Source organism: Acidovorax sp. GW823-FHT02H02 (genome assembly GCF_058797075.1).
Genome location: NZ_JBXAJH010000005.1, coordinates 167,028 through 222,966, shown reverse-complemented (window position 1 = coordinate 222,966; position 55,939 = coordinate 167,028). Strand labels below are relative to the sequence as shown.

Here is a 55,939-nt window from a genome sequence, read left to right as displayed (position 1 = left end):
TCTTCGCCGGCCGTAAGTAAACGGCCACGCCCCTGCGTGGGCCAACGTGAAAAGAGCTGCCAGCGCTGGCAGCTCTTTTTTACATAGCGCCTGTTACGCGCCCACGTGCTGCGAATTCACCGAGCCTTGCGCCGACGCCGGCAGCCCAAACACCCGATCAAACCCCCAGTTGAAGACAAAGGTATAGCAAAGAAAGAAAACGATGAGCGCCAGGTCCATCACGAAGGCCTGCCACAGGCTCACGTTGAACCACCAGGCAAACAGCGGCACCAGCGTGAACACCAGGCCGCCCTCGAAGCCGATGGCATGGGCGATGCGGCGGCGCACGCTGCGCCCGCGCACGGCCTGGCGCGATTCCCAGCGCTCGAAAGCCCAGTTGAACAGCAGGTTCCAGACCACCGCCACCGCCGAGGCGGCCACCGATGCCACGCCGGAATGCGCGGCGCTCTGGCCCGTGAGCACCGCCAGCCCCCAGGTTGCCACGGCAATGGCGATGAGTTCGTACAAAGTCACATACAGCACGCGGCGGCGCACGCCCTGCAGGCCGGGGGCGGCGGGGGACGAGGAAACGGACAGGGTCACGGGGTCATGCACGGTCATGGCGGCACTTTATGTGCGGATTGCTGATATATAAAGTCAGCTTGTTTCAGGTTTATTGACAGGTTGGCAGGCCATGGCCTTTTCTTCCGACAGCGTGCAGGTGTTTCTGGCGGTGCTCGACCGGGGCTCGTTTTCGGCGGCGGCGCGGGCGCTGTCGCGGGTGCCCTCGGCCGTGAGCATGACCATTGCCCACCTGGAGGCCGAGCTGAATGTGCAGCTGTTCGACCGCAGCGGGCGCGAGCCCCGCCCCACAGCGGCGGCCCGGGCGCTGGAACCGCAGGCGCGGCTACTGGCCGCGCAGCTGCGCCAGCTCAATGCCCAGGCACTGGCGCTCACACAGGGCCTGGAGGAGCGCCTTACCCTGGCCATCGCCCCCGAGCTGCTGGCGGCGCGCTGGACGGCGCCGCTGGCCGCGCTGGCGCAGCAATATCCGCTGCTGCAGGTGGAGGTGCTGGCCGCGCCGCAGGAGGATGCCCTGGCGCTGCTGCACAGCGGGCGGGCGCAGCTTGCGCTGGTGTTCGAGCGCCCCAGCATCGACGGGCGCGAGGGTTTTCAGGAAGTGGGCAGCGAAACCCTGGTGGCCGTGATGGCGCGCCAGCACCCGGTGCTGGCCGCCGCGCGGGCGGCCGCAGCCGCCCGCGGCGAGACGCCCGAGCGCGCCCAGCTGCGCGAGGAACACCTCACCACCACGCGCCAGATCGTGGTGGCCAGCCGCGACCTGGCGCAGACCGACCCGCGCTTCGTGTTTGCCCGCCACCACTGGCGCACGGACAGCCACCTGGCTGCGCTGGGCCTGATCGAGGCGGGCCTGGGCTGGGGCTGGCAGCCACGCGCGCTGGTGCAGCCGCGCATCGCGGCCGGCTCGCTGGTGGAGATGCCGTTTGAAAACCTCAGCAACGGCGTGGCGCTGTGGGTGGATGTGGTCTGGTCCAAAGAGCGCCCGCTGGGCCTGGGCGCGCGGCGCTTTGTGCAGCTGATCGCACAGCAGGATGCATCGGGTGCGCAGGCCTGATTGACAGTCCAAAAAGACTGTGGCGCTTATCCAGAAAGCGCCAGAAGCTATTCATTGCATAGCAATGCCTCTGTGCGCTGAAAGCGTGCATTGACCGGCCCGGCGCATTGCGCCAAGCTGGCTGCCCCACCCCTCAGAAAAACAACCATGAACAACTCCCCTTTTCAAACCAAAGACAAAGCCCTGGCCAAGCGCTGGGCCGCCTGGCAACCCAAGCCGGCCAATGGCAACGGCCCCAAACCGCTCTCGCTGAAGGATTACGACCCTGACGCCACGCCATTCATGGACAGCGAGAAGGCGCAGGCCAAGGAAGCCGTGCAGGCTCTGGCGATCGAACTCGACACGCTGCAAGACCTGCTGTATGCCGACCGGCGCTACAAGCTGCTGGTGCTGCTGCAGGGCACCGACGCCTCAGGCAAGGACGGCACCGTGCGCGGCGTGTTTGGCAGCATGAGCGCCCTGGGGGTGCACGCCGTGGGCTGGAAGGCGCCCACCGAGCCCGAGCGCGCCCACGACTACCTGTGGCGCATCCACCAGCAGGTGCCGGGCGCAGGCGAGCTGACGGTGTTCAACCGCAGCCACTATGAAGACGTGCTGGTGCCGGTGGTCAACGACTGGATCACGCCCGCGCAGCACCGCCAGCGCCTGGACCACATCAACGACTTCGAACGCATGCTCAGCGAGACCGGCACGGTCATTGTGAAGTTCATGCTGCACATCGGCTTCGAGGAACAGCGCGAGCGACTGCAGGAGCGCCTGGACGATCCCACCAAGCACTGGAAATTCGACATGGGCGACATCGCCGTGCGCAAGCAGTGGGCCGACTACCAGAAGGCCTACGAAACACTGCTGGCGGCCACGCACACCCCCTGGGCGCCCTGGACCATCGTGCCCGCCAACTCCAAGACGCACCGCAACCTGATGATCGCCACCGTGCTGCGCGAGGTGCTGCAGAACCTGGACCTGCGCTATCCGCCGGGCGACCCGGGGCTGGAGCATTTCACGGTGGAATGACTGATTTTCATGCCATTTATGACTGTATTTACCGTCTGTTAAGCGTTTTCAGCTGCTTTGAAGTGCGCCAAAAGAGACAGCACCGGACACGGGAAACATTATGCAAACGGCGCATAACCCCGTGACGCACCGGCCTTGGACAGCCCGGCGCCGCAGGCATAAGCTTCATCCCCTTGAACTGATCCCACAAGGAACCCGCCATGTCGAATACCACCGGAACGCCCGGCAGCATTGCCACCGCACACACCCTGCCGTCGTACCTCGACGCCAGCCACCTCGGCCCCTGGGGCAACTACCTGCAGCAGGTGGACCGCGTCACCCCCTACCTGGGCAGCCTGGCGCGCTGGGTGGAGACGCTCAAGCGCCCCAAGCGCATCCTGATCGTGGACGTGCCGATTGAAATGGACAACGGCGCCATCGCCCACTTCGAGGGCTACCGCGTGCAGCACAACACCAGCCGCGGCCCGGGCAAGGGCGGCGTGCGCTTCCACCAGGACGTGACCCTGTCGGAGGTGATGGCGCTGTCGGCCTGGATGTCGGTCAAGAACGCAGCGGTGAACGTGCCCTACGGTGGCGCCAAGGGCGGCATCCGGGTCGATCCCAGGAAACTTTCGATGGGCGAGCTCGAACGCCTCACGCGCCGCTACACGAGCGAGATCGGCATCATCATCGGCCCGTCCAAGGACATTCCCGCGCCCGACGTGAACACCAACGGCCAGATCATGGCCTGGATGATGGACACGTATTCGATGAACGTCGGCGAAACCGCCACCGGCGTGGTCACCGGCAAACCCGTGGACCTGGGCGGCTCGCTAGGGCGCAATGAGGCCACCGGCCGCGGCGTGTACACCGTGGGCGTGGAGGCGGCGCACCACATCGGCCTGAAGATCGAGGGCGCACGGCTGGCCGTGCAGGGGTTTGGCAACGTGGGCGGCACGGCCGCCAGGCTGTTTGCCGAGGCCGGCGCGCGCGTGGTGGCCGTGCAGGACCATACCGGCAGCCTCTACCGCGACGGTGGCCTGGACGTACCCGCCCTGCTGGCGCATGTGAAGGAAACCGGCGGCGTGGGCGGCTTCGCCGGCGCGGACCGGCTCGACAACGATGCATTCTGGGGCGTGGACTGCGACATCCTGATCCCGGCGGCGCTGGAAACCCAGATCACCGCCACCAACGCCGGCAAGATCCAGGCGCGCCTGGTGATCGAAGGCGCCAACGGCCCCACCACCCCCGAGGCCGACGACATCCTCCACGACAAGGGCGTGCTGGTGCTGCCCGACGTGATCGCCAACGCCGGCGGCGTGACGGTGAGCTATTTCGAATGGGTACAGGACTTTTCCAGCTTCTTCTGGAGCGAGGACGAGATCAACGCACGCCTGGTACGCATCATGAAAGATGCCTTCGCCGGCATCTGGCAGGTGGCGCAGGAGCACAAGGTGAGCCTGCGCACCGCCACCTTCATCGTCGCCTGCACACGCATCCTGCATGCGCGCGAGATGCGCGGGCTGTACCCCTGAAGATTGCGGCGCTTGCCAGGAAGGGCGGCCCATTGCGGGCCGCCCTTTTTTTCTGCCCGCACCGGGCCATTGCTTTGCGCGCGCGAAAGCGGGGCTTTGCCAATGGCAAAGCCATTCGCTCCCAAACCCTAGGTGCGGATCGCGGCGGGCATGGCTATCGTTGGACTCCTGCGCCACAGACCTCGCCGAGGCCCAGGCGCGCCCCAAGGAGTCCCCATGATTTTTCGACGCTGCATGCTGGCCGCCCTGGCCGCCCTGCCTCTGGCCGCCTGGGCCGACTGGCCCGAACGCCCCATCACCATGGTCGTGCCGGCCGCAGCCGGTGGCACCACCGACATCGCGGCGCGCGTGCTGGCCGAGAAGATGGGCAAGGACCTGGGCACCTCCATCGTGGTGGAGAACAAGGGCGGTGGCGGCGGCAGCATCGGCACCGCGCAGGTGGCGCGCGCCAAGCCCGACGGCTACACGCTGCTGATGGGCAACATCGGCCCCATTGCCATCAATTTCAGCCTCTACAAGCAGCTCAGCTACAAGGAAAGCGACCTGCGCGGCATCACCAACGTGATCTCGGTGCCCAACATCCTCGTGGTGCATGCCGACTCGCCCGTGCGCAGCGTGAAGGAGCTGGTCAGCCTGGCGAAAACACGCCGGCTGAATGTGTCCACTTCGGGCGTGGGCCAGTCGCCGCACATGTCCTCCGAGATGTTCCGCCAGAAGGCGGGCATCGACGTGACCCTGGTGCCCTTCCCCGGCGCGGCGCCGGCCGTGACGGCGCTGCTGGGCCAGCAGGTGGACTTCATGATCGACAACCTGCCGAGTTCCATGCCGCACATCAAGGCCGGCAAGTTCCGCGCGCTGGCCATCACCAGCGGCGCACGCTCGGCGCAGCTGCCCGATGTGCCCACCATGACCGAGGCCGGTGTGCCCATGCAGGTCACGGCCTGGTTCGGCCTGCTGGCGCCGGCCGGCACGCCCGACGCGCTGGTCGAGCGCCTGCAGCAGTCGGCGCGCAAGGTCATGCAGACGCCCGAGGTGCGCCAGCGCTTTGCCGATCTGGGCGGCGTGCCCGGCGGCGAGACGCCGGCCGAGTACGACACCTTCATCGCCCAGGAGCGCAAGAGCTGGGCACAGATCGTCAAGGCCGCCGGCCTCTCGCTCGAATAGCCATGACCATGCACGCAGAAATCGAACACCTTTTGGCCCAGCCCTTTGGTTCGCTGCCCGAACTGATAGAGCGCCAGGCCGCGCACCGCCCCGGCCACACCGCCCTGGTCCTGGAGGATCAGCGCCTGGACTACGCCGCCCTGTGCGCCGGCATGCACCGCGTGGCCCGCAGCCTGCAGCGCGACGGCCTGAAGCCCGGCGACGTGGTGGCCATCTGCGCCGGCACCTCGGTCGAATATGTGCAGGCCTACCTGGGTGCGCTGCGTGCCGGCGTGGCCGTGGCGCCGCTCGCGCCCTCGGCCACGGCCGAGCATCTGAGCGCCATGCTGGACAACTGCGGCGCGCGCCTGGTGCTGCGCGACCGCGAGGTGGCCGCGCAATGGCCCCTGCACGCTGGCGCCGCGCTGCGCTGCGTGGCCCTGGACGATGCGAACGAAGCGGGCGAGCCCTGGTTGCAATGGCTGGCCGCCGGCGATGCAGCGCCCGCGCCCATCGCGCCCGCTCCCGACTGGCCGTTCAACGTGATCTATTCCTCGGGCACCACGGGCGTGCCCAAGGGCATCGTGCAGTCCTGGGCCATGCGCTGGGCCCATGTGCGCCGCGCCGTCATCAATGGCTACGGGCCCGATGCCGTCTCGCTGTGCGCCACACCGCTGTATTCCAACACCACGCTGGTGGCGGCCCTGCCCACGCTGGCCCTGGGCGGCACGCTGGTGCTGATGCGCAAGTTCGATGCCGCGCGCTACCTGGCGCTGGCCCAGCAGCACGGCGCCACCCACACCATGCTGGTGCCCGTGCAGTACCAGCGGCTGATGGCCTGCCCGGCCTTCGACGGCACGGACCTGAGCCGACTGCAGCACAAGTTCTGCACCAGCGCGCCCTTCAGCGCCGTGCTCAAGGCCGAGGTGCTGCGGCGCTGGCCGGGTCGGCTCATCGAGTACTACGGCATGACCGAGGGCGGCGTGCGCTGCGAGCTGCATTGCCATGACCACCCGACCAAGCTGCACACCGTGGGCCGCCCCGGCGAGGGCGCCGACATCCGCTTCATCGACGAGCAGGGGCGCGAGCTGCCGCCGGGCGAGCAAGGCGAGATCGTGGGCCGCTCGGCCGGGATGATGAGCGGCTACCACCGCCTGGAGGGCAAGACGCGCGAGGCCGAGTGGTTCGACGCCGAGGGCCGGCGCTACATCCGCAGCGGCGACGTGGGCCGGCTGGACGCGGACGGCTTCATCGTGCTGGGCGACCGCAAGAAGGACATGATCATCACGGGCGGCTTCAACGTCTACCCGAGCGACATCGAGGCCGTGCTGTGCCAGCACCCTGAGGTGGCCGAGTGCGCCGTGGTCGGCGTGCCTTCCGAGCAGTGGGGCGAGACCCCCGTGGCCTACGTGGTGGCGCGCCCCGGCATGCAGCCCGCCGCCGGGGAGCTGCGCGAATGGCTCAACACCCGCGTGGGCAAGACCCAGCGCGTGGCCGACCTGCGGCTGGCCGAGCGCCTGCCGCGCAGCGAGATCGGCAAGGTGCTCAAACGTGAGTTGCGCGAGCAGTACCTGCAGGCCACCCCGGTCGCCGACTGATTTTCCCCCACCCCGACCAGGAGACTGCCATGTCCTTGCCCCACTCCTCGCGGCTGCGCCGCGCCTTGCTTGCCAGCCTGGCCCTGGGCGCCAGCGCCCTGCTGGCCCCCGCTGTCCATGCGGCGGACGCCTGGCCCGCCAAGCCGATCCAGCTCGTGATCCCCTACCCGCCCGGCGGCAGCGCCGACCTGCTGGGCCGGCCGCTGGCCGTGCAGCTGCAGCAGCAGCTGGGGCAGACGGTGGTACTGGAATACAAGCCGGGCGCCGGCGGCACGCTGGCCTCGCAGTATGTGGCGCGCGCCAAGCCCGACGGCTACACGGTGCTCATGGTGCTGGCCGCGCATGCCATCAACGACAGCCTCTACCCGAAACTGCCCTACGACACGCGCAAGGACTTCGCGCCCGTGTCTCTGGTCGCCAACCTGCCCATGGTCGTGGCGGCCAGTGGCAAGCTGCCCGCCAGGAACATCCAGGAGCTGATACAGGCCGCCAAGGCCGCGCCGGGCAAGCTCACCTTCGGCTCGGCCGGCAACGGCAACACCGGGCACCTCGCGGCCGAATACTTCAGCAGCATCGCCGGGGTCAAGATGACGCACGTGCCGTACAAGGGCAGCGCCGGCGTGGTCAACGCCATGCTGGCCGGCGACATCGACCTCACATTCGACAGCATCTCCACCTCCATGCCGCACATCCGCGGCGGCCGCATGCACGCGCTGGCCGTCACCAGCCAGCAGCGCTCGGCGCTGGCGCCCGAGGTGGCGACGGTGCAGGAGCAGGGCATTGCCGGCTTCGACGTGACGGGTTGGTACGCGCTGATCGCGCCGGCCGGCACACCGCCCGAGATCACCCAGCGCCTGAGCCGCGAAATCGCCACCGCGCTGCGCCAGCCCCCGCTGCAGGCGCAACTGGCCGCCGGCGGCTACGAGCCCGTGGGCTCCACGCCCGAGGCGCTGCAGGCGCACATCGAGCGCGAGATCACGCGCTGGGCCGCCGTGGTCAAGTCCACGGGCGCGAGAGTGGATTGACACCCCCCTGAGCCGCTACGCGGCTTCCCCCCGCTCTCGGCTTCGCCGGGCAGGGGGACGCAGCCAGCGCGGCGGGGCGGCCCTTGCGCGGCTGCCCGCGCCTGGGCCGTGCCGCGCGGGCGCGCCATGAACAACTCACAATCCCCTTCATGCAAAAACAGTCTGCCATCACTACCGACATTCCCCTGAACCCCTTCGCCGGCGAAGCCCCCGACATGTTCTTCGGCCTGCCCATGGCCATGGCACGCGCCATGGCGCTGCGCGGCGAGCGCATCGGCAACGACATGGCCCAGGTGCGCATGGGCTTCCAGCCGGATCAGGCCAACAGCCGCGGCGAGGTGCATGGCGGCTCTATCGCCACGCTGCTGGACTGCACCCTGGCCGCTTCCGCGCGTGCACACGACCCTGCCACGTATGGCGTGGCCACGATTGACCTGACGCTGCACTATGTTGCTGCGGGCAGCGGGGATTTGATCGCCACCGCGCGCTGCGAGCGGCGCGGGCGTTCCATCAGCTTTGCGCGCGGCGAGGTGCGCGCCGAGGATGGCACCCTGGTGGCGCTGGCCACCGGCAGCTTCAAGCTGGTACCCCGCCAGTCCAAGCCTGCCGGGGCGTAGGCGATGCGGGCGGTGGCGCTGGTCAGGTAGGCTGCACGCCTGCGGCCTGTAGCAGACGGCCCCAGATCGGACCCTCTTGTGCCCACGCCTGGGCAAACTTTGCGGGCGTGTCGTCGTCCACGGGAATAAAGCCAGCGGCGATGATGCGCGCCATGCCTTCGCGGCTGGCCACGGCGCTGTTGGCGGCTTCGGCCCACTGGCGCGCCACGTCTGCCGGCAGGCCCTTGGGCGCAGCGATGGCCAGCCAGCCGACGATGGACAGTGCGTCTTGCTTGAAGCCAGCTTCCGCAAAGGTGGGCGTATCGGGCAGCAGCGGTACGCGACGCGGGCCGGTCACTGCCAGGGCGCGCAGCTTGCCGCTGTCGATATGCGCCTTGAGCGACAGCAGGCTGCCCATGCCGATCTTGACCTGCCCGCCCAGCAGATCCGCAACCATGGGCGCCTCGCCCCGGTACGCGACATGCGCCATGTCGGCGCCCGCCATCTCGCTGAGCGTGGAGCAGGCCAGTTGGCCGTGCGAGCCAATGCCGTAGGAACCGTAAGACAGCTTGCCCTTGTGGGCCTTGATCCAGGCCATGAATTCCTGCATGTTCTGCGCGGGCACGTCGGCCGTCACCACCAGCGCAATGGGTGCCAGGCAAACCCGCACCAGCGGGGTCATGTCGGTCAACGGGTCGAACGGCATCTTCTTGAAGATGTACCGGTTGGACAGCATGGTGGAGGTGGTGCCCAGCAGCGCCGTCAAACCGTCGGGTGCCGACTTGGCAACGGCTTCGCCGGCGATCACGCCGCCCCCGCCGGGCTTGTTGTCCACCACCACGGACTGGCCGAAGCGCTGCGCCATGCGCTCGCCCAGCACCCGCGTGATGACATCGGTGGCGCCGCCTGCGGCAAATGGCACCACCACCCGCACCGGGCGTGTGGCGAAGCTGGTTGGTATCTGCGCCAGCACGGCCAGCGGGCCTGAGGCTGCAGCGCCTGCCGCCAGGGCCAGCAGCTGGCGCCGGTTGCAGTACGGGGGGTGGGTGCCACGTGTCATGTCTTGTCTCCTGTTTTTATGGGGGTGATGAGTGCAGCGGCGTGGCGCCGTCAGTCCATGGAAATCTTGGCCGACTCGGCGACGGCCTTCCAGTGGGCTGCGTCTTTTTCCACCACGGGCTTGAACTCATCGGGCAGCGAGCCCACGGCAATCAGCCCCATGTCGGTCAGCCGCTTGTGCAGCTCGGGCGACTTGACGATGGCCGCCACCTCGGCACCCAGCTTGTCCACGATGACCTTGGGGGTGGCAGCGGGCACGAACATGCCGAACCAGCCATTGGCCTCCAGGCCGGGGTAGCCGGACTCGGTCATGGTAGGCACCTGCGGCAGCGCGGGGTGGCGCTGGGAGCCGGTGACGGCCAGGATGTTGACCTTGTCCGACTTGATGTGCGGGTAGGCCGCCGTGGCATCGACGAAGGCCAGTGTCAGCTGCCCGCCCAGCAGTGCCGCCACTTCCGGCCCCGAGCCCTGGTAGGGGATGTGGGTGATGTCGATGCCGGCCTTCTGCTTGAAGCGCTCGCCGTTCATGTGTGACGAGGTGGCGTTGCCGTAGCTGCCGAAATTCAGCGTGCCGGGCGCCGCCTTGGCCTTGTCCACGAACTGCTGCAGCGTGGTCACGCCCGTGCTGCGCGGCACCATCAGCAGGTCGGCCGACTTGGCGATCTGCGACACCGGCGCCAGGTCACCGAGCTTGTAGGGCACCTTCTTGTACAGCGCCGGGATCTGCACCACGGCGGTGATGCCCATCAGCACGGTGTAGCCGTCGCCCGGTGCCTTGGCCACGATGTCGTTGCCCAGGATGCCGCTGGCGCCGGGCTTGTTTTCCACCACCACGGGCTGGCCCAAGCGCTGGGAGAGCTGCACGCCGATCAGGCGGGCAATGGTGTCGGTGCCGCCTCCGGCCGGGTAAGGCACGACGACGCGGATGGGTTTGCTGGGGTACGGATCCTGCGCCTGTACGCCGCCTACGCCGCAGGTGGCGGCCAGCGCGATCAGGGGCAGCCATTGGGTCAGGGTCTTACGCCGGGTGAATGCCATGGTGTTGTCTCCTTGGGTTGGTGTAGTTCCGTGATGTGTTGCCGACGGCCCGTCAAAACTGGCGCGACCTGTCGGCGGGACGCCGAGCAAGGGCCGCCCCGCGGTGAGGGCGTCGTCCCCCGGGGGGATGACGCGAAGCGGCTCAGGGGGGTCAAAGTGTTCTTGCGATGATTTCCTTCATGATCTCGTCGCTGCCGCCGTAGATGCGGCCGATGCGCGCGTCGGTCCAGGCGCGGCCCACCTGGTATTCGGTCATGTAGCCGTAGCCGCCGTGCAGCTGCAGGAACTCGTCGAGCAGCTTGTTCTGCAGCGCCGTGGCGTTGAGCTTGACCATGGCGGCGCGCTCGGGGGTCAGCAAGCGCCGCATGTGCAGCTTCATGCATTCGTCCACGAAGGTGCGCAGCATGGTGGCCTGGGCCTTGGCCTCGGCCAGCTTGAAGCGCGTGTTCTGGAACTCGAACACGGTCTGGCCGAAAGCCTTGCGCTCGCGCGTGTAGGCTATGGTTTTCTGCAGGAAGGACTCGATGCAGCTGGCCGCGCGCACTGCCACCACCAGGCGCTCCTGGGCCAGCTCCTGCATCAGGTACTTGAAGCCCATGTTCTCTTCGCCCAGCAGGTTGCCCACGGGCACCTTGACGTTGTCAAAGAACAGCTCGGAGGTGTCCTGCCCCATCAGGCCGATTTTGTCGAGCTTGCGGCCCTTGCTGAAGCCCGGCGCGCCTTCCTCGACCACGATCAGCGACACGCCCTTGGCGCCCAACTCGGGCGCGGTCTTGCAGACCACGATGACGATCCCGGAATTGATGCCGTTGGTGATGAAGGTCTTGGCGCCGTTGATGAGGTAGTGGTCGCCTTCGCGCTTGGCGGTGGTGCGCACCGACTTCAAGTCGCTGCCCGCGCCGGGCTCGGTCATGGCGATGGCACCGATCATTTCACCGGCGGCCATATTGGGCAGCCAGCGGTCGTGCTGCTCCTGGTTGCCGTAGGCGTAGATGTAGGGCGCAACGATGTCCGAGTGCAGCGGGAAACCCAGCGCCGTGGCGTTGGTGCGGCCCACTTCCTCGATCAGCACCGCCGCGTGGCCGAAGTCGCCGCCGCTGCCGTAGGGCTCGGGCAGCATGGTGTTGAGCAGCCCCTCGCGGCCGGCCTTGCGCCACACTTCCTTGGGCACGATGCCGTTGCGCTCCCACTCGGCCAGGTGCGGCACGATTTCCTTGTCGAAGAAGTGGCGCACGGCGTCACGGAACTGTTCATGGTCTTCACGGTAAACGGTGCGCTGGATCAGGTCTTGCATGGTCGCGGTCTCAGGGTAAAAAACAATGGTCGAATTCGGCTCTAGCGCAGGGCAAAGCCCGCCTGCGGCTCGTCGCGAAAGCGCTCCTTGAGCTTGCGGCGCAGCAGCTTGCCGGTCTCCAGGCGCGGCAGGGCATCGACAAACACCACGCGCTGGGGCAGCTTCATGCGCGCCAGCACCTCGGCGGCCTGCTCGGCGATGGCGCGGGCCGTGGCGGGCGAGCCCTCGGCGCCCGGACGCAGCACCACGGCTGCCAGCGGCACCTCGCCAAAGTCGGGGTGGGGCACGCCGACCACGGCCACCTCCTGCACACCACAGTGGCGCGCCAGCGCGTTCTCGATCTCCTGCGGGTAGAGGTTGACGCCGCCCGAGAGGATCAGGTCCGCCCGGCGGTCGCTCAGGTAAAGGTAGCCCTCGGCATCCACATGGCCGATGTCGCCATAGGTGATCCAGCCGCGCTCGTTGATGGCCTGGCGGGTCTTCTCGGGGTCGTTGAGGTAGCTGAACTGCCCGCCACCCGAGAAATACACCTGGCCGATCTCGCCCGGGGGCAGCTCGCGCCCATCGTCGTCCAGGATGTGCAGCTGGCCCGTGGTGGGCCGGCCCACCGAGCCCGGGCGCTGCAGCCATTCGGCCGAGCTGATCATGGTGGTGCCGCAGCCCTCCGAGCCCGCGTAGTACTCCATCAGGATGTCGCCCCACCAGTCGAGCATGGCGCGCTTCACATCCACCGGACAGGGCGCGGCCGCGTGGATGGCCACGCGGTGGCTGGACAGGTCGTAGCGCCGGCGCACCTCTTCGGGCAGCTTGAGCATGCGGCCGAACATGGTGGGAACCCACTGGCTGTGGGTGACGCGGTAGCGCTCGATCAGCGCCAGCGCGGTCTCGGCGTCAAAACGCTCCATGACCACGGCCTGCCCGCCGAGTTCGAGCACGCGCAGTGTGTAGCGCAGCGGCGCGGCGTGGTACAGCGGCGCGGGCGACAGATAGACGGTGTGCTCGTCCATGCCCATGATGCGGGCGGTTCCCAGCGCCTCGGGGTCGGCCTGGCCGCGCAGCGCGGCGGGCCACAGGGGCTTGAGCACGCCCTTGGGCCGGCCCGTGGTACCCGAGGAATACAGCAGGTCGCGGCCCAGCGGGCGGTCGGCAAAGTCTGCCGGCGGGCCTTGCAGGGCCTGCAGCGCGGCCGGCAGCGAAGGCGCCTGCGGCGTGGCTTCGTCCACCGTCCAGCAAGGCAGAGGATGGATGGCCTGCAGTTCAGCGAGCTGGGGCAGGGTCTTGTGCGATACCACCACCAGCCGCGCGCCGCAGTCCTGCACGATGTAGGCCACCTCGGCTGGCGTCAGGTGGGTGCTGAGCACGGCGGCATACAGGCCCGCCTGCCGGGCCGCCAGGGCCAAGGCCAGGATTTCGACACGGTTTTCCAGCACCACCGCGAAACGCTCGCCTGCCTGCAGCCCCTGGGCATGGAGCCACTGCGCCATCTGCAAGGCGCTGCGGGCCACCTCGCCAGCGGTGTAGCGCGCACCGGTTTCGGCCATGACCAGTACCACCCGCTCGGGAGCCGTCGCCGCGCGGCTGAAAAAGCCCCCACGCTCCACCGCTGCGCGGGTCGCTGCCCCCCGAGGGGGCTCCTTTTTGCCTTGGGGCTGCCCGGCGGCAGAAAAATCCTGCATGTCTGTCACCTGTTGTTCCTTGGCAGGCCATCGCGGTGGAGAAACCCACCAAAAAGCGAAATGCCTGTCTCACAAAAATGATTTGTGGACGAATTTTTTCAGGACGCATGGGCAATCCATACCGGGTAAACACGGTCTTCAGCACAAACTAACTCGTACAAAATCATTTTTAATGGATCATCAGTCTCATAAACACATGGAGTGAGCATGAAAAATCCCGTCATCGTCGATGCCATTCGCAGCCCCATGGCCCGGGCCAAGCCCGATGGCGCACTGGCCCAGCTGCATCCCGTGGACCTGCTCTCCCAGGTGCTGGAGCAGCTGGTTGCCCGCAACAAGATCGACCCCGGCCAGGTGGACGACGTGATCTGCGGCTGCGTCAGCCAGGCGGGCGAACAGGCCGGCACGCCCGGGCGCCTGGCCTGGCTGGCCGCCGGCCTGCCTGCGCACGTACCCTCGACCACCATCGACCGCAAGTGCGGCTCCAGCCAGCAGGCCGTGCACTTTGCGGCGCAGGCCATCATGGCCGGCACGCAGGACATCGTGATCGCCTGCGGTGTCGAGTCGATGAGCCGCGTGCCCATGGGCAGCTCGCGCATGGGGCAGAACACCACCGGTCCGCGCTTCGATGCACGCTTCGCACCCGGCCTGGTGGGCCAGGGCGTGTCGGCCGACCTGGTGGCCGCCAAGTGGGGCCTCAGCCGCACCGAGCTGGACGCCTACGCCGCACGCTCGCACCAGCGTGCCCATGGCGCGCAGTCGGGCGGTGGTTTTGCCCGTGAGATCGTGGGCATCGACACGCCTGCCGGCCGCGCCACGGCCGACGAAACCATCCGCCCCGGCACCACGGTGGAAAAGCTGGCCGGTCTCAAGGCCGTGTTCCAGAGCGAGGAGCTGTCGGCGCGCTTCCCGCAGATCCAGTGGGCCACCACGGCCGGCAACGCCTCGCAGATGACCGACGGCGCCAGCGCCATGCTCATCATGAGCGAGGAGCGCGCGCTGCAGCTGGGCCTCACCCCGCGTGCGCGCTTCGTGGCGTTTGACGTGGTGGGCGACGACCCGCTGTACATGCTCACCGCCCCCATCCCCGCCACGCAGCGCGTGCTGGCCAAGGCCGGCATGAAGCTCGACGACATCCAGCACTACGAGATCAACGAGGCCTTTGCCTCGGTGCCCATGGCCTGGCAAAAAGAGCTGAAGGCCGACGGCGAGCGCCTGAACCCGCGCGGCGGCGCCATCGCCCTGGGCCACCCGCTGGGCGCCTCGGGCATCCGCCTCATGACCACCATGCTGCACGCCCTGGAAGACAGCGGCCAGCGCTACGGCCTGCAGTCCATGTGCGAGGCCGGCGGCATGGCCAACGCCACCATCATCGAACGCCTGTAACTATCAATTCAATAGCTTCTTGCGCTTGCTGGATAAGCGCCAGAACCCAAAAAGGAAACAAATATGAAGCTAACACAAGGAATGACCGCCCTCGTCACCGGCGGCGTCTCGGGCCTGGGTGAAGCCTCGGCCGTCGCACTGCTGGAGCGCGGCCTGAACGTGGTGGCCGTGGACCTGAACGACGAGCGCGGCGCTGCAATGGAACAAAAGTACGCCGGCCGCCTGCGCTACGTGAAGGCCGACGTATCCGACGCCGACCAGATGGCCCAGGCCGTCGCCGCGGCCGAGGCGTTCGGCAACTTCCGCGCGCTGGTGCATTGCGCCGGCATCGGCGGGCCGGTGCGCCTGATCGAGAAGGACGGCAGCCCCGGCTCGCTGGAAAAATACACCAACATCATCCGCGTGAACCAGATCGGCAGCTTCAACACGCTGCGCCTGGCGGCCGTCGCCATGGCCAAGAACGAGCCGATCGACGGCGAACGCGGCGTGTGCGTGCTCACCGCCTCGGTGGCGGGCTACGAGGGACAGATCGGCCAGATTCCCTACGCATCGTCCAAGGCCGGCGTGATCGGCATGACCATCGTGGCCGCGCGCGACCTGGCCTCCAAGTTCATCCGCGTGTGCACCATCGCCCCCGGCCTGTTCGACACGCCCATCCTGGCCAAGCTGCCCGAGAACGTGCGCCAGTCGCTGGGCGCATCGGTGCCCAACCCTGCACGCCTGGGCCACCCCAGCGAGTACGCGATGACCGCGCTGCACATCCTGGAGAACCCCATGCTGAACGGCGAGACGATTCGCCTGGATGGGGCCATTCGGATGCAGCCCAGGTGACATCCCCCTGAGGCGCTGCGGGGCGGCCCTTGCTCGGCTGCCCTGGCCGGGGTGGCGCCAGTTTCATAGGTCGCGAGCTCTGCAACGCGGCGAACCACTGAAAGGAATTTGTGATGGCATCCACGGTACTGGTTGAAGTGCGCGGCAACGTGCTGGTCATGACGCTGAGCAACCCCGAGGCGCGCAACGCCGCCACGCTGGAGATGGCCGAGGCCATGGCGGCGGCGCTGGACGAGCTGGACCGCAACCCCGCGCTCCAGGTGGGCGTCATCACCGGCGCGGGCGGCACGTTCTGCGCGGGCATGGACCTCAAGGGCTTCCTGCAGGGCAAGCGCCCCAGCCTGCCGGGCCGGGGGTTCCTGGGCCTCACGCAACAGCCGCCGCGCAAGCCGCTGATTGCCGCCGTGGAGGGCTATGCCCTGGCCGGCGGCTTTGAAACCGTGCTGGCCTGCGACCTGATCGTTGCCGCCAAGACGGCCAAGTTCGGCCTGCCCGAGGTCAAGCGCGGCCTGGCCGCCGCCGCCGGCGGGCTGCTGCGCCTGCCCAAGCGCCTGCCCTACCACGTGGCCATGGAATGCATCCTCACCGGCGACATGTTCAGCGCCGAGCGGGCCCAGGCCCACGGCCTGGTCAACCGCCTGGTCGAGCCTGGCCAGGTGCTGGACGCTGCCCTGGAACTGGCGCAGGCCGTGGCCGCCAACGGCCCGCTGGCGCTGATCGCCAGCAAGCGCGTGGCGCAGGAGTCGGCCGACTGGCCGCAGTCCGAGATGTTCGAGCGCCAGGCCGTCATCACCGCGCCGGTGTTCGCCTCGCTGGACGCGCGCGAGGGCGCCGCGGCGTTCGCCGAGAAGCGCGCGCCGGTCTGGAAGGGTGTCTGATGGGAAAAGAGGCGTTGCCGCCCGTCCATCCAGCGCGAATAGCTGGCTAATTCATAGCTAATAGCGAAAAAGCGGCCGCAGTGCCGCCAGGCCCCAAGGAGACAAGACCATGCCATTCCCCCATCGCCGCCACGCGCTGCGCCTGGCAGGCGCCAGCGCCCTGCTGGGCCTGGCCGCCCTGGGTGCGTCCCAGCCCGCACGGGCCGACGCCACCTGGCCCACGCGCCCCATCACCTTCGTCGTACCCGGTGCGGCGGGCGGAACCACCGACACGCCCGTGCGCTTCATGGCGCAAAAGCTCAGCGAGCGGCTGGGCCAGCCCATCGTGGTGGACAACAAGCCCGGCGCGGGTGGCTCGCTGGGCAGCAGCCTCGTTGCGCGCGCTCCTGCGGACGGCTACACCGTGCTGGTGGGCAACACCGGCTCCAACGCCATCAACTACACCGCCTACCAGAAGCTCCCCTACAAGGCCGAGGATTTCATCGCGCTGACCGACATGATCTCGTTCGCCAACGTGCTGGTCGTGCCGGTGAAGTCGCCCATCAAGAGCCTGAAGGAACTCGTCGCCGCCGCCAAGCGCGAGCCGGGCAAGCTGGCGTTTTCGTCCGCGGGCGTGGGCCAGACCACGCACCTGATGGGCGAGCTGCTGCGCCGGAGCGCGGGGGTGGACGTGGTCCACATACCCTACAAGGGCTCCGCGCCCGCCACCCTGGCCATCGTGGCGGGCGAGACCCAGTTCATGTTCGACAACCTCACGGGCTCGCTGGGCCATGTCAAGGACGGCAAGCTGCGCGCCCTGGCCGTGACCGGTGCCACGCGCGAGTCCGAGCTGCCCGATGTGCCCACCATGACCGAGCTGGGCTTGAAGGACTTCGACAAGGTCGGCTGGATGGGCTTCTTCCTGCCCGCCAAGACACCGCCCGCCATCGTGAAAAAACTGACCGACAACCTGATCGCGGTGCTGCAGGACCCGGCCGTGGTGCAGCGCTACCGCGAGCTGGGCGGCCGGCCCGGCGGCATGGCGAGCGAGCCGTTCGCGCAGATGGTGGAGCGTGACCGCAAGGACTGGGGCGAGCTGATCCGCAGCCAGAAGCTGCAGCTGGACTGACAGGCTGAGCAAGACCCGATGCACATCTACCTGACCCAAGGCCTGCACCGCGCGCTGCAGCAGCACCCGCAGCGCACCGCCACCCTGTGCGGCGCGCGCCGGCAGGACTGGCGCACGCTGGTGAACCGCGTGGCGCGGCTGGCCGCCGTGCTGCGCGCCCAGGGCGTACAGCACGGCGAGCGGGTGGCCCTGCTGGCGCACAACAGCGACTATTGCGTCGAGGCCTTCCTCGCCACCTGGTGGGTGGGCGGCGTGGTCTGCCCGCTCAATACCCGCTGGAGCCGCGCCGAGATGCAGCACGCGCTGCAGGATGTGCAACCCCGGCTGCTGCTGGCCGACGCCGCCCTGCTGCCCGGCGCGCCCGCGCTGACCGAACACACCCCGGTGCTGCTGCTGGGGCCGGGTGCCGACCCGGCCCATGCCGGCATCGCCAGCACCGAGGCGCTGCTGGCCGCGGCCCAGCCGATGGAGGACTGCCGCCACGGCGGCGACGCGCTGGCCATCGTGCTGTTCACCGGCGGCACCACCGGCTTTCCCAAGGGCGTGATGCTCTCCCACGCCAACCTGTGGTCGGCTACCGTGGCCCGGCTGGCGCAACTGCCCGGCACCGGTATCTCGCTGCTGGCCACGCCGCTGTTCCATGTGGCGGGCCTGGGCCGGCTGGTGGGGCAGATCGTGCAGGGCAGCACCTGCGTGATCGAAACCCAGTTCCGCCCCGCGCAGGTGCTGCGGGCGATTGCCGAACATGGCGTGAGCGAGATCATGCTGGTGCCCAGCATGCTGCAGATGCTGCTGGACGCACCGGAGTTTGACGCCACCCGCCTGCCCTCGCTGCAGCGCATCGTCCACGGGGCCGCGCCCATGCCCCAGGCGCTGCTGCTGCGTGCCATGCAGGCCTTGCCGCAGGTTGAATTTGCCACCGCCTACGGCATGACCGAAACCTCCGCCAGCGCCAGCCTGAACGGCCCGTACACCCTGGCCAACCATGGCGCGCACTTGGCGCACCTGACCTCCGTGGGCCGCGCCAGCTGGGGCAGCGAACTGCGCATCACCGGACCGGATGGACAGGCCCTGCCCCTGGGCGACGTGGGCGAAATCTGCGTGCGCGGCCCCAGCGTGATGCAGGGCTACTGGCGCCAGCCCGAAGCCACGGCCCAGGTGCTCAAGGACGGCTGGATGCACACCGGCGACGGCGGCTGGATGGACGAGGCCGGCCACGTGCACCTGGTCGATCGCCTCAAGGACATGATCATCAGCGGCGGCGAGAACGTGTACTCGCTGGAGGTCGAATCCGCGCTGATGCGCCACCCCGCCGTGGCCCTGTGCGCCGTGGTCGGCGTGCCGGATGCGCAATGGGGCGAGGCGGTGCATGCCGCCGTGGTGCTACGGCCGCAGCAGCCCTGCACCCCCGAGGCGCTGCGCGAACATGCCCGCACGCAACTGTCGGGCTTCAAATGCCCGCGCGTGGTGCATGTGCTGGACGCGCTGCCGCTGTCGCCCACCGGCAAGATCTTGAAGAACCGCCTGCGCGAGCAGCTTGCCCGCCTTGCGCCAGACCGCAACCCCTAATTTCAAGGAGCCCGCCATGCGCCCTATGCAGCGTGCCGTCCATGTCGTCGGTGTCGGCATGATCCCCTTCACCAAGCCCGGTGCCAGCGAACCCTACCCCGCGATGGGCGCGCGCGCCGCCCAGCTCGCGCTGCAGGATGCGGGCGTGGCTTACGCCGAGGTCCAGCAGGCCTATGTCGGCTATGTCTATGGGGACTCCACCGCGGGCCAGGCGGCGATCTACGGTGTGGGCCTGACCGGCATCCCGGTGTTCAACGTCAACAACAACTGCGCGACCGGCTCCAGCGCCCTGTACCTGGCGCGCCAGGCGGTGGAGAGCGGCATGGTGGAATGCGCCATCGCCCTGGGCTTCGAGCAGATGCAGCCTGGTGCCCTCAAGGGCGCGTGGGACGACCGGCCCTCGCCCATGGCGCGCTTTGCCGACACCATGGTCGCGCACCAGGGGCTGGATGCGGCAGCGCCGCGCGCCGCGCAGTTCTTCGGCGGTGCCGGGCTGGACTACATGAAGCAGCATGGCATCCGTGCCGACACCTTCGGCCGCATTTCGGTCAAGGCGCGCCAGCATGCGGCGCGCAACCCGCTGGCGGTGTTCCGCCAGACGCTGACGCTGGACGAGGTCATGGCCTCGCCGCAGGTGTTCGGCCCGCTCACGCGCTACCAATGCTGCCCGCCCACCTGCGGCGCGGCGGCGGCCGTGCTGTGCTCGGCCGAATTTGCCCGAAAACACGGACTGGACCGGCGCGTCACCATTGCGGCCCAGGCCATGACCACGGACACCGCCAGCACCTTCGACAGCGGCGACATGCGCCGCGTGGTCGGCTACGACATGTCGACGGCGGCAGCACGCCAGGTCTATGAGACCGCCGGCGTCGGCCCCGAGGACGTGCAGGTGGTCGAACTGCACGACTGCTTCACGGCCAACGAGCTGATCACCTACGAAGCCCTGGGCCTGGCCCCCGAGGGCGGGGCCGAGAAATTCATCCTCGACGGCGACAACACCTATGGCGGGCGCGTGGTCACCAACCCCTCGGGCGGCCTGCTGTCCAAGGGCCACCCGCTGGGCGCCACGGGCCTGGCGCAATGCGCAGAACTGACCTGGCAGCTGCGCGGCCAGGCCGGCGAGCGCCAGGTCGAGGGTGCGCGCCTGGCGCTGCAGCACAACCTGGGCCTGGGCGGCGCCTGCGTGGTCACGCTGTACCAGGCGGCTTGATATGGCTGAGCACAGCATGAGCGCATTGCACACCGGTTCCACGGTCGCCGAAGCCTACCAATCGGCCCTGCAGTCGTTCCCCGAGCGCGTGGCGCTGGTGTTGCCCGATGGCAGCCACTGGACCTGCGCCGAGCTGCTGCGGCGCGTGCATGCCATGGCGCGCTACCTGCGCGCGCGCGGGCTGCAGCGCCAGGACGGCCTGGCGGTGCTGGCCGGCAACCAGCCCGAGGCCTTGGTGGTCATCATGGCCTGCGCCTGGCTGGGACTGCGCCAGACCTCGCTGCACCCCCTGAGTGCGCTCGATGACCAGGCCTTCGTGCTGCAGGATGCGGACATCAGCGCGCTGGTAGTGGGCGCGCAGCATGTGGAGCGCGGCCTGGCGCTCCAGGAGCGCGGCATCGTGCCCCAGGTGCTGGGCCTGGGTCCGTCGGCGCTGGGCGAGGACGCCATCGCCGCCAGCCTGGCCTTTGACGGCGGTGAGCTGCCCATCGCCGCACAGCCCGAGGACATCTACCGCATCACCTACACCGGCGGCACCACGGGCCGGCCCAAGGGCGTGGTCCACCGCAGCCGCACCACGCTGACCATGCTGCTGCTGCAGCTGGCCTGCTGGGAATGGCCCGAGGCGCTGCGCGTGCTGGTCGCCACACCGATCTCGCACGCCGGCGGTTCGCTGGTGCTGCCCACGCTGCTGCGCGGCGGCACGCTGGTGCTGCTGGAAAAATACTCGCCCGATGCGTTCCTGCAGGCCGTGCAGCAGCACCGCATCACCGCCACCTTTCTCGTGCCCACGCAAATCTATGGCCTGCTGGACCACCCTGGACTGGACCAGTGGGATCGCTCCAGCCTGCAGTACGTGCTGTATGGCGCCTCGCCCATGGCGCCGGCGCGGCTGGCCGAGGCGCTGCAGCGCTTCGGGCCCATCTTTGGCCAGCTCTACGGCCAGGCCGAGGCGCCCATGACAATCGCCTACCTGCGCAAGGATGCGCACGACCTGGCGCGCCCCGAGCGGCTGCAGTCCTGCGGCCTGGCCTTGCCGGGCAACCAGGTGCGGCTGCTCGATGCGCAGGGCCGGGAGGTGGCCGCTGGCGAGGTGGGCGAGCTGTGCGTGCGCAGCCCGCTGGTGATGGAGGGCTACCGCAACCGTCCCGACGCCACCGAAGAAGCCTTTGCCGACGGCTGGCTGCATACCGGCGACATGGCGCGCCGCGACGCCGATGGCTACCTGTATCTGGTGGACCGCGCCAAGGACATGGTCATCACCGGCGGCTTCAATGTGTATTCCAGCGAGGTCGAGGCCTGCCTGGCGCTGCATCCGGCCGTGGCGCAATCCGCCGTCATCGGCATGCCCGATGCCAAATGGGGCGAGGCGGTCGTGGCCCTGGTGGTGCTCAAGCCCGGCGCCAGCGCCGAACCCCAGGCGCTGATGGACTTCGTGCATGAGCGCAAAGGCGCGCTGCACACGCCCAAGCAACTGTGGCTGGAGCAGGCGCTGCCCGTGACCCCCCTGGGAAAGATCGACAAGAAAGCCCTGCGCGCCCGCTTCTGGGACGGGCAGGCGCGGCAGGTGGGCTAGCGCCATGAAGCCCACTTTTGAACACCTCTCAGGGCGCCGCACCGGGGCGGCGTCGTTGATCCCTGACCCCAGTCCCCGCAACCGACGAAATCCATGGCGCCCGCTGCAAGAGGCGGCGCAGAAAGAAACCACCCATGTCTGAATCCCCCTCCTTTGCCGGCCGCCATGTGTTTGTCGCCGGCGGCACCAGCGGCATCAACCTGGGCATTGCCCAGGCGTTTGCGCGCGCGGGCGCCAACGTGACGGTCATGAGCCGCTCGCCCGACAAGGTGCAGCAGGCGGCCGACGGGCTGCGCGCGCTGGGCGCCCAGGCGCTGGGCATTAGCGCCGACGTGCGCGACGCCGCCGCGGTGGAGGCCGCGCTGCGTGAGGCGCATGCGCAGTTCGGCGAGATCGACGTGCTGGTCTCCGGCGCGGCGGGCAACTTCATCGCGCCCGCGGCCGACCTGTCGCCCAACGGCTTCAAGACCGTGATCGACATCGACCTGAACGGCACCTTCCATGTGCTGCGCCTGGCCTACCCGATGCTCAAGAAGCCCGGCGCCAGCGTCATCAACATCTCGGCGCCGCAGGGCGTCAACCCCACCATGTACCAGGTCCATGCCTGCGCCGCCAAGGCCGGCATCGACATGATGACGCGCGTGCTGGCCATGGAATGGGGCGAGGTGGGCGTGCGTGTGAACGCCATCGCCCCCGGCCCGATTGGCGACACCGAGGGCATGCGGCGCCTGGCACCATCGCCCGAGGCGCTGGCCAATGCAGTGGCCAGCGTGCCGCTGCAGCGCATGGGCACGCTGGAAGATATTGCCAACATGGCGCTGTTCCTGTCGTCACCACAGGCGGGCTACGTGACGGGTGCGGTGATTCCCGTGGATGGCGGCTCGTCGCTGCGCGGCGGGCGCGACATGCGCGCCTCTTACGTGCCCCGGAGCGCGGCATGAGCAAGACCTACGAACGCATCGTTTTCGGCGTGCAGGACGGCGTGGCCACGCTGACCTTGAGCAACCCCGACAAGCGCAACGCCTTCGACCCCGCCATGCGCGTGGAGATGGCCGAGGTGGTGCGCCAGGTGCAGGCCGACCCTGCCATCCGCGCGCTGGTGCTGACGGGCGCGGGCGCGCATTTCTGCTCGGGCGGGGACCTGGGCAACATCGCGGCCAGCGGGCTGGACAACGGCGGCTGGCGCCGGCGCCTCACCAGCCTGCACGACTGGCTCAAGGACCTGATGCTGCTGGACAAGCCGGTGGTCGCCGCCGTGGACGGCGCGGCCTATGGCGCGGGCTTCAGCCTGGCGCTGGCGGCGGACTTCATCATCGCCAGCACGCGCGCGCGCTTTGCCATGTCGTTCATCCGCGTCGGCGTGGTGCCGGACTGCGCGGCGTTCTACACCCTGCCGCGCGTGGTCGGCGTGCAGCGTGCGCGCGAGCTGATGCTGTCGGGCCGCGAGGTCTCGGCCGAGGAGGCGCTGCGGCTGGGCATTGCCACCGAGCTGGTCGAGCCCGGCGCGCTGCAAGGCCGCGCCCAGGACATCGCGCGCAGCTTCGTGGGCGCATCGCCCGTGGCGCTGAGCCTCATCAAGCGCTCGCTCGCGCTGGCCGCCAGCGACCTGCCCTCGCTGCTGGAGCAGGAGGCCAACGCCCAGGCCCTGGCCATGGGCACGCCCGAGCACCGGGACGCTGTGCGTTGCTTCCTGGAGAAAAGGCCAATGCCCTTCCAGTGGCCGCAGGCCTGATGTGGAAACAGGCGAAAATCTCTGGTTTTTTGAGCTTTTGAGGTCCATGTGAACGTGAACGCAGATCCGGACGGCAAGCTGGTCAGCGCCCTGGTGCGTGGCGTTTCCATATTGCGGTGCTTTTCCAACAAATGCCAGGAACTCAGCGCCAAGGAGCTGATGGACCTGACCGGCCTGCCCAAGCCCACGCTGTTTCGCCTGACGGACACGCTGTGCGAGCTGGGTTTGCTGCGCTACTCGGAGCGCCTGTCCAAGTACGTGCCGGGCCTGGGTTTGCTGCAGCTGGCCTCGCCCGTGCTCACGCGCATGGCCCTGCGCCAGTTCGCCCGGCCGCACATGCAGGCGCTGGCCGACCTGACCGAGGGGCAGGTGCAGCTGGCCGTGGGCTACAGGCGCGAGCTGTGCCTGGTGGAGCTGGCCAACGGCATGGGCAACACGGTGTTCCGCCAGGAAATCGGCGTGTCCACATCGCTCTCGCGCACGGCCACGGGCCGTGCCTACCTGCTGGGCATGGCAGAGAACGATCGCCAGGCCTACCTGCAGGACCTGCAGCGCAAAGACCCGCAGCGCGCCGTCTGGCTGGAGCAGCGCCTGGCAGACGCACGCGACGACTTCGCCCGCCACGGCTTTTGCCGCAGCCATGGCGACCTGCACCGCGAGATCGAATCCATCGCCGTGCCCATGTCGCAGCCGCAAGACGGTGAACTCTGGGTGTTCGCGGTCTCGGTGCCGGTCTTCAGCCCCATATACACCCGGCTGGAGACAGACCTGGGACCGCGCCTGCGCACGCTGGTGCGTTCGGTGGAGAGCGTGCTCGGGGCATCGGGCCTGACCTGATGCGGCCCAAAGCAACACACAACACCAACCAAGGAGACACCGTGAAGGTACTGGACAGCGTACGCGTGCTGGAGATTGGCGGCCTGGGGCCGGGGCCATTTTGTGCGATGCACCTCGCCGACCTGGGGGCGGACGTGATCTCCGTGGTGCGCGAGACGAAGGGCCGCGAGACCACCGGCGCGCTGCTCAACCGTGGCAAGCGCTCGGTGTTCGCCGATCTCAAGACCGAGGAAGGCCGCCAGCTGGTGCTGGCGCTGGTGGCCGAGGCCGATGCGCTCATCGAAGGCATGCGCCCCGGCGTGATGGAGCGCCTGGGCCTGGGGCCCGAGGAGTGCCTGGCGGTCAACCCCCGCCTGGTGTATGGGCGCATGACCGGCTGGGGCCAGAGCGGGCCGCTGGCACCGCGCGCCGGGCACGACACCAACTACGCCGCCGTCAGCGGCGCGCTGTGGGGCTGCAGCCCGGCGGACGCGCGGCCCGTGTCGCCCTTCGCCGTGCTGGGCGACATCGGCGGCGGCGCCCTGTACCTGATGACGGGCCTGCTGTCGGGCATCGTGCAGGCGCGCGCCACGGGCCGCGGCACGGTGGTGGATGCCGCCATCGTGGACGGCGCAGCCCATATGCTCAACCTGATGCTCAGCGCGCGCCAGAGCGGCCTGGTGGCCGATGTGCGTGGCCAGAGCATCCACGACAGCGCGCCGTTCTATGACACCTACGTCTGCGCCGACGGCCACCACATCACCGTGGGCGCCATCGAGCCGCAGTTCCATGCCTTGCTGCTGGAGGTCCTGGGACTGGCAGGCGACCCGGATTTCACCGGTCCGCAGTGGGACAAGGCGGCCTGGCCCGCGCGCCGCGCGCGGCTGGCCGCCCTGTTCCTGGCCCAGCCGCGTGCGCACTGGCAGGCCCTGCTGGAGCCCACCGACGCCTGCTTTGGTGCCGTGCTCAGCCCCGTGGAGGCCGCAGGGCATCCACACATGCAGGCACGTGGCGTGTACGCCGAACGCCAGGGTGTGCTGCAGGCCGCTCCTGCGCCGCGCTTCGGTGGCGCAGCCTATGCGCCAGGTGAGGCCTGCGCGCCGGGCGCGCACACGCAGTCGGTCATGGAAAGCCTGGGCCACTCCGGCGCACGGGCCGTGTGGCGCCAACGCTGACCGGAATGCGCCCGCGGTATGCGCGGCGGGCGTTATCAACCTTGCTTGAGCAGCGGCGACGCGGGCAGCCACCGGAACGCCAGCGAGGCCAGCGCCAGCCAAGCGGCGATGGTCAGCAGCACGGTGCGGTAGGGCTCCAGCCCCGCGCTTGCGGCCCAGGCGGCGACGGCACCGGTCAGCGATTGCATGAAGGCAACGCCCAGGAACATGGCCATGGTGTAGAGCGACAGGGCGCGTCCGGTCAGCTCGGCAGGGTAGGAAGAGCGCACGTCGGCGTACTGCAGGATGCTGTAGCCCGACAGCAGCCCCATCACAATCATCAGCGTCACGGTGACGCTGGCGTTTTGCACCAGGGCCATCGCCGCAAACAGGCCGGCCATCAGCAGCGACGCGCGGCCAACCCAGGCACGGCGCCGGGGTGCGCCCGGGTCCATGCGGCCAAACGCGGCCGGTGTGAATAGCGCGATCAGCGACAGCACCAGCGCCACGTTACCGCTGTCCACCAGCGAAAAACCGTAGCGGTTGATCAGCAGCGGCCCCAGCCACAGGCCGCGCAGCGACAAAAAAGCCGCGTAACACGACATGCCCAGAACCACGATGCCCCAGGTGTGCGGTACGGCAAAGAGCCGGCCCATGCCCACCAGCGCCTCGCCCCAGCTGGATGCCGGGCGGTGCACGGCGTCGGCAGGTGCGGGTTCGTGCACCACGAAGTGAATCACCAGCCACGACAGCACGCTCAAGCCCGCCAAAATGCCAAAGCCCATGCGCCAACCCCAGTGCTGCACCACCCACGCCAGCGGCGTGCCGGTGAACAGGAGCCCCAGCCCGCCCACGCCCATGCTCAGGCCCGAGAAGAAGGCAAAGCGGTCGACCGCGAAATGGCGCGCAATGAACAGCGTGCAGGCCACGAAGGCTGGCGAATAGCCCACCCCGATCAGCACCTGCCCGGCCATCAGCCAGCCATAGCTGGGTGCCAGGGCCGATAGGGCCGCACCGGCAATTCCCAGGGGCGCGGCTGCCAGCACCGTGCGGCGCAGGCCGTAGCGGTCCAGCGCAATACCCATCAGCAGCTGCGCAACGCCGAACGACAAGCCAAACAGCCCGGCAAACGCCCCCAGCGATGAGGCCTGCAGGCCGAAATCTGCCTGCAGGCCCTGGGCGAGGATGGCCGTGGTGGTGCGATAGGCCTGGCTGAGCGCAAAGCCCGACAACAGTGCCAGCAGCATCATCCAAAGCGGTGTGGTGCGCGAGGAAGTCACTTAGGGATTGAGGACGTTGTGTGCATGGCGGTGATGGCGCGGGTGCGCTGCCGGACGGAGGCCCGGCGCTGGCGGGCCCTGATCGTTAGCTGATCGTTAGGAGGTTGTTAGCTGGCGGCGGCAAGGCGCTGCTGCGCCCGCGCGTGGCGCTGCAGGGTGTGCCGGGCCTGCGCCAGCACCGGCGCATCGACCATGCGGCCATCGAGCACGCAGACGCCGCCACCGGCCTGCTGCAGCGCCTGCTGCACGCGCAGCGCCTGGGCCACGGCGGCTTCGTCGGGGTCGAAAGCGGCGTGCAGCACCGCCACCTGCGCCGGGTGGATGCACAGCTTGCCGCCAAAGCCCATGCGGCGTGCGCGCTCGCTGTCGCGGGCCATGCGCTCGGGGTTGCGCGTGTCCACCGTCACGCCGTCGATGGGGACGGCCAGCCCTGCGCGGCGCGAGGCGAACACCAGGGCCATGCGCACGGGCAGCAGTTCCTGCTCGTCTTCGCCGCAGGCCATGCCGGCGTCCACCTGGAAGTCCAGGTGCCCGAAGGCCAGCCGCGCCACCTGCGGCGCGGCGGCCAGGGTGTCGGCAGCGGCAAGGCCGGCCACGCTTTCGACCAGCGGCACCAGCATGGCGCCAGGCCCGGCAGCCTGGGCCACGGCCTGCAGGGTGGGCGCGCCTTCGGCCTTGGGCACCACGGCGCCGGCCAGGCCCTGCGCCGCGAGCTGCGCCAGCGCGGCCAGGTCGGCGGCAAACCAGGGCGAACCATCGCTGTTGATGCGCACCAGCAGGCGCGCGCGCTGCGCGGCTGGCAGCGCAGCCACGGCCTCCAGCAGGGCCGCGCGTGCGCGCTCCTTGTCAGCGGGGGCCACGGCGTCCTCCCAGTCGGCAATCACGATGTCGGCGCCGCTGGCCAGGGCCTTGGGCAACCGATCCGGCTGGGTGGCGGGAACGAACAGGAAGGAGCAGGCGTTGCGCACGGAGTCAGTCATTGCAGTGGGGTGGTCAGGGGTATTGGGAGATTTCGATCAGATTGCGGTCCGGGTCGCGCACATAGACCGAGACGATGGGACCACGCGCGCCGGTGCGCTGCACCGGACCGCACTCGATGGCAACCCCATGTTCGGCCAGGCGCTGCTGCACCTGCGCCAAAGGCACCGAGGCGATGAAGCACAGGTCCAGCGCGCCCGGCATGGGATGCAGGGCATTGGGCTCGAACTCGCGGCCCTGGATGTGCAGATTGATCTTCTGGCCATTGAACACGAAGGCCATGCGACCTTCGCCAAAGGTCTGCAGCGCCATGCCCAGCACGGTGCAGTAAAAGTGCACGCAATCCGCCTCGTGGGCGGTGGTCAGAACAAGGTGGTCGAGCCGGTCGATCATGCAGTGCCTTGGGTGCATAGGGAGAAGGCCCCGGCCTGCGGTGTGCAGGCCGGAAGCCGGCGCGGCTTATTCAGCGCTCACGCCCGCGGCCTTGATGACCTTGTCCCAGCGCACCACCTCGATCTCCAGGTGCTTGCGCAGGCCCTCGGGAGTGGCCTTGTCGGGCGTGACGAGGTCAGAGCTCAGCTCGGCAATGCGCTTTTTCACGTTCTCGTCCTTGATGGCCACGTTCAATGCCTTGTTGAGCTTGTCCATCACGTCCTTGGGCGTGCCCTTGGGGGCATACATGCCGTGCCACACCTTCACGTCAAAGCCCTTGAGGCCCTGCTCATCGAGCGTGGGAATGCTGGGCATGGACGACAGGCGCTTGGGCGTGGTCACGCCGAAGACCTTGGCGCGCTTGCCGTCCTGAATCACGGGCACGGTCTGCGTGGTCTGGTCGCACAGCAGGTCCACCTGGCCGCCCATCAGGTCGTTCATGGCCGGGCCGGCGCCCTTGTAGGGGACGGTGGTCAGCTTCACGCCCAGCTGGTGCATGAGCAGCATGCCGCACAGCTGCGACACGGCACCAATGCCCGCGTTGGCCAGCGATACCTTGTCCTGGTTCTTCTTGACGTAGTCCTGCAGCTCCTGGAAGTTGTTCGCAGGAAAGTCCTTGCGCGACAGCAGCGTCATGGGCACATCCAGCACCTGGCCGATGTACTCGAAGTCCTTGAGCGGGTCGTAGGGCAGCTTCTTGTACAGCGCCGGGGCCGTGGCCATGCCCATGTGGTGGATCAGGATGGTGTAGCCGTCGGGCTTGGAGCGGACGATGCGCGCGGGCGCCAGCGTGCCGCCCGCGCCCACGGTGTTTTCCACCACCACCGTCTGGCCCAGCGACTGGCCCATGGGCACGGCCAGCAGGCGCGCCACCACGTCGGTGGGGCCCCCCGCGCTGTAGGGCACGACCAGGGTGACGGTCTTTTCGGGCCAGGTGCTGGCCAGGGCGTTGCCGCTCAGGCCCAGGGCGAGTGCCGCGCAGGCGCCCGCAACGGAGCCGGCGAGGGTGCGTCGGGAAATCAGGGTAAAGCGTGCAGTCATGCAATGTCTCCTTGTGGATGGTGGTGAACGGGGCGTCTGCTGCGCCCCTTGGGGGTCGTGGGCCGCGGCGGTTGCCGTGTCCCGGAGGTCAGCCCAGCAGGTGCTCCGTGCGCGGCCACTCCTGCACCCGCCACAGGCGCTGCACGGCGGCCTCGGCCTGCGCGGCAGATACCGCACCACCATAGGCTGCCAGGCGCAGCGCCTTGGCGGTGAGCTCTGCACGCGAGAGGGTGTTGCCGGGGTCGCCCTTGGGCTCTTCCACGCGGCCGGCCAGCTGGCGGCCATCCGTCGTCTGCACGGTGACCTTGCCAATCCAGCGCTGCGGGTAGGCGGCATCCACCTCGGGGTCCAGCTCCATGCGCACCTTCTCGCGCAGGGCCACAGTATCCGGTGCCAGGAACTGCGCGTCGAATTCGGTCAAACCCGCATGGCCAAACCGCGCCGCCAATGCCAGCACGGTGCCCATGGAAAACTTGCTCTGGTGCACCGTGGTGGGCGAGACCACCGGCCCGAGCACATCGATGGCGCCCTGGTGCACATGGCAGGTGACCTGCGCGATGTCGGCGGGCGCCAGGCCGTGCTCGCGCATCACCTGCTGCAGCGCATCGGCGGCGGGGTGCGTGTGGCGGCACGAGGCATGCCACTTGAACGATGTCTCGGCCGTGGCCCAGCGGGTGCCCAGTCCCTCGGTGAGCTTGGCCGGGTTGGCGTCGGTGGACATGCCCGCAGCCAGGCCCTGCGGGCCGGTGAAGATGTCCTGTGCGCCGGTGAAGCCGTCCTTGGCCAGGAAGGCGGCCATCAGCCCCGCAGAGGCGGCGTGCGCGGTGTGCAGCTGCTTGCTGTCGGCCGCGGTGCGCAAGAATTCCCACAGCCCCGCCGACTGCGTGCCGGCCGAGCCGAAGGCATGCTGCATCTGCGCGGGCGTGAGCTCCAGCAGGCGCCCCACGGCGGCGGCCGCCGCCAGCGTGCCGGCCGTGGCCGTGGTATGGAACACCTTGTAGTGGCTGCGGCCCAGAAACTCGCCCACGCGGATGCCGACCTCGTAGCCCGCCACGCAGGCCGCCATCAGCTGCGCGCCGCTGGCGCCGATCTGCTGCGCCACGGCCAGCGCGGGCGGAAAGACCACGGCCGCCGGGTGGAACACCGAGCCGTTGTGCACATCGTCCTGCTCGGCCACATGGCTGGCCGCGGCGTTGGCCAGCGCGGCCATCATGGGGCTGCTGGTGGCGCCGTGGCCGATCACCTCGGCCGGGCCTTGCACCGGGCCCTGCGACAGCGCAAAGCGCGTGATGCTGGCCACGGGCCGCGCGCGGCAGCCGGCCAGCACGGAGCCGAACCAGTCCACCCACAGGTCTTCGGCGCGGCGCTGCACGGGCGCCGGCACGTCGCTCCATTGCAGCGTGGCGGCAAACTGCGCCAGGGGATGGATGGTGGCTTGGGTTTCTTGCTTCATTTCGGACTCCAGGGCGGGTGTGTCAAGCGCAGGCAGCTATGGTTTTTGATTCAAAGAGGTCGCGGTGCCTGCAGCGCGTCGATCTGCTCGGCGCTCCAGCCCAGTTCGGCCAGGATGGCGGCGTTGTGCTGGCCCACGGCGGGCACGGCGTCCATGCGGTAGTCGAACGCGCTGTTCACGCCCGGCGGCAGCAGTGCGGGCACATCGCCAGCGGGTGTGCCCACGCTGCACCAGCGCTGGCGCGCGGCCAGTTGCGGGTGGGCCCACAGGTCGGCCATATCGTTCACCCGGGCGTTGGCAATGCCGGCGGCCTCCAGGCGCTCGACCACCTGCGCAGCGGTCAGCGCCGAGAAGCCCTGCACGATGAGGGCCTGCAATGCGTCGCGGTGGGCGTTGCGCTGCGCGTTGGAACAGAAGCGTGCATCGGTGGCCACATCGGGGCGCTGCAGCACGGTGTCGCAAAAGGCTTTCCACTCGCGCTCGTTTTGCAGGCCCAGCATCACGGTCTTGCCGTCGCCGGCCACAAACGGGCCGTAGGGGTAGATGCTGGCGTGCGATGCGCCGGTGCGCGGCGGTGGTGGCGCGCCGTCGTAGGCGTAGTACATCGGGTAGCCCATCCATTCGCCCATGGCTTCGAGCATGGACACGTCGATATGGCTGCCCTCGCCCGTCCTGCCGCGCAGCAGCAGGGCCGACAGGATGTTGGTGTAGGCATACATGCCGGCGGCGATGTCGGCCACCGAGATGCCGGACTTGCTGGGGACCTCGGGTGTGCCCGTAACGGAGAGGAAGCCCGCCTCGCTCTGGATCAGCAGGTCGTAGGCCTTCTTGTCGCGGTAGGGGCCGTCGGCGCCATAGCCGCTGATGTCGCACACGATGAGTTTGGGGTTGTGCGCCTTCAGGGCTTCATACGACAGGCCCATGCGCGCGGCGGCACCGGGCGCGAGGTTCTGCACCAGCACGTCGGCCGTCTTCAGCAGCTGCAGCAGCGCGGCCTTGGCCTGGGGCTGCTTCACATCCAGCGCCAGGCTTTCCTTGCTGCGGTTGATCCAGGTGAAATGCGAGGACTGGCCCTGCACGCGCTGGTCGTAGCCGCGCGCGAAGTCGCCGCTGCCCGGGCGCTCCACCTTGATCACGCGCGCGCCCAGGTCGGCCAGCTGGCGCGTGCAGAACGGCGCGGCCACCGCGTGTTCGAGCGAGACGACGGTGATGCCGTCGAGGGGGCGGGTCATAAGAAGCCTTTGTCTCTAATCAGTTGAGGACAGAGCTTGCCGCTGCGCGGCTGCGGTCTGTCCCGCAAGGTTTCAGAAGGAACGCGGCAGGCCCAGAATGTGCTCGGCCACGTAGCTGTAGATCATGTTGGTCGAGATCGGCGCCACCTGGTACAGGCGGGTTTCGCGGAATTTGCGCTCGATGTCATATTCGCAGGCAAAGCCAAAGCCGCCGTGGGTCTGCAGGCAGACGTTGGCCGCTTCCCAGCTGGCCTTGGCGGCCAGGTGCTTGGCCATGTTGGCCTCGGCACCGGCGTTCTGGTGGGCGTCAATCTTCTCGCAGGCCTTCCAGCGCATCAGGTTGGCGGCTTCCAGTTCGATGAAGGCATCGGCAATCGGGAACTGCACGCCCTGGTTCTGGCCGATGGGGCGGTTGAACACCACGCGCTCGTTGGCGTACTTGGTGGCGCGGTCGATGAACCAGTAGCCATCGCCAATGCACTCGGCAGCAATCAGGGTGCGCTCGGCGTTCAGGCCGTCCAGCAGGGTCTTGAAGCCCTTGCCTTCTTCGCCCAGCAGCGCGTCATCGGGGATCTCGAGATTGTCGAAGAACAGCTCGTTGGTCTCGTGGTTGACCATGTTCAGGATGGGGCGCACGGTGAGGCCGTTGCCGATCGCCTGGTGCAGGTCGATCAGAAAGCACGACAGGCCGTCGGAGCGCTTTTTCACCTGATCGGCGGGCGTGGTGCGGGCCAGCAGGATCATCAGATCGCTGTGCTGGATGCGCGAGATCCAGACCTTCTGGCCGTTGATGACCCAGCGGCCATCCTTCTTCACGGCCGTGGTCTTGAGTTTGGTGGTGTCGCTGCCGGTGGTGGGCTCGGTCACGCCCATGGACTGGATGCGCAGCGCGCCCGAGGCAATCTGGGGCAGGTACTTTTCCTTTTGCGCCTGCGAGCCGCTGCGCACGATGGCGTTCATCACGTACATCTGGCCGTGGCAGGCGCCGGAGTTGCCGCCGCTGCGGTTGATCTCTTCCATGATCACCGAGGCCTCGGCCATGGTCAGGCCCGAGCCGCCATATTCCTGCGGGATCAGCGCGGCCATCCAGCCGGCCTTGGTGAGGGCATCGACAAACTCCTCGGGGTAGCCGCGGGCCTCATCGACCTTGCGGAAGTATTCGTCGGGGAACTGGGCACAGAGGGCGCGCACGGCGTCGCGGATTTCCTGGTACTGGTCGGGCTGGTGGATCATGGCGGTGGGGTATCTATAAAAAAGAAGGAATCGGCTGGTTCAGCGGTTCAAAACAACGTGGCTGTGCCCTGCATGGTGAGGAACCCCTCGTGGTCCTGGGCCCACAGCTCCACGGTCTTGCCGTCGTTGGATGCCTTGCCGTGCACGCTGAACGGGTGCAGATCGAAGGTGGGGCGCACGGCACGGAAGTCGAAGGTGGCCACCTGCGCGCCGGGCAGGCTGCGGCGCAGCAGGTCCAGCAGCAGCGTGGCGATCAGCGGACCGTGCACGATCAGGCCGGGGTAGCCCTCGACCTCGGTCACGTACTTGCGGTCGTAGTGGATGCGGTGGCCGTTGAAGGTGAGCGCGGAGTAGCGAAACAGCAGCACGTCGTCGGGAGCGATGGTGCGCGACCAGACCGCCTGGCCATTCAGCGGAGGCTGCTGCGGCTGCGGCGCAGGGTCGCCGGGCTGGGCGGCGCTGCGGTAGACGATGTCGTGCTCCTCGGTCAGCGCCAGGCCCTGGGCATTGCGGTACTGGTGTTCGACCAGCACGAACAGCAACTCGCCCGAGCGGCCGGCCTTGTGCTTGACGGACTGGATGGTCGAGTGGCGCTGCACCTCCTGGCCCACGCGCAGCGGGTTGGCCTGCTCCCAGCGCAGCCGCCCGCCGGCCCACATGCGGCGCGGCAGCGGCACGGGCGGCAGAAAGCCGCCGCGCTTGGGATGCCCGTCGGGGCCGATCTCGCTGGCGCGCGCATGCGGCAGGAAGTACAGCCAGTGCCACAGCGGCGGCACCACGGTGCCCATGGCGGGCGCCGGGTCGTCGCGGTCCAGCGTGGCCGACAGGGCGGCCACGGGCATGGCCGTGAGGCTGTCGCTCAGGGTCTCGCTCTTGCCCTGCCAGGTCTGCAGGTGGGCGAGCGCGGCGGTGTCTAGGGTGTTGCTCATGTTCCAGTCACTCAGTTGATGGTGGCGCCCGAGGTCTTCACGATGCGCGCCCACTTGGCAATGTCCTGCTTGAGCAGGGCGGCGAACTCGTCGGGCGTGACGGGTTTCGTGGCCGTGCCCGCAAGCTCCACGCCCTGTGCTTCGAGCTTGTCGCGCATGTCCTTGTCGGCCATGGCCTGGCGCATGCCGTCCTGCAGGCGATCCATCACCTCCTTGGGCACGCCGGCAGGCGCGAACAGGCCTATCCACAGCGTTCCGCTGTAGCCGGGAACGAACTCGCCCAGTGCGGGCACATCGGGCAGCACGGGCGAGCGCTGGGGGCTGCTCACGGCCAGCGCGCGCAGCTTGCCCGACCTGATGTGCGCCAGCGTGGATGGCAGGCTGCCGAACAGCAGGGGCAGCTGGCCGCCCAGCACATCGTTGAGCGCCGGCGCCACGCCCTTGTAGGGCACATGCTGCAGTTCGACGCCGGACATCTGGTTCAGCATCTCGCCCAGCAGGTGGTTGAGCGTGCCGTTGCCGGCCGAGGCGTATTGCAGCTGGCCGGGCCTGGACTTGGCCAGCGCCAGCAGCTCGGGCACGGTCTTGGCGGCGAACGAGGGGTGGGCCAGCAGCACATTGGGCACGGCGCCCACCAGGCTGATGGGCTGGAAGTCGGCCACGGGGTCGAAACCCGGCGCCTTGTACAGGGCGGGGTTGATGGCCTGGCTGCTGCTGATGGTCATGAGCAGCGTGTAGCCGTCCTTGGGCGCCTTGGCCACGGCCTGCGTGCCTATGTTGCCCCCCGCACCGGGCTTGTTTTCCACCACGGCGCTGCCGCCGAGCTTTTCCGCCAGCTTCTGGGCCACCACGCGGCCCACGATGTCATTGGTGCCGCCGGCGGCCTGGGGCACCACCATCATGATGGGGCGGCTCGGGTAGGTTGCCTGGGCGAAGGCTGCGGGCGCGCTGCTCAGGGCCCAGCCCAGGGCGGCGCCGGCGCACAGGCTGCGGCGGGTAAGGTTGGACAAGAAGGGGCGATGCATGCGGCGTGGTTCCAGATACTTGTAGAAGCAATGGGGTCCGATGCTCGCCGCTGCTGCCGGTCCGTGCAATCCACGTTTGTGAAAGCGTGCCTTCCGTGCCCATGAAGCCCTCGGCGACGCTTTCATGCAGCCAAAGCCCCGCCTAGCGATTGCCGAATGGCGCTGCCGCGGCTTTGGGTTCATGCTCCAGCGCTGATCGACAACACAAACCGAAGGACGACGAACATGGCGCAGAAGATGGTGCAGGACAAGGTGGTGGTGGTAACAGGGGCCGGCGGCGGCATCGGGCGCGACATGGCGCTGGCCCTGGCGGCGGCCGGCGCCAAGGTGGTGGTCAACGACATCGGCACCTCCACCACAGGCGAGGGCACGGATGCCGGCCCCGCACAGAAAGTGGTGGACGAAATCAAGGCTGCTGGCGGCCAGGCCGTGGCCAACATGGACAGCGTGGCCGAGGCGGCAGCTGCCGGCCGCATCGTGCAATGCGCGCTGGACCACTTCGGCCGCATCGACGGCGTAGTCAACAACGCAGGCATCCTGCGCGACCGCTTCTTCCACAAGATGAGCCTGGACGAATGGGACGCCGTGATCAAGGTGCACCTGTACGGCAGCTACTACATGGCACGCGCGGCCGCCAACCATTTCAAGGAGCAGGAAAGCGGTGCCTTCGTGCACATGACCTCCACCTCGGGCCTGATCGGCAACCTGGGCCAGGCCAACTACAGCGCCGCCAAGCTGGGGCTGACGGCGCTGTCCAAGTCCATCGCGCTGGACATGCAGAAATTCAACGTGCGCTCCAACTGCATCGCGCCGTTTGCCTGGAGCCGCATGATCGGCTCCATCCCCACCGACACGCCCGAACAGCAGGCACGCGTGGCCAAGATCCAGCAGATGACGCCCAACAAGATCGCGCCGCTGGCCGTGTACCTGCTGTCCGACCAGGCCAAGGACGTGAACGCCCAGGTGTTTGCCGTGCGCAACAACGAGATCTTCCTGATGAGCCAGCCGCGCCCCCTGCGCTCGGTGCACCGCAGCGAGGGCTGGACGCCCGAGTTCATTGCCGAACATGGCATGCCGGCGCTCAAGGCCTCGTTCGTGCCGATGGATCGCTCGGCCGACGTGTTCAGCTGGGACCCGGTGTGACGGAGACAACCCCCTGAGCGGCTTACGCCGCTTCCCCCTTCTCTCGCATCGCTGCGCGCTGCGGGAAGGGGAACGCAGCCCTCGCTGCGGGGCGGCCCTTGCTCGGCAGCCCTGGCTTGGGTAGCGCCAGTTGCATGGTGCGCGGGCGATACACAACGTTATGGACGACTGAGATGGCTATTGACTACCACCACCTGAAGAACCGGGCCTTCGCGCCCGTGCACCAGCACTACACCGAGCGCGACACCATGCTGTATGCGCTCAGCCTCGGCCTGGGCAACGACCCGCTCAATGCCGACGCGCTGCCGTTTGTCTATGAAGGGCTGGAGGGCGGCCTGCGCACCCTGCCCACGCAGGCCGTGGTGCTGGGCTACCCCGGCTTCTGGGCTCGCGAGCCGAACACGGGCATCGACTGGGTGAAGCTGCTGCACGGCGAGCAGCGCGTGCGCTGGCACAAGCCATTGCCCGCCAGCTGCGCGGTGGTCGGCAAAAGCCGCATCACGCACCTGATCGACAAGGGCGAGGGCAAGGGCGCCATCCTGATCACCGAGCGGCGCCTGGAAACCCAGGCCGGCGAGCTGCTGGCCACGCTGCAGCAGGTGACCTTTCTGCGCGGCGACGGCGGCTACAGCCAGCAGCGCGGCGGCCAGCCCAGCGACGCACCGCTGCCCGCGCTGCAGCCCACGCCGGCTGACCGCGCGCCCGACTTCAGCGACACCCAGGCCATCCGCCCCGAGGCGGCGCTCTTGTACCGCCTGATGGGCGACTACAACCCGCTGCACGCCGACCCGGCCGTGGCCACCAAGGCGGGCTTTGCGCGCCCCATCCTGCACGGCCTGGCCAGCTACGGCCTGGTGGCCCATGCGCTGTTGCGCCAGTGCGCGGGCGGCGACCCGGCGCGGCTCAAGGCGCTGGACATCCGCTTTGCCTCGCCGGTCTATCCAGGCGAAACGCTGGTCACCGAGATCTGGAGCCTGCCCGGCAAGCCAGGGCAGTTCCAGCTGCGCGCCCGCGTGGCCGAGCGCGACATCGTGGTGCTGAGCCACGGCTACGCCGAACTGGCCTGAACCATCCCAAGGTGCGCTGCTGGCGCTTGATAGACAAGCGCCATGGCCCATCTTGATCCTCAATATCTTCTGGAGCACGCCATGAGCGCATCCCCCGTGTTGACCTCCGTGCAGGACGGCATCGGCACCATCACCCTCAACCGCCCCGAGGCGCGCAACGCCCTGAGCCAGGCCATGCGCCCCGCCCTGGCCGCTGCCATTGCGCAGATGCGCGACGACCCGGCGGTGCACGCCGTCATCCTCACCGGCGCAGGCGGCGCGTTTTGCTCGGGCGGTGACATCTCGGCCATGCAGGACAGCAGCCGCACGGGCCTGACGTTTCGCAAGGGCATGCGCGAGCTGCACCAGTGGTTCCCCGAACTCGTGGACCTGGAAAAACCCGTCATCGCCGCGGTCGATGGCCCGGCCTTTGGCGCGGGGCTGGGCCTGGCGCTGGCAGCCGACTTCGTGCTGGCCACGCGCCGCGCCAAGTTCTGCGCCGTGTTCGGCCGCATCGGCCTGGTGCCCGACCTGGGCGTGATGCGCCTGCTGCCGCGCATCGTGGGCCAGCAGCGGGCCAAGGAGCTGGTCTTCACCGCCCGCACCGTCGATGCGCAGGAGGCCAGGCAACTGGGCATGGTGTTCGACATTGTGGAAGACGGCGCCGCGCTGACCGAGGCCGCGCAGGCGCTGGCGCGCCGCTTTGGCGAGGCATCCACCGCCGCCATCGGCATCGCCAAGACCGTGATGAACCAGTCCTTCGAGCTCGATGCCCACGCCATGGCCGAGCTGGAGTCCTACGCCCAGTCCCTGTGCCGCGGCTCCGATTACCACCAGGACGCGGTGCGGCGCTTCAAAGACAAGCAGCCGCTGCGCTTCGACTGGGACAAAAAATGACGGCCCCCCTGAGTCGCCTGCGGCGGGGCGGCCCTTGCACGGCGGCCCTCGCCTGGGTCGCGCCAGTGTCATGCGGCGCGGGTGCTGCGCAACATCGCGGAGAACGGCCATGAGCCTGTTGGCCCAGCAACTGCAGGCCCTGATCCGCCCCGGCGACACCCTGTGGTGGGGCCAGGCCACAGCCGAGCCGCTCACGCTCACGCGCGCCGTGACCGCGCACCGCCACGCACTGGCGCAGGGCGGTCGGCTGCGCGTGTTCGTGGGCATTGGTGCGTCGGACACGCTGCAGCCGGAGCAGGCCGACACCATCGATTTCTTTGGCTACGCCGCGGGCGGTCCGCACCGCCACCTGGCCGATGCGGGCGTGCTCGACATCCTGCCCAGCCACTACTCGCACCTGCCAGGGCTGATCCGCGCGGGCGTGCTGCCCGCCGATGTGGTGCTGCTGCAGGTCTCGCCGCCCGATGAACAGGGCCGCTACAGCCTGGGCCTGGTGCACGAATACCTGCCCGCCGCGCTGGAACAGGCGCGCGTGGTGATCGCCGAGGTCAACCCCGCCATTCCCTGGACGCATGGCAGCGTGCACCTGCAGGCCAGCGACTTTGCGTTGCTGATTGACGCTCAGCACCCGCCGCTGGAGCAAAGCCGCGCCGCGCCCGGCCCGGCCGAGCAGGCCATTGCGCGCCACATCGCCGGACTGATCCAGGACGGCGCCACGCTGCAGCTGGGCATCGGCAACCTGCCCGAGGCCGTGCTGGCCGCGCTGCACGGCCACCGCGACCTGGGCCTGCACAGCGGCGCGGTGGGCGACGGCATTGCTGCCCTGGCCGAGGCCGGCGTGCTGACCAATGCCCGTAAGAGCCTGGACACCGGCGTGGGCATTGGCGGCATCCTGATGGGCAGCGAGAAGGTGCGCCGCTGGGCGCACCGCAACCCGGCGCTGCAACTGCGCGGTACCGACTACACGCACGACCCCGAGGTGCTGGCCGCCAGCCACCAGCTGGCCGCCATCAACGCGGCCATCGAGGTGGACCTGACCGGCCAGATCAATGCCGAGGTGGCAGCGGGCGTGTATGTGGGCGCCGTGGGTGGCGCGGTCGATTTCTTGCGCGGCGCGGCCCGCAGCCGTGGCGGCCTGCCCATCGTGGCGCTGCCGGCCACCGCCAAGGGCAGGACGCGCATCGTGGCGCAGCTGGCCGGGCCGGTCAGCACGCCGCGCAGCGACGCAGGCCTGATCGTCACCGAGCATGGCGTGGCCGACCTGCGCGGCCAGACGCTGTCGCGCCGCGTGCGCCGGCTGATCGATATTGCCGCGCCCGAACACCGCGAGGACCTGGAGCACCAGGCCCACGAACTGCTGCGCCGCTGTGGCGCGGTTTTTCATCAAAAACAATAGCTTCTGGCGCTTTATGGATAAGCGCCAGAGCCACTTTCATTGCAATTTTCGCTTCCATTCATCAGGAGAAAACCATGCGCAGAGCCGCCATCGTCACCCCCGTTCGCACCCCTGTCGGCACCTTTGGCGGCAGCTTGCGCCCCGTGCCCGTTGAAGAGCTGGCCGCCACCACGGTGCGCGCCGTGGTCGAGCGCAGCGGCATCGACCCCGCACGCATCGACGACGTGGTCATGGCCCAGTCGTACGCCAACAGCGAGGTGCCCTGCGTGGGCCGCTGGGCCGCGCTGCAGGCGGGGCTGCCGGTGTCGGTGCCCGGCATGCAGCTGGACCGCCGTTGCGGCGGTGGCCTGCAGGCCATCGTCACCGCTTCGATGATGGTGCAAAGCGGCGCCGCCGACGTGGTGATCGCCGGCGGCGTGGAGAGCATGAGCAACATCGAGTACTACAGCACCGACATGCGCTGGGGCGCGCGCTCGGGCAATGTGCGCTTTTTTGACCGCCTGGACCGCGGCCGCGAACGCTCGCAGCCGGTGGAGCGCTTCGGCAAGATCAGCGGCATGATCGAAACCGCAGAGAACCTGGCGCGCGACTACGGCATCACGCGCGACGAGGCCGACGCCTTCGCCGTGCGCAGCCACCAGCGGGCCGCAGCGGCCTGGGAAGCCGGCCGCTTCGCCGACGAGATCGTGCCCGTCAAGGTGCCCCAGCGCAAGGGCGACCCCCTGCTGTTCTCGCGCGACGAAGGCTTTCGCGCCGATGCCACGACCGACAGCATGGCCAAGCTGCGCGTCTTGATGCCCAACGGCACCGTCACGGCCGGCAACGCCAGCCAGCAGAACGACGCCTCCGCCGCCTGCCTGATCGTGGCCGAGGACAAGCTGGCCGAGCTGGGCCTCACGCCCATGGCCACGCTGGTGGGCTGGGCCGCTGCGGGCTGCGAGCCATCGCACATGGGCATAGGCCCGGTGCCGGCCACGCAGAAGCTGCTGGCGCGGCTGGGCCTGAAAATCGACGACATGGACCTGGTGGAGCTGAACGAGGCCTTCGCCTGCCAGGTGCTGTCCGTGCTCAAGGGCTGGAACTGGCAGGACCAGGACGCCATCGCCCACAAGCTCAACGTCAACGGCTCGGGCATCTCGCTGGGCCACCCCATCGGCGCCACCGGCGTGCGCATCCTGGCCACGCTGCTGCACGAGCTGCAGCGCCGCAAGGGCCGCTATGGCCTGGAGACCATGTGCATCGGCGGCGGCCAGGGCATTGCCGCAGTGTTTGAACGGATGTGACGGTGCCGCGAGGGAAAACCCTCGCTAAGCAGACCCGAACCCCGGCTTACGGAAAAGCAGATTCACAGGGCGCCAGCCGGGGCGCACCATCGCGCCGATGGGTAACGACCCGGCCCCGCGCCCGGCCCGCCCTCTTCCCGCATTCGCATTCATTCCACACAGACAGGAAACACCCCCATGACCGCAGCCCCCCGCCGCCTCGCCCTGGCCGCCCTGGCCCTGGCACCTTTTGCCCTTGCATTGCCCGCCGCCGCGCAGGACGGCCAGCCCGTGCGCCTCATCGTCGGCTATGCCGCAGGCGGCCCCGTGGACCAGGGCGCGCGCCTGTTCGGCCAGGCCTTGTCCAAGGAACTGGGCCAGCCGGTCATGGTGGAAAACAAGACCGGTGCCAATGCCACCATTGCCGGCAGCGAGGTGGTGCGCGCCAAGCCCGATGGCATGACGCTGTGGTTTGCCGCCAGCCCCACCATCACCATCAGCCCCAACGTGATGACCAAGATGCCGTTCGACCCGGCCCGGGACCTGACGCCGGTGGCCCCCATCCTGAGCTACTACAACGTGCTGGTGGTCAACAACAGCGAGCCCTACAAGAATGTGCGCGAGCTGGTGGCGAACGCCAAGGCCAACCCCGGCAAGCTGGCCTACGGTTCGGCCGGCGTGGGCGGCTCCAACCACCTGGGCGCGCTGCTGTTCGCCAGGCGCAGCGGCATCGAGATGAACCACATCCCATACAAGGGCAACGCCCCGGCAATGACCGACGTGATCGGCGGCCAGCTCAACATGATGCTGGACATCATCAGCACCGCCAGCACCTACATCCACAGCGGCAAGGTGCGCGCCATTGCCGTCACCTCGCCGCAGCGCAATGCCTCGCTGCCCGATGTACCCACCTTCGCCGAGTCGGGCATCGAGGGCCTCAAGGGCTTTGACGTGGGCGGCTGGTACGGTGTCTATGGCCCCAAGGGCATGAGCCCTGAACTGGTGGCCAAGCTCAACAAGGCCGTCAATGCCGCACTGGCGCAGCCGGACCTGAGAAAACGCTACAAGGAGCTGGGCTACGACGAGTGGACCGGCGCACCGCAGAAGCTGGCCGAGCGCGCCTCCCAGGAACGCGCCATGTGGGCCACGGTGACCCAGGGAATCACCGTCGACTGACATGGCGGAGCGCATCCACCACCTGCTGGACCGCTGGCTGGCCGAGGCGCCGCAGCAGCCCTTCATCCACCTGCCGGACGGCCGCAGCCTGCGCTTTGCCGACCTGGGCGCGCTTACCGACACCGCCGAGACCGAGCTACGCACGCTGAACGTGCGCCCCGGCGACCGTGTGCTGGTGGTGGCCGAAAACTGCCCCGAACACGCCGCGCTGATCCTGGCCTGCAGCCGCGTGGGCGCCTGGTCCTGCGGCGTGAATGCGCGCATGGCGCCCGCCGAGATCGACAGCTTCGTCGCCAAGGCCGATGCGCGCGTGGTGTTCTTCACGTCCGCCGCATCGCGCAGCGCCGCTGCGCACGCACGGCGCTTTGCGGCCGTCGATTCGGCCCTGCCCGGCATGCAGCACAGCGCCGTGCGCACGGATGCGCAGCCCGAGGCGGGCGTATTGCGCGATACGGTGGCGGCGCTGATCTTCACCTCGGGCACCACGGGCCAGCCCAAGGGGGTGATGCTCACGCACGACGCGCTGATCCATTTCGCCCGCGTCTCGGGCGCCTCGCGCGCGCTGGGGCCGCAAGACCGCAGCTACGCCTTCGTGCCCATGACCCACATCTTCGGCCTGGGCACGGTGCTGATCAGCTCGCTGCTGGCCGGCGCCCAGCTCGTGATGCGCCCGCAGTTCGATCCTGACGACCTGCTGGATGCGCTGGCCCACCACGGCGTGTCGCAGCTGCAGGGGCCGCCCGCGCTGTTCTCGCGCCTGCTGGCCCATCTGCAGGAGCGCGGAATTGCACGGCCCGCAGCGCCGGCGCTGCGCTACCTCTACACCGGCGCGGGCCCGCTGGACCTGGCCTTGAAGCAGCGCGTGGAGGCGGCCTTCGGCCAGGCGCTGCACCACGGCTACGGCCTGTCGGAATACGCGGGCTCGGTGCACCTCACACGCCTGGGCGAACAGCGCCCCGACACCAGCGCCGGCTACGCCGTGGTCGAGGCCGAGGTGCGCGTGACCGATCCGGCCACGGGCCAGCCGCTGCCGCTGGGCGAGCGCGGCGAGCTGTGGATCCGCGGCCGGGGCCTGATGCCCGGCTACTTTCGCGACCCCGAGGCCACCGCCGCAGTGATGCGCGAGGGTGGCTGGTATGCCAGCGGTGACCTGGGCGAAATGCATGCCGACGGCGCGCTGTTCGTCATGGGACGCCTGAAGGAAATGATCATCCGCTCGGGCTTCAACGTCTACCCGGCCGAGGTGGAGACCGCCCTCAACACCCACCCCAGCGTACAGCGCTCAGCCGTGGTGGGGCGCACCGTGGACGACGGCAACGAGGAGATCGTGGCCTTTGTCGAGCTGCGCCCCGGCGCCGCGCTGGACGCCGATGCCATGCAGGCGCACCTGCGCGAGTTGCTGGCGCCCTACAAGCGCCCGTCCCACATCGTCACGCTGGCGGAGCTGCCGACCAATACCAACGGCAAGGTGCTCAAGCGCACCTTGAAAGACCAGGCGCTGAGCCTCACCACCTGAACCACAGGAGACACACCATGCATTCCACCACCTCCCGCCGCAGCTTCATCGCCGGCAGCCTGCTTGCCGCGGCCCATCCACTGGCGGTGCTCGCGTCCGAGCCCTGGCCCAGCCGGCCCGTGCGCTTCATCGTGCCGTTTCCGCCGGGCGGCCCGGTGGACACCACGGCGCGCGTCTTCAGCCAGAAGCTGTCCGAAATCTGGAAAACCCCCACCGTCATCGACAACCGCGCGGGCGCGGGCGGCGTGGTGGGCGCCACGGCCGCCGCCAAGGAAGCGCCTGATGGCTACGGCCTCTTCGTGGGCGCCATCCACCACTCGGTCAACCCCTCGCTGATGGGCAAGCTGCCCTACGACATCGAGAAGGACTTCGCCCCCATCAGCTTCGCGGCCATGTTCCCGGTGTTCATCGTGGCGCACCCCTCGGTGCCGGCCAACACCATCCAGGAGCTGATCGCGCTGGCCAAGAAGGGCACGCCACTGGCCTATGGCTCGTCGGGCAACGGCGGCGGCACGCACCTGGCGGGTGAGCTGTTCAACATGGAAGCGGGCACCAAGCTGCAGCATGTGCCCTACAAGGGCAGCGCCCCGGCCATGAACGACCTGCTGGGCGGACAGGTGCAGCTGATGTTCAGCGACGCGCCCACGGCGCTGCCGCACATCAAGAGCGGCCGCGTCAAGGTGCTGGGCGTGGCCAGCCGCCAACGCTCAGCCATGCTGCCCAACGTGCCCACCGGCGTGGAGTCCGGCCTGCCCGGCTACGAGGCCTATTCCTGGGCGGCACTGTTCGCCCCCGCCAAGACGCCCCAGGCCGTGCTGGACAAGATCAACGCCGACTTCAATACCGCCATGAAGGACCCCGCCGTACGCCAGCGCCTGCTGGACGCCGGCGCCGAGGCAGACCCCGGCACGCAGGAGCAGATGCGCCAGCGCCTGCGCAGCGAACTGGACAAGTGGGCCAAGGTGATCAAGACGGCGGGGATCACGCCGGGGTGAGGGGAGCGCGCCGTACGGAGTTGTACGTATTACGGCGCGCCATCAGACGCGGCCCCCGCCTTGGGGCCGAACGTGTGGTCAGCGTTTTGCCACCAGCGGGCAGGCGGATTCGCCCAGCGGCACAAAGGCCTTGTCTGCAGGGATGGTGCTGACCAATTTGTAGTAGTCCCAGGGATACTTGGATTCGGTAGGTGCCTTGACTTGGAAGAGGTGCATGTCATGCACCATCATCCCGTCCTCGCGCAGCTTGCCGTTGCGGGTGAAGACATCGTTAATTGGCAATTCGCGCATCTTTGCAATCACGGCTTTGGCATCCGTGGTGCCTGCCGCCTCAGCAGCCTTGAGGTAGTGCCTGATGGACGAATAAGCGCCCATCTGACTCATGTTCGGCATGGCATTGACTTTGGCAAAGTACTTCTTTGAAAAAGCCCGTGTTTCATCGTTCAAGTCCCAGTAAAAAGCCTCCGACAGAAGCATGCCCTGGGCAGTCTTCAGGCCCACGGAGTGCACATCGTTGATGTACATCAGCAGGCTGGCAAGCTTCTGCTTGCTTTCTGGATTGATGCCGAATTCGCGAGCGGCCTTGATGGAATTGACCAAATCATTGCCGAAATTAGCAAGTCCGATCACATCGGCCTTGCTGGATTGTGCTTGCACGACGGCGGATGAAAAGTCAGTGGCATTGAGAGGGTGTCTAGTTTCGCCAATGACCTTCCCGCCCGCTGCGGTGAGAGCCTGGGTGGTTGCCTTGACAATGTCATGCCCGCCGGAATAGTCCGCTGTGATGAAGAACCAGTTCTTGCCGATGCGCTCGGCCGCGGCCTTGCCCACTGTGGTGGCCAGTGAGTAAGAGTTGTAGGCCCAGTGAGCCACTGTGGAACCACACAGATCGCCCGTGATGCGGTCGCTGGCTGGGCCGCTCATGACGAGCACCTTGTTCTTTTCCTTGGCAATGTTCAGTACTGCGAGTGCAGCCGCAGAGCCCCCCACGTCTTGAATGGCGTCGACGCCGTTGTCATACCACTCCCGGGCTTTCGCGGCAGCGGGGTCTGCCTTGCTCTGGTGGTCGAAGGTAAGAAGCTCGATTTTTCTGCCCAGTACCGTTCCGCCATGTTCTTCGATGGCCATCTGGGCGGCTGTAACGCTTCCCTTGCCGGTAATGGCGGAGTACACGCCAGACTGATCCACGATGATGCCGATCCGCACAGGTTGGCTGCTTTGTGCGTAGGACGTTGCGCAGGTCAGGGCGGTGGCGGTCAATACCACTAGCCGACGAGACCGGATGCTTGCCGGGGTAGATTTGTATGTTGCGAATCGCATGTTGTCTCCTTGTTTTCAGCCGTTGAGCACTTGGGATTCCTGGATCATCTTTTGCCAGCGCTGGCGCTCGTCTTGCAGGAAACGCTCGTACTCTGCAGGGGCTTGCCCCGTCACGCTGACGCCTTGTTTTTCCAGTTGTTCGCGCAGGCCCGGGGATCGCAGTGCGGTCACCGTAGCCTGGCCCAGCTTCTCCACCACGGAGGGCGGCGTCTTCTTGGGAACAAAAAGACCATTCCAGATGGGGGCGGCGTAGCCCGGGAAGCCTTGCTCAGCCACTGTGGGTACGTCCACCCAGGAGGCCATGCGGTTGGAATTGATCGTGGCCAGCACGCGCAACTTGCCGGCTTGAACTTGAGGCTTCGTAAAGAGAGCCGTCATGGTGCCCACATCGACACGCTGCTGCATCAGGTCAGGCAGCGCTGGGGCCTCTCCCTTGTAGGGGGCATGGATCATTTTCACGCCGCTGAGTTTGCTGAGGTATTCCATGGCGACGTTCATGGGCCCTAGCGGCCCGGTGGACATGTAGCGCACCTGCCCAGGGCGTTTTCTGGCGTCCTCCAGCAGGTCGGCCAGAGTTCGGTAGGGGCTATCGTGGGCTACCGCCAGCACATAGTCCACGTTGCAGATGGAGGCGACGGCGGTAAAGTCGCGCTGCGGCTTGTAGGACAGGTCAGGCATCGTGTGCTCCAGCACGATGTTGGTGCCCACTCCGCCCATCAGAATGCTGTAGCCATCGGCCTCGCTTTTCGCAACACTGGCGGCACCAATGGCACCGGCTGCACCGACCCGGTTGTCCACGATCACCGATTGCCCTAGCGATGCTTCCAACGCTTTGGCCAGTATCCGGCCCAGCACATCGGTGGCGCCGCCGGCGGCAAACGGCACCACAAGCCGCAGTGGCTTGGATGGGAAGGCCGGATCGGCCAGTGCCCTACCGGTCAGCAGTCCTCCTGTGACGGTTGCGACGCCAGCGCCTGCGGTGCTGCGCAGCCACTGGCGGCGCGTGAGCCCGGGAGGGGGCGCCCGGCGCATCGGTGACGAAAGATCCAACGGCTCATCGGTGTTATGGGGCATGGTGAATGTCTCCTGGTTGTATGTTTTTGCTGACTGTGGTTTTACAGACGGGTTGCGCTGATGGTGAGGCCGCCATCGACGTGCAGGGTCTGTCCCGTGATGTAGCCCGCCAGAGGGGCCAAGAAAAAACCGATCACGAAGGCCAGCTCCTCGGGATCGGATACGCGCTGCAAGGGCACGGCGGCCAGCAAGGCCTTGGTTGCAGCGGCCTCGGGCGGGCTGGCTTTTTTGAACATTTCTGTGGCCACGGGGCCGGGGGCAATCACATTGACCGTGATGTTGTGGGGCGCCAGCTCCAGCGCCCAGGTGCGGCTTGCACCAATGAGCGCGGCCTTGGAGGCGCTGTAGGCCGTGCGGTTGACCTTGCCCAATGCCGCACGCGATGAGATGTTCACCACCCGTCCCCCACCTGCTTCCTTCATGCCGGGAATGAGCGCCTGCAGGCAAATCAAGGCGGCATTGACGTTCACGGTCATGGCTTCGTTCATCTCTGACACGGTGACGTCGGCCAAACTGGTGGTGTGGGCAATGGCTGCGTTGTTGACCAGCCCATAAAAGGGTCTGTCTCGCAGCAGTCCTTCTATGGTGCGGCGAGTCGCCTCCAAATCCATCAGGTCACATGGGACGAATTGTTCGTTGGGGCCTGCATCCTCGGGAACATGGCGCGCCAGGCCCACGACTTGGTAGCCGGCGTTGGCCAGGTGGCGCATGGTGGCGCGCCCGATGCCGCGGCTGGCGCCGGTGACCAGCACGCGGCGGGGTGTTGCGGTTGAAATGATCATGGTCATACGCTGCCTCGCAGCAGTTGTCTTCCGATAATGGTTTTCTGTACCTCACTGGCACCTTCGTAGATGCGCATGGGACGAACTTCCCGGTACAGGCGTTCCACCACCGTGCCGCAGGTGATGCCCAAACCTCCCCACAACTGAACGGCGGCATCGACCACCTGGAATGCCGCCTCGGTGCCCTGCAGCTTGGCCATGGCTGCTTGCGTGGTGATACGCACTTGGCGCACATCGCGTGTCCATGCGGCCTTGTGCACCAGCAGGCGCGCGGCTTCCAGGGGAGTGGCCATCTCTGCGACTTTGTGGCGCACGGTGTCCATCTCCGACATCGCTCGGCCATACAGCTGCCGGGTGGTGACCCGGGCCACGGTTTCATCCAATGCCCGCTGTCCTATGCCGATGGCGGCTGCCCCCACGGAACTGCGGAAGATGTCCAGCACGGACATGGCGACCTTGAAGCCCTCGCCCAGTTCTCCGATCAGACGGTTGGCCGAGACGCGGCATTGGTCGAAATGGATTTCCGCCAAGGGGTGCGGCGCCAGGATGTCAATCTGCTTGTGGATGCGTAAGCCAGGGGTCTGTGCATCGACCAAAATGGCCGACAGCCCTCCGGCGCCCTTGCCCGGCTCAGTGCGGGCTACCACCACGTAAAAATCCGCGATCCCACCGTTGGAGATATAGGACTTGGCGCCTTCGATGATGTACTCGCCGTTCTCCAAGGTCGCGGTGGTGCGGGTGGATGCGACGTCCGACCCGCCATCCGGCTCCGTTAGAGCGAAGGCCGCCACCTTCTTCCCTGCGGCACAGGCGTGGACATAAGGCGCGCACAGGGCCGGCGAGCCTTTTTGCCAGAGTGCGGCAGCGCCGATGCCCTGCATGCTGAAGACAAAGTCAGCCAGCGGTGCGTAATAACCCAGGCATTCGCGCACCAGACAGATGGAGCGCAAGTCCACAGAAGGCGCTGACTCTGCCGTGCCTGGGTAGTGGCGCGGAACGGTGTACTGCAAAATGCCATGTGCAGCCAGAGACTGGCGCCAGTACGCGCATTGATCGGTCAGGCTGCCGTGGGGTTCTTCCTCCAGGGCCGCACGGTTGTCATCAATCCAGCGGTTGAGAGCGGCTACGACCTCGACGTGTCCGGTATCAAAAAACGGGGTTTCTGGCAAGATCCATTCGGTTTTCATTTTTCCTCCTCCTGCGCCACCAGGGACTGGGCAAGATCTCTCAGCTCATTGCGCTTGACCTTCTTGCCGTTGGGGCCCATGGTGAAAGGGAAGCTCTCTACGCTGAAGATGCGGATTGGCACCTTGTAGCGAGCAATCTGTTTATGCAGTTCGGCCTTGATGGAGTCCTCGTTCACCGGGCGCTGAGGGTCGGGGATGACAAAAGCCACCGGTCGCGCACTGCCCGCTGCATTCACCGCTACCACCTGGCACGCACTGGCGCCGCATTGGCCGAGCACCGCTTCTTCGATTTCCGCGGGGTTGACCAGAAACCCGCCGATGCGCAGCACATCCCCGAGCCGGGAAACGTGGGTGAATCCCCCGTCTCCATTGACATAGCCCAGGTCTCCTGATCGAAGGAAGCCATCTGGAGTGAAAGCCTTCGCGGTGGCCTCGGAGTTGCCCAAATACTCTTGCATCATGTAAGGGCCGCGGAACTCCAACTCGCCAGGCTCCATGGGGGCAGCGAGGGCGCCTGTTTCCAGCACCCGCACACGTACCTCTGAACTCGGGCTTACGGGGATACCGCCCGCTTGAGCGCGGCGAGGCAAGGGGGCAGTCGGGTCCTGGTGCGCGAACAGGGCCAGGGTTTCGCTCATGCCAAAACACCCGACCATTGGGATGCCCAACTGCTGAGCGTGGCCAGGTAACTCATCCAGGCCTGGAACGAAGTTGGCGTGGCCGAACATGCGCAGCGCCTTCGGGCGCCACGTGTCAGGCAGCGGCGCAATCATTTTTTCCACCATGTCGTTGGTGCCGAACATGTGGGTGATGGGTTGCTGCTGCAAAGTGCTTGCCGTGCGTGCGGGATCAAACGCTTCATGCAAGACCAGCCGGGCGCCGGCAGCCAGCGTTGCCATGGCCACGGTGTAGCCGAAGGCGCCACACATGGGCAGAGCCAGCAAAACGCTGCAATCACGATCTATCCCAAAGCTGGCCGCGGCATCCTGGGCATGCAGCGCTATGTTGGATTGGCCATGCACGATCAGTTTGGGCACGCTGGTCGTGCCTGAGGACGACACAATGATGCAAGGGTGTTCTGAAGTGTCTCGTGCCGTTTCGCACGGTGTGTCTAGCAAGGCATTCCAGTGGCGCAGGCGTGGGGCTGGGTGGTCTGCGCGTTGCAGCCAAGCTGGCAAATCATGGCTGGGTGTATGGACCGTGGCATCGATCAGGCATTGCAGGGAGCCTGCATGCTGTTGCCACACCTGAGCCAGACTGCTGCTTTCTGGCAGGGCCGTCGCGTCCAAGGGGTTCACGCCGTTGGAGGCGACGGGGCCGTTGACCACGGATCGATCGAACGCCAGCGCCTTGCAGCGGGCGCGGTCAATGAAGTTGACTAGCTCCTTCACACCGAGCTTCAGATTCAGGCTCAAACTCGCAACGCCAAGGCGGGCACATGCCAGATGCAGGATGAGCCAACGCGGAGTGTTGGGTAGCCAGATTCCCAGCACGTCCCCGGCCTGCAGACCCTGGCACTGCAGGCCGTTGGCCACGCGGCCGACTTGGGCGCGCAGTTCGGTATATGTGAGATCTTCATCACCAAAGCTCAGGGCCACGGCATCCCAAGGTGCCCGCGCCAGCATGTCCGAGAGCGTTGTCAGTCGGTGGTTGACGGGCGCGGCTGATGCCGCTGTGACAGCATGCATGCAACCGCTCCTCAGACTGTGGCCACGGGTGTTACGGGGGAGCCCACGGCGCCCGGCAGACGCAAGGCGGGGGCTGTGAGCATGAAGCGATGACGGCCAGCCTCTTGCAGCCATTGCGCCAACTCATGGAGATACCACATCTCACCAAAGGGCATGCCCAACTTGAACAGGCACAGCTCATGCAGAGGCAGAAAGGCACAGACCCCATTGGCCGGACGACCGGGTACGGCTTCTACCCCATAGTTATCGGCCACGAGGGTGGTGATCTCGCTGTCGATGATCCATTGATGCAATTCCGGGTCGCGACCGTCCAGCACGGCGCCCACGGTTTCCGGCATGTCGGCCTGGGGCTGTCCGTTGCAGGCAATCAGCAGGTCCGTGAAGCCGGTGTACAGCGCCACAATGTCACCCTTGCTGACCTCGATACCGTCTTGCTCCATGACCTGTTTGAGCATTCGGCCGGATACCAGCGTATGGCCGTCGCCAAAATGCTTGCGCAGATTGATCAGCACACCCCGGCCCTGGATGGCTTGCTCAGCCAGGCGCTCCACCCCCAGGGCCTTGGCGCGCGACTGGCCATCCATATCCGGCAAATCCTGGGGGGCCAGAATGTCGATGCCGGCCTGAAAACCGTTGTAATAAACAAGTTCGTCGATGCCGTCGCCATTCACATCGAAATGGCTGCCGACATGGGATAACGCGTCCCATTGCGTGGAATACTGCAGGTAGATCTGGGCGTAGTCATCGCACACCACATCGGTGTAGTTCGGGTTTTCCTGCGAAAGGGCGAAGTTCATGCCGGGACCCAACGGGCGTCTGGACGGTTTGATAACTGGAGGGTGGCGCCTGGGGTTGAGAGCATTGCCACCAGGTAAGTCCAAGGGCAGACTCAGGCAAAAGCGCTGGCCGGTCTGGATCTCCCGCGCAGCTTCTCGCACCTTTTCGGCTGTCAGGTAGTTCAATCGACCCAACTGATCATCCTGGCCGAAATCTCCCCAGTTGGATTGCGGCGGTCGCTTGGTCCAGCGTGGAGCATTGCCTTGCCCCACCACGGGTGGAACATGTGGCGCGTGTATAGGTCGATATGCGTTCATCTCAATCTCCAGATAACGTGTGAGACAGTCCGTCGCATTGATATGCCGTAAGTTGGCAATGAAGAGCGGCGAAGGCTTGCGACGCACTATGGGTCGAGGGACAGCAAATGACAAAAGCGGAGAACGGCAATGTTCACCATATGAACTCAGGTTTTCCCGGAGCGCAAAGTCCGGCGCGCCTGGTGACTGTCCTGGGGTGGATTGCGCGCAATCATGTGCAAGGCTTGTCCATCAGGGAGCTGACGGATCTATCAGAGCTTGACCGTTCCACGGCCCGGCGGCTGTTGATGGTGCTGGTGCAGACAGGCTACGCTGCCAAAGACGAACTGACCGGGCGTTATCGACTGGGGGTGGAGGCCATGCTGACGGGAATGGCGGCCATGACCAAACCGCCCATATTCGAGGCCTGTCACCCGGCCATGGTGAACATCGCCAGGCGTACGGGTGATACGGTTTTTCTCATCGTCCGCATTGGCGATTCCGCGCATTGCCTGCATGTGGAGGTGGGGCGCAATCCCCTGTATGCCCATAGCCTTATGGCGGGGCAAGCCCGCCTCTTAGGCCAGGGCACGGCCAGCCTGGCCCTGGCGGCAACCCTGCGCGACAGGGAATTGGGTCAGATCTATCAGCGGCGCAGCCTGGACTATGACGCGGTTGGCATCAGTCAGGAACGCCTGCAGGACATGGTGAGCCGCACGCGCAGGATGCAACATTCCGACAGCCTCAATCTGCTCACTTCCGGCGCTGCCGGGATCGGTGTTGCGATCAGCTTTCAAACCAACCACGTGGCAGCCATCAGCGTGGCGGCACACAACGCCACCATGACTGCCGCGCACAAGGATGAAATACTGAAGGTCATAGATGATGAGCTGAGGCGTGCAGGCATCGCGGTGTACCGATATCTGTAGATTCAAGCGCTCCCAAAGGAGGCGCAAGCTACGTAACGGGCGGGGTGTAAAGACGCCCTTTCAAATTGCCGAATTGAAGCCCGTCGCCACTGCGGGCATGCTGGCAAGCGATAAGACTTACACCAGCCACAAATGCACCTGAGCGCACAAACCCACTACCAGGCCGAGCTGAATGCCGGCCGCTTTTGCCTGCAGCACTGCCCGCAGTGCCACCACCATGTGTTCACACCGCGTGAGCTGTGCCCGCACTGCGGCGCCAGCCCGCTGCGCTGGGTGCGTGCCAGCGGCCTGGGCACCGTCTATTCCACCACCACCATCGCGCGCAAGGCGGATGCGGGTGGCAACTACAACGTGGCCTTGATCGACCTGGACGAGGGCGTGCGCATGATGAGCCGCGTGGAAGGCGTGGCGCCCGAGGCCGTGACGATTGGCCAGCGCGTGCAGGCCCATGTGGCGCAAAAGGACGGGCGCGGCCTGGTGCTGTTCACCCCGGCACAAGCGCAAGGAGGTGCAGCATGAGCCGCGTTCCCCAATCCCACCTGGACGCCGCCGCCGTGAACCGCCCGCTGCGCGGCCGCGTGGCCATTGTCGGCGCCGCCACCTATGGTTGTGGCGAGGCGGCCGGCATGGACGACATGACGCTGCTGGTGCGTGCCGCGCACGCCGCCGTGGCCGATGCGGGCCTGACCATGCAGGACATCGACGGCCTGGCCACCTGCAGCGTGAACGCCAGCATGTGGACCATGCCGGTGATCGAGCATCTGGGCATCAACCCGACCTACGTGGACGGCACGATGATCGGCGGCAGCAGCTTCATCGCCCACCTGCTGCCCGCGATCCGCGCGCTGGAGGCCGGGCAGTGCAAGGCCGTGCTCGTGTGCTACGGCAGCGCGCAGCGCTCGGCCACGTTCGGGCGCAAGGAAGGCGTGGCCGCGCGGCGCTTTCTCGACCCGCAGCCCTACGAGCATCCCTACGAGCCGGTGCTGCCCGTCGCCGCCTACGCCCTGGCTGCCGCCCGCCACATGCACGAGTTCGGCACCACACGCGAACAGCTGGCCGAAGTGGCCGTGGCCGCGCGCGCCTGGGCGCAGCGCAACCCCGAGGCTTTCATGCGCGATCCGCTCACCATCGAGGACGTGCTCTCGGCCCGGCCGATTGCCAGCCCGCTCACCGTGCGCGACTGCTGCCTGGTGACGGATGGCGGCGGTGCCATCGTGCTCACGCGTGCCGAGCGTGCGCGCGACCTGCCCAATCCTCCCGTCTATGTGCTGGGCAATGCTACGGCCATCTGGAACCGCCAGATCTCCTGCATGCCCGACCTGACGACGACCAGCGCAGCGCAGTCGGGCGCGCAGGCCTTTGCGATGGCGGGCCTGACGGCGGTCGACATGGACATGGCCCAGGTGTATGACGCCTTCACCATCAATACCCTGCTGTTCCTGGAAGACCTGGGCTTTTGCGCCAAGGGCGAGGGCGGCGCCTTCGTGCAGGGCGGCGCCATTGCGCCCGGCGGGCGCCTGGCCGTCAACACCAACGGCGGTGGCCTGTCGTGCGTGCACCCGGGCATGTACGGCATCTTTGCGCTGATCGAGGCCGTGCGCCAGCTGCGCGGCGAGGCTGGCGCGCGCCAGCTCCAGCAGCACCGCACGGCCGTGGTGCACGGCAATGGCGGCACGCTGTCGAGCCAGTCCACCGCCGTGCTGGGCACGGCCGAAACCCTCTGAACATTGAAAGAACCCTGACCATGATCCGCGATCCAGAAATTTTGGAAGCCCTGCTCGACAGCGTGCGCCGCTTTGTGCGCGAGCGCCTGGTGCCGGCCGAGAACGAAGTGGCCGAGACCGACGAGATCCCCGAATCCATCGTGCAGGAGATGCGCAACCTGGGCCTGTTCGGCATGACCATCCCCGAAAAGTTCGGCGGACTGGAGCTGACCATGGAAGAGGAATGCCGCGTGCTGCTGGAGCTGTGCCAGACCGCGCCGGCCTTCCGCTCCATCATCGGCACCACGGTGGGCATCGGTTCGCAGGGCATCCTGATGGACGGCACGCCCGAGCAGCAGGCCGAGTGGCTGCCCAAGCTGGCCACCGGCGAGGTGATCGCCTCGTTTGCGCTGACCGAGCCCGAGGCGGGTTCGGACGCCGCATCGCTGCGCACCACCGCCATCAAGGACGGCGACTTCTACATCGTCAACGGCACCAAGCGCTACATCACCAACGCGCCGCACGCCGGCATGTTCACGCTGATGGCGCGCACCAACCCCGACAACAAGGGCGCGGGCGGCGTGTCCTCCTTCATCGTGGACGCCAAGACGCCCGGCATCAGCTTCGGCAAATACGACAAGAAGATGGGCCAGCGCGGCGCCCACACCTGCGACGTGATCTTCGACAACGTCAGGGTGCCGGCCGCCAACCTCATCGGCCTGCAGGAGGGCCGCGGCTTCAAGACCGCCATGAAGGTGCTGGAGAAAGGCCGCATCCACATCGCCGCGGTGGCCGTGGGCGTGGCCAAGCGCATGCTGCGCGATGCGCTGGCCTACGCGCTGGAGCGCAAGCAGTTTGGCCAGGCGATTTGCGACTTCCAGCTGGTGCAGGCCATGCTGGCCGACAGCCAGGCCGAGCTGTACGCGGCCGAGTGCATGACCATCGACGCCGCGCGCCGCCGCGACGACGGCCACAACGTCTCCACCGAGGCCTCGTGCGCCAAGATGTTCGCCACCGAGATGTGCGGCCGCGTGGCCGACCGCGCGGTGCAGATCCTGGGCGGTGCGGGCTACATGGCCGAGTACGGCATCGAGCGCTTTTACCGCGACGTGCGCCTGTTCCGCCTGTACGAGGGCACAACGCAGATCCAGCAGATCATCATCGCGCGCAACATGGTGCGCGAGGCACGCGACGCATGAACAAGGCGCCAGGCGAGTCAGCCGCCGATGTGCCGGACAAGGCAGAGGGCGACGCAGCGCCGCCACCCGACCGCAGCGCCTTCATGCGCCTGATCGGTGCTGCGCAGGTGCCTGCGCCGCC

Annotated in this window: 52 protein-coding genes (2 of these 52 only partly in view); 32 read left to right on the top strand and 20 right to left on the bottom strand. The window is 67.6% G+C overall.

Features of this window, described 5'->3' with window-relative positions:
- Window positions 1–20 carry the end of a hypothetical protein gene (locus tag AC1RDS_RS07930; RefSeq protein ID WP_492226745.1) on the top strand. Its footprint begins 727 nt before the window's first position, so 20 of the gene's 747 nt are visible here — the last part of the coding sequence; the start codon falls outside the window, past its left edge; it ends in the stop codon at window positions 18–20.
- A 73-nt stretch (window positions 21–93) separates the two neighbouring features.
- Here AC1RDS_RS07930 and AC1RDS_RS07925 read toward each other — a convergent pair whose 3' ends face one another.
- On the bottom strand, window positions 94–543 hold the full coding sequence (locus AC1RDS_RS07925) for a PACE efflux transporter (RefSeq protein WP_287876717.1): 450 nt from the start codon (window positions 541–543) through the stop codon (window positions 94–96).
- Between the two features lie 130 nt (window positions 544–673).
- Here AC1RDS_RS07925 and AC1RDS_RS07920 point away from each other — a divergent pair, with 130 nt between their 5' ends.
- The 7 genes from AC1RDS_RS07920 to AC1RDS_RS07890 all read left to right on the top strand — a co-directional run bounded on the left by AC1RDS_RS07920 (window position 674) and on the right by AC1RDS_RS07890 (window position 8,523).
- Window positions 674–1,612 carry a LysR family transcriptional regulator gene (locus AC1RDS_RS07920; protein ID WP_287876610.1) on the top strand — a complete coding sequence of 313 codons (939 nt, stop codon included), beginning with the start codon at window positions 674–676 and terminating at the stop codon, window positions 1,610–1,612.
- 147 nt (window positions 1,613–1,759) lie between these two features.
- Window positions 1,760–2,626, top strand: a complete 867-nt coding sequence (locus tag AC1RDS_RS07915) for a PPK2 family polyphosphate kinase (protein ID WP_287876612.1) — start codon at window positions 1,760–1,762, stop codon at window positions 2,624–2,626.
- A 200-nt stretch (window positions 2,627–2,826) separates the two neighbouring features.
- Window positions 2,827–4,140: a Glu/Leu/Phe/Val family dehydrogenase gene (locus AC1RDS_RS07910; protein WP_492226744.1), complete on the top strand. Its 1,314-nt coding sequence runs from the start codon at window positions 2,827–2,829 to the stop codon at window positions 4,138–4,140.
- 216 nt (window positions 4,141–4,356) lie between these two features.
- Complete coding sequence (locus AC1RDS_RS07905; RefSeq protein WP_492226743.1) at window positions 4,357–5,304, top strand: Bug family tripartite tricarboxylate transporter substrate binding protein; 948 nt, start codon at window positions 4,357–4,359, stop codon at window positions 5,302–5,304.
- 2 nt (window positions 5,305–5,306) lie between these two features.
- On the top strand, window positions 5,307–6,881 hold the full coding sequence (locus AC1RDS_RS07900) for a class I adenylate-forming enzyme family protein (RefSeq protein WP_492226742.1): 1,575 nt from the start codon (window positions 5,307–5,309) through the stop codon (window positions 6,879–6,881).
- Window positions 6,882–6,910: 29 nt separating this feature from the next.
- Window positions 6,911–7,906 (top strand): tripartite tricarboxylate transporter substrate binding protein, encoded by a 996-nt coding sequence (locus AC1RDS_RS07895; RefSeq protein WP_287876617.1) that lies wholly within the window; start codon window positions 6,911–6,913, stop codon window positions 7,904–7,906.
- 149 nt (window positions 7,907–8,055) lie between these two features.
- A complete protein-coding gene (locus tag AC1RDS_RS07890; protein WP_287876619.1) occupies window positions 8,056–8,523 on the top strand; it encodes a PaaI family thioesterase in 468 nt (155 codons plus the stop codon).
- Between the two features lie 22 nt (window positions 8,524–8,545).
- On the opposite strand, the gene AC1RDS_RS07885 is transcribed toward AC1RDS_RS07890, so the two are convergent.
- From AC1RDS_RS07885 to AC1RDS_RS07870, 4 genes are all read right to left on the bottom strand, one after another.
- Window positions 8,546–9,562, bottom strand: coding sequence for a Bug family tripartite tricarboxylate transporter substrate binding protein (locus AC1RDS_RS07885; protein WP_287876621.1), 1,017 nt, complete (start codon window positions 9,560–9,562; stop codon window positions 8,546–8,548).
- Between the two features lie 50 nt (window positions 9,563–9,612).
- Window positions 9,613–10,599, bottom strand: a complete 987-nt coding sequence (locus AC1RDS_RS07880) for a Bug family tripartite tricarboxylate transporter substrate binding protein (protein WP_287876623.1) — start codon at window positions 10,597–10,599, stop codon at window positions 9,613–9,615.
- 151 nt (window positions 10,600–10,750) lie between these two features.
- Entirely contained in the window at window positions 10,751–11,893 is a 1,143-nt protein-coding gene (locus tag AC1RDS_RS07875; protein WP_287876625.1) for an acyl-CoA dehydrogenase family protein, read from the bottom strand.
- A gap of 41 nt (window positions 11,894–11,934) precedes the next feature.
- Window positions 11,935–13,569, bottom strand: a complete 1,635-nt coding sequence (locus AC1RDS_RS07870; RefSeq protein ID WP_287876627.1) for an AMP-binding protein — start codon at window positions 13,567–13,569, stop codon at window positions 11,935–11,937.
- A gap of 207 nt (window positions 13,570–13,776) precedes the next feature.
- Here AC1RDS_RS07870 and AC1RDS_RS07865 point away from each other — a divergent pair, with 207 nt between their 5' ends.
- The 11 genes from AC1RDS_RS07865 to AC1RDS_RS07815 all read left to right on the top strand — a co-directional run bounded on the left by AC1RDS_RS07865 (window position 13,777) and on the right by AC1RDS_RS07815 (window position 25,850).
- Entirely contained in the window at window positions 13,777–14,955 is a 1,179-nt protein-coding gene (locus tag AC1RDS_RS07865; RefSeq protein WP_287876629.1) for a thiolase family protein, read from the top strand.
- Between the two features lie 63 nt (window positions 14,956–15,018).
- Window positions 15,019–15,786: an SDR family NAD(P)-dependent oxidoreductase gene (locus AC1RDS_RS07860; RefSeq protein WP_287876631.1), complete on the top strand. Its 768-nt coding sequence runs from the start codon at window positions 15,019–15,021 to the stop codon at window positions 15,784–15,786.
- A gap of 113 nt (window positions 15,787–15,899) precedes the next feature.
- Window positions 15,900–16,664, top strand: coding sequence for a crotonase/enoyl-CoA hydratase family protein (locus AC1RDS_RS07855; RefSeq protein WP_287876633.1), 765 nt, complete (start codon window positions 15,900–15,902; stop codon window positions 16,662–16,664).
- Between the two features lie 109 nt (window positions 16,665–16,773).
- Window positions 16,774–17,772 carry a Bug family tripartite tricarboxylate transporter substrate binding protein gene (locus AC1RDS_RS07850; RefSeq protein WP_492226741.1) on the top strand — a complete coding sequence of 333 codons (999 nt, stop codon included), beginning with the start codon at window positions 16,774–16,776 and terminating at the stop codon, window positions 17,770–17,772.
- An 18-nt stretch (window positions 17,773–17,790) separates the two neighbouring features.
- Window positions 17,791–19,341: a class I adenylate-forming enzyme family protein gene (locus AC1RDS_RS07845; RefSeq protein ID WP_492226740.1), complete on the top strand. Its 1,551-nt coding sequence runs from the start codon at window positions 17,791–17,793 to the stop codon at window positions 19,339–19,341.
- 25 nt (window positions 19,342–19,366) lie between these two features.
- The gene (locus AC1RDS_RS07840) at window positions 19,367–20,551 is read left to right on the top strand and encodes a lipid-transfer protein (protein WP_287876720.1); all 1,185 of its coding nucleotides are present in this window, start codon (window positions 19,367–19,369) and stop codon (window positions 20,549–20,551) included.
- 16 nt (window positions 20,552–20,567) lie between these two features.
- Window positions 20,568–22,127 (top strand): AMP-binding protein, encoded by a 1,560-nt coding sequence (locus tag AC1RDS_RS07835; RefSeq protein ID WP_092697420.1) that lies wholly within the window; start codon window positions 20,568–20,570, stop codon window positions 22,125–22,127.
- A gap of 134 nt (window positions 22,128–22,261) precedes the next feature.
- On the top strand, window positions 22,262–23,068 hold the full coding sequence (locus AC1RDS_RS07830; RefSeq protein ID WP_348682827.1) for an SDR family oxidoreductase: 807 nt from the start codon (window positions 22,262–22,264) through the stop codon (window positions 23,066–23,068).
- On the top strand, window positions 23,065–23,859 hold the full coding sequence (locus AC1RDS_RS07825) for an enoyl-CoA hydratase/isomerase family protein (RefSeq protein ID WP_026434895.1): 795 nt from the start codon (window positions 23,065–23,067) through the stop codon (window positions 23,857–23,859). Before AC1RDS_RS07830 ends, AC1RDS_RS07825 begins: the two co-directional genes overlap by 4 nt.
- 48 nt (window positions 23,860–23,907) lie before the next feature.
- The gene (locus AC1RDS_RS07820) at window positions 23,908–24,696 is read left to right on the top strand and encodes an IclR family transcriptional regulator (RefSeq protein ID WP_081679578.1); all 789 of its coding nucleotides are present in this window, start codon (window positions 23,908–23,910) and stop codon (window positions 24,694–24,696) included.
- Window positions 24,697–24,737: 41 nt separating this feature from the next.
- On the top strand, window positions 24,738–25,850 hold the full coding sequence (locus AC1RDS_RS07815; protein WP_348682826.1) for a CaiB/BaiF CoA transferase family protein: 1,113 nt from the start codon (window positions 24,738–24,740) through the stop codon (window positions 25,848–25,850).
- A 35-nt stretch (window positions 25,851–25,885) separates the two neighbouring features.
- On the opposite strand, the gene AC1RDS_RS07810 is transcribed toward AC1RDS_RS07815, so the two are convergent.
- The 9 genes from AC1RDS_RS07810 to AC1RDS_RS07770 all read right to left on the bottom strand — a co-directional run bounded on the left by AC1RDS_RS07810 (window position 25,886) and on the right by AC1RDS_RS07770 (window position 35,432).
- Window positions 25,886–27,079, bottom strand: a complete 1,194-nt coding sequence (locus AC1RDS_RS07810) for an MFS transporter (RefSeq protein WP_348682825.1) — start codon at window positions 27,077–27,079, stop codon at window positions 25,886–25,888.
- Between the two features lie 137 nt (window positions 27,080–27,216).
- The gene (locus tag AC1RDS_RS07805; RefSeq protein WP_348682824.1) at window positions 27,217–28,089 is read right to left on the bottom strand and encodes an HpcH/HpaI aldolase/citrate lyase family protein; all 873 of its coding nucleotides are present in this window, start codon (window positions 28,087–28,089) and stop codon (window positions 27,217–27,219) included.
- 13 nt (window positions 28,090–28,102) lie between these two features.
- On the bottom strand, window positions 28,103–28,480 hold the full coding sequence (locus AC1RDS_RS07800; protein WP_348682823.1) for a VOC family protein: 378 nt from the start codon (window positions 28,478–28,480) through the stop codon (window positions 28,103–28,105).
- 66 nt (window positions 28,481–28,546) lie between these two features.
- The gene (locus AC1RDS_RS07795; protein ID WP_348682822.1) at window positions 28,547–29,560 is read right to left on the bottom strand and encodes a tripartite tricarboxylate transporter substrate binding protein BugD; all 1,014 of its coding nucleotides are present in this window, start codon (window positions 29,558–29,560) and stop codon (window positions 28,547–28,549) included.
- An 88-nt stretch (window positions 29,561–29,648) separates the two neighbouring features.
- The gene (locus tag AC1RDS_RS07790; protein WP_348682821.1) at window positions 29,649–31,013 is read right to left on the bottom strand and encodes an MmgE/PrpD family protein; all 1,365 of its coding nucleotides are present in this window, start codon (window positions 31,011–31,013) and stop codon (window positions 29,649–29,651) included.
- 50 nt (window positions 31,014–31,063) lie between these two features.
- Complete coding sequence (locus tag AC1RDS_RS07785) at window positions 31,064–32,245, bottom strand: CaiB/BaiF CoA transferase family protein (RefSeq protein WP_348682820.1); 1,182 nt, start codon at window positions 32,243–32,245, stop codon at window positions 31,064–31,066.
- A 72-nt stretch (window positions 32,246–32,317) separates the two neighbouring features.
- Window positions 32,318–33,478 carry an acyl-CoA dehydrogenase family protein gene (locus AC1RDS_RS07780; RefSeq protein WP_348682819.1) on the bottom strand — a complete coding sequence of 387 codons (1,161 nt, stop codon included), beginning with the start codon at window positions 33,476–33,478 and terminating at the stop codon, window positions 32,318–32,320.
- 47 nt (window positions 33,479–33,525) lie between these two features.
- Entirely contained in the window at window positions 33,526–34,407 is an 882-nt protein-coding gene (locus AC1RDS_RS07775; protein WP_092697362.1) for an HTD2 family dehydratase, read from the bottom strand.
- A gap of 11 nt (window positions 34,408–34,418) precedes the next feature.
- Window positions 34,419–35,432, bottom strand: coding sequence for a Bug family tripartite tricarboxylate transporter substrate binding protein (locus AC1RDS_RS07770; protein WP_287876663.1), 1,014 nt, complete (start codon window positions 35,430–35,432; stop codon window positions 34,419–34,421).
- 225 nt (window positions 35,433–35,657) lie between these two features.
- Here AC1RDS_RS07770 and AC1RDS_RS07765 point away from each other — a divergent pair, with 225 nt between their 5' ends.
- The 8 genes from AC1RDS_RS07765 (at window position 35,658) to AC1RDS_RS07730 (ending at window position 44,863) form a co-directional block, all read left to right on the top strand.
- Window positions 35,658–36,575, top strand: a complete 918-nt coding sequence (locus AC1RDS_RS07765) for an SDR family NAD(P)-dependent oxidoreductase (RefSeq protein WP_092697360.1) — start codon at window positions 35,658–35,660, stop codon at window positions 36,573–36,575.
- A gap of 173 nt (window positions 36,576–36,748) precedes the next feature.
- Window positions 36,749–37,642: a MaoC/PaaZ C-terminal domain-containing protein gene (locus AC1RDS_RS07760; RefSeq protein WP_287876665.1), complete on the top strand. Its 894-nt coding sequence runs from the start codon at window positions 36,749–36,751 to the stop codon at window positions 37,640–37,642.
- 81 nt (window positions 37,643–37,723) lie between these two features.
- On the top strand, window positions 37,724–38,518 hold the full coding sequence (locus AC1RDS_RS07755) for an enoyl-CoA hydratase/isomerase family protein (protein ID WP_287876667.1): 795 nt from the start codon (window positions 37,724–37,726) through the stop codon (window positions 38,516–38,518).
- Window positions 38,519–38,627: 109 nt separating this feature from the next.
- On the top strand, window positions 38,628–39,914 hold the full coding sequence (locus tag AC1RDS_RS07750; RefSeq protein WP_287876669.1) for an acetyl-CoA hydrolase/transferase family protein: 1,287 nt from the start codon (window positions 38,628–38,630) through the stop codon (window positions 39,912–39,914).
- Between the two features lie 74 nt (window positions 39,915–39,988).
- Window positions 39,989–41,197, top strand: a complete 1,209-nt coding sequence (locus AC1RDS_RS07745) for an acetyl-CoA C-acetyltransferase (RefSeq protein ID WP_287876671.1) — start codon at window positions 39,989–39,991, stop codon at window positions 41,195–41,197.
- 177 nt (window positions 41,198–41,374) lie between these two features.
- Entirely contained in the window at window positions 41,375–42,352 is a 978-nt protein-coding gene (locus AC1RDS_RS07740) for a Bug family tripartite tricarboxylate transporter substrate binding protein (RefSeq protein WP_092697356.1), read from the top strand.
- Between the two features lies 1 nt (window position 42,353).
- The gene (locus AC1RDS_RS07735) at window positions 42,354–43,868 is read left to right on the top strand and encodes a class I adenylate-forming enzyme family protein (RefSeq protein WP_092697355.1); all 1,515 of its coding nucleotides are present in this window, start codon (window positions 42,354–42,356) and stop codon (window positions 43,866–43,868) included.
- A 17-nt stretch (window positions 43,869–43,885) separates the two neighbouring features.
- Window positions 43,886–44,863 (top strand): tripartite tricarboxylate transporter substrate binding protein, encoded by a 978-nt coding sequence (locus tag AC1RDS_RS07730; protein ID WP_092697354.1) that lies wholly within the window; start codon window positions 43,886–43,888, stop codon window positions 44,861–44,863.
- A gap of 78 nt (window positions 44,864–44,941) precedes the next feature.
- Here AC1RDS_RS07730 and AC1RDS_RS07725 read toward each other — a convergent pair whose 3' ends face one another.
- The 6 genes from AC1RDS_RS07725 to AC1RDS_RS07700 form a co-directional block, all read right to left on the bottom strand.
- Window positions 44,942–46,123 carry an ABC transporter substrate-binding protein gene (locus AC1RDS_RS07725; protein ID WP_431603984.1) on the bottom strand — a complete coding sequence of 394 codons (1,182 nt, stop codon included), beginning with the start codon at window positions 46,121–46,123 and terminating at the stop codon, window positions 44,942–44,944.
- Between the two features lie 75 nt (window positions 46,124–46,198).
- Window positions 46,199–47,257 carry a Bug family tripartite tricarboxylate transporter substrate binding protein gene (locus AC1RDS_RS07720; RefSeq protein WP_081679576.1) on the bottom strand — a complete coding sequence of 353 codons (1,059 nt, stop codon included), beginning with the start codon at window positions 47,255–47,257 and terminating at the stop codon, window positions 46,199–46,201.
- A gap of 41 nt (window positions 47,258–47,298) precedes the next feature.
- Window positions 47,299–48,039 carry an SDR family oxidoreductase gene (locus AC1RDS_RS07715; protein ID WP_034711634.1) on the bottom strand — a complete coding sequence of 247 codons (741 nt, stop codon included), beginning with the start codon at window positions 48,037–48,039 and terminating at the stop codon, window positions 47,299–47,301.
- Between the two features lie 2 nt (window positions 48,040–48,041).
- Window positions 48,042–49,226 (bottom strand): acyl-CoA dehydrogenase family protein, encoded by a 1,185-nt coding sequence (locus AC1RDS_RS07710; protein WP_026434865.1) that lies wholly within the window; start codon window positions 49,224–49,226, stop codon window positions 48,042–48,044.
- On the bottom strand, window positions 49,223–50,914 hold the full coding sequence (locus AC1RDS_RS07705; protein ID WP_051248594.1) for an AMP-binding protein: 1,692 nt from the start codon (window positions 50,912–50,914) through the stop codon (window positions 49,223–49,225). The genes AC1RDS_RS07710 and AC1RDS_RS07705 overlap by 4 nt, the downstream gene beginning before the upstream one ends.
- An 11-nt stretch (window positions 50,915–50,925) precedes the next feature.
- Entirely contained in the window at window positions 50,926–52,008 is a 1,083-nt protein-coding gene (locus AC1RDS_RS07700; protein ID WP_081679575.1) for a cyclase family protein, read from the bottom strand.
- A 107-nt stretch (window positions 52,009–52,115) separates the two neighbouring features.
- On the opposite strand from AC1RDS_RS07700, the gene AC1RDS_RS07695 reads away from it, so the two are divergent.
- The 5 genes from AC1RDS_RS07695 to AC1RDS_RS07675 all read left to right on the top strand — a co-directional run.
- Entirely contained in the window at window positions 52,116–52,916 is an 801-nt protein-coding gene (locus AC1RDS_RS07695) for an IclR family transcriptional regulator (RefSeq protein WP_238323166.1), read from the top strand.
- Window positions 52,917–53,048: 132 nt separating this feature from the next.
- Window positions 53,049–53,435: a Zn-ribbon domain-containing OB-fold protein gene (locus AC1RDS_RS07690; RefSeq protein WP_026434862.1), complete on the top strand. Its 387-nt coding sequence runs from the start codon at window positions 53,049–53,051 to the stop codon at window positions 53,433–53,435.
- Entirely contained in the window at window positions 53,432–54,640 is a 1,209-nt protein-coding gene (locus AC1RDS_RS07685; protein WP_026434861.1) for a thiolase family protein, read from the top strand. Before AC1RDS_RS07690 ends, AC1RDS_RS07685 begins: the two co-directional genes overlap by 4 nt.
- A gap of 20 nt (window positions 54,641–54,660) precedes the next feature.
- The gene (locus tag AC1RDS_RS07680; RefSeq protein ID WP_026434860.1) at window positions 54,661–55,818 is read left to right on the top strand and encodes an acyl-CoA dehydrogenase family protein; all 1,158 of its coding nucleotides are present in this window, start codon (window positions 54,661–54,663) and stop codon (window positions 55,816–55,818) included.
- A protein-coding gene (locus AC1RDS_RS07675; RefSeq protein ID WP_431603983.1) for a PaaI family thioesterase crosses the window boundary here: on the top strand, window positions 55,815–55,939 show its 5' portion. It continues 346 nt past the right edge of the window; 125 of the gene's 471 nt are visible here — the first part of the coding sequence; it begins with the start codon at window positions 55,815–55,817; its stop codon lies off the right edge, out of view. Before AC1RDS_RS07680 ends, AC1RDS_RS07675 begins: the two co-directional genes overlap by 4 nt.

Excerpts from the sequence above, each read along its gene's own strand:
- AC1RDS_RS07920 (WP_287876610.1), top strand. The coding sequence starts at position 674 with ATGGCCTTTTCTTCCGACAGCGTGCAGGTGTTTCTGGCGGTGCTCGAC.
- AC1RDS_RS07915 (WP_287876612.1), top strand. The coding sequence starts at position 1,760 with ATGAACAACTCCCCTTTTCAAACCAAAGACAAAGCCCTGGCCAAGCGC.
- AC1RDS_RS07910 (WP_492226744.1), top strand. The coding sequence starts at position 2,827 with ATGTCGAATACCACCGGAACGCCCGGCAGCATTGCCACCGCACACACC.
- AC1RDS_RS07905 (WP_492226743.1), top strand. The coding sequence starts at position 4,357 with ATGATTTTTCGACGCTGCATGCTGGCCGCCCTGGCCGCCCTGCCTCTG.
- AC1RDS_RS07900 (WP_492226742.1), top strand. The coding sequence starts at position 5,307 with ATGACCATGCACGCAGAAATCGAACACCTTTTGGCCCAGCCCTTTGGT.
- AC1RDS_RS07895 (WP_287876617.1), top strand. The coding sequence starts at position 6,911 with ATGTCCTTGCCCCACTCCTCGCGGCTGCGCCGCGCCTTGCTTGCCAGC.
- AC1RDS_RS07890 (WP_287876619.1), top strand. The coding sequence starts at position 8,056 with ATGCAAAAACAGTCTGCCATCACTACCGACATTCCCCTGAACCCCTTC.
- AC1RDS_RS07885 (WP_287876621.1), bottom strand. The coding sequence starts at position 9,562 with ATGACACGTGGCACCCACCCCCCGTACTGCAACCGGCGCCAGCTGCTG.
- AC1RDS_RS07880 (WP_287876623.1), bottom strand. The coding sequence starts at position 10,599 with ATGGCATTCACCCGGCGTAAGACCCTGACCCAATGGCTGCCCCTGATC.
- AC1RDS_RS07875 (WP_287876625.1), bottom strand. The coding sequence starts at position 11,893 with ATGCAAGACCTGATCCAGCGCACCGTTTACCGTGAAGACCATGAACAG.
- AC1RDS_RS07870 (WP_287876627.1), bottom strand. The coding sequence starts at position 13,569 with ATGCAGGATTTTTCTGCCGCCGGGCAGCCCCAAGGCAAAAAGGAGCCC.
- AC1RDS_RS07865 (WP_287876629.1), top strand. The coding sequence starts at position 13,777 with ATGAAAAATCCCGTCATCGTCGATGCCATTCGCAGCCCCATGGCCCGG.
- AC1RDS_RS07860 (WP_287876631.1), top strand. The coding sequence starts at position 15,019 with ATGAAGCTAACACAAGGAATGACCGCCCTCGTCACCGGCGGCGTCTCG.
- AC1RDS_RS07855 (WP_287876633.1), top strand. The coding sequence starts at position 15,900 with ATGGCATCCACGGTACTGGTTGAAGTGCGCGGCAACGTGCTGGTCATG.
- AC1RDS_RS07850 (WP_492226741.1), top strand. The coding sequence starts at position 16,774 with ATGCCATTCCCCCATCGCCGCCACGCGCTGCGCCTGGCAGGCGCCAGC.
- AC1RDS_RS07845 (WP_492226740.1), top strand. The coding sequence starts at position 17,791 with ATGCACATCTACCTGACCCAAGGCCTGCACCGCGCGCTGCAGCAGCAC.
- AC1RDS_RS07840 (WP_287876720.1), top strand. The coding sequence starts at position 19,367 with ATGCAGCGTGCCGTCCATGTCGTCGGTGTCGGCATGATCCCCTTCACC.
- AC1RDS_RS07835 (WP_092697420.1), top strand. The coding sequence starts at position 20,568 with ATGAGCGCATTGCACACCGGTTCCACGGTCGCCGAAGCCTACCAATCG.
- AC1RDS_RS07830 (WP_348682827.1), top strand. The coding sequence starts at position 22,262 with ATGTCTGAATCCCCCTCCTTTGCCGGCCGCCATGTGTTTGTCGCCGGC.
- AC1RDS_RS07825 (WP_026434895.1), top strand. The coding sequence starts at position 23,065 with ATGAGCAAGACCTACGAACGCATCGTTTTCGGCGTGCAGGACGGCGTG.
- AC1RDS_RS07810 (WP_348682825.1), bottom strand. The coding sequence starts at position 27,079 with ATGATGCTGCTGGCACTGTTGTCGGGCTTTGCGCTCAGCCAGGCCTAT.
- AC1RDS_RS07805 (WP_348682824.1), bottom strand. The coding sequence starts at position 28,089 with ATGACTGACTCCGTGCGCAACGCCTGCTCCTTCCTGTTCGTTCCCGCC.
- AC1RDS_RS07800 (WP_348682823.1), bottom strand. The coding sequence starts at position 28,480 with ATGATCGACCGGCTCGACCACCTTGTTCTGACCACCGCCCACGAGGCG.
- AC1RDS_RS07795 (WP_348682822.1), bottom strand. The coding sequence starts at position 29,560 with ATGACTGCACGCTTTACCCTGATTTCCCGACGCACCCTCGCCGGCTCC.
- AC1RDS_RS07790 (WP_348682821.1), bottom strand. The coding sequence starts at position 31,013 with ATGAAGCAAGAAACCCAAGCCACCATCCATCCCCTGGCGCAGTTTGCC.
- AC1RDS_RS07785 (WP_348682820.1), bottom strand. The coding sequence starts at position 32,245 with ATGACCCGCCCCCTCGACGGCATCACCGTCGTCTCGCTCGAACACGCG.
- AC1RDS_RS07780 (WP_348682819.1), bottom strand. The coding sequence starts at position 33,478 with ATGATCCACCAGCCCGACCAGTACCAGGAAATCCGCGACGCCGTGCGC.
- AC1RDS_RS07775 (WP_092697362.1), bottom strand. The coding sequence starts at position 34,407 with ATGAGCAACACCCTAGACACCGCCGCGCTCGCCCACCTGCAGACCTGG.
- AC1RDS_RS07770 (WP_287876663.1), bottom strand. The coding sequence starts at position 35,432 with ATGCATCGCCCCTTCTTGTCCAACCTTACCCGCCGCAGCCTGTGCGCC.
- AC1RDS_RS07765 (WP_092697360.1), top strand. The coding sequence starts at position 35,658 with ATGGCGCAGAAGATGGTGCAGGACAAGGTGGTGGTGGTAACAGGGGCC.
- AC1RDS_RS07760 (WP_287876665.1), top strand. The coding sequence starts at position 36,749 with ATGGCTATTGACTACCACCACCTGAAGAACCGGGCCTTCGCGCCCGTG.
- AC1RDS_RS07755 (WP_287876667.1), top strand. The coding sequence starts at position 37,724 with ATGAGCGCATCCCCCGTGTTGACCTCCGTGCAGGACGGCATCGGCACC.
- AC1RDS_RS07750 (WP_287876669.1), top strand. The coding sequence starts at position 38,628 with ATGAGCCTGTTGGCCCAGCAACTGCAGGCCCTGATCCGCCCCGGCGAC.
- AC1RDS_RS07745 (WP_287876671.1), top strand. The coding sequence starts at position 39,989 with ATGCGCAGAGCCGCCATCGTCACCCCCGTTCGCACCCCTGTCGGCACC.
- AC1RDS_RS07740 (WP_092697356.1), top strand. The coding sequence starts at position 41,375 with ATGACCGCAGCCCCCCGCCGCCTCGCCCTGGCCGCCCTGGCCCTGGCA.
- AC1RDS_RS07735 (WP_092697355.1), top strand. The coding sequence starts at position 42,354 with ATGGCGGAGCGCATCCACCACCTGCTGGACCGCTGGCTGGCCGAGGCG.
- AC1RDS_RS07730 (WP_092697354.1), top strand. The coding sequence starts at position 43,886 with ATGCATTCCACCACCTCCCGCCGCAGCTTCATCGCCGGCAGCCTGCTT.
- AC1RDS_RS07720 (WP_081679576.1), bottom strand. The coding sequence starts at position 47,257 with ATGCCCCATAACACCGATGAGCCGTTGGATCTTTCGTCACCGATGCGC.
- AC1RDS_RS07715 (WP_034711634.1), bottom strand. The coding sequence starts at position 48,039 with ATGATCATTTCAACCGCAACACCCCGCCGCGTGCTGGTCACCGGCGCC.
- AC1RDS_RS07710 (WP_026434865.1), bottom strand. The coding sequence starts at position 49,226 with ATGAAAACCGAATGGATCTTGCCAGAAACCCCGTTTTTTGATACCGGA.
- AC1RDS_RS07705 (WP_051248594.1), bottom strand. The coding sequence starts at position 50,914 with ATGCATGCTGTCACAGCGGCATCAGCCGCGCCCGTCAACCACCGACTG.
- AC1RDS_RS07700 (WP_081679575.1), bottom strand. The coding sequence starts at position 52,008 with ATGAACGCATATCGACCTATACACGCGCCACATGTTCCACCCGTGGTG.
- AC1RDS_RS07695 (WP_238323166.1), top strand. The coding sequence starts at position 52,116 with ATGACAAAAGCGGAGAACGGCAATGTTCACCATATGAACTCAGGTTTT.
- AC1RDS_RS07690 (WP_026434862.1), top strand. The coding sequence starts at position 53,049 with ATGCACCTGAGCGCACAAACCCACTACCAGGCCGAGCTGAATGCCGGC.
- AC1RDS_RS07685 (WP_026434861.1), top strand. The coding sequence starts at position 53,432 with ATGAGCCGCGTTCCCCAATCCCACCTGGACGCCGCCGCCGTGAACCGC.
- AC1RDS_RS07680 (WP_026434860.1), top strand. The coding sequence starts at position 54,661 with ATGATCCGCGATCCAGAAATTTTGGAAGCCCTGCTCGACAGCGTGCGC.